25 protein-coding genes and 1 pseudogene are annotated in these 41,348 nt (G+C 46.8%); 11 read left to right on the forward strand and 15 right to left on the reverse strand.

Annotation, left to right across the window (positions count from 1 at the left end; translation table 11 throughout):
- Positions 1-149 precede the first annotated feature (149 nt).
- The 3 genes from BHV83_RS15085 to BHV83_RS15095 all read left to right on the forward strand — a co-directional run bounded on the left by BHV83_RS15085 (position 150) and on the right by BHV83_RS15095 (position 4,284).
- A complete protein-coding gene (locus BHV83_RS15085) occupies positions 150-536 on the forward strand; it encodes an HU family DNA-binding protein (protein WP_005641501.1) in 387 nt (128 codons plus the stop codon).
- 158 nt (positions 537-694) lie between these two features.
- Positions 695-2,770, forward strand: a complete 2,076-nt coding sequence (locus BHV83_RS15090) for a BT4734/BF3469 family protein (RefSeq protein WP_286757685.1) — start codon at positions 695-697, stop codon at positions 2,768-2,770.
- A gap of 218 nt (positions 2,771-2,988) precedes the next feature.
- Positions 2,989-4,284 carry an MATE family efflux transporter gene (locus BHV83_RS15095; protein WP_286757687.1) on the forward strand — a complete coding sequence of 432 codons (1,296 nt, stop codon included), beginning with the start codon at positions 2,989-2,991 and terminating at the stop codon, positions 4,282-4,284.
- Between the two features lie 527 nt (positions 4,285-4,811).
- Here the strand turns inward: BHV83_RS15095 and BHV83_RS15100 are convergent.
- The 7 genes from BHV83_RS15100 to BHV83_RS15130 form a co-directional block, all read right to left on the reverse strand.
- Positions 4,812-6,518: an acyl-CoA dehydrogenase family protein gene (locus tag BHV83_RS15100; protein ID WP_022322773.1), complete on the reverse strand. Its 1,707-nt coding sequence runs from the start codon at positions 6,516-6,518 to the stop codon at positions 4,812-4,814.
- A 4-nt stretch (positions 6,519-6,522) separates the two neighbouring features.
- Positions 6,523-7,542 carry an electron transfer flavoprotein subunit alpha/FixB family protein gene (locus tag BHV83_RS15105; protein WP_005641447.1) on the reverse strand — a complete coding sequence of 340 codons (1,020 nt, stop codon included), beginning with the start codon at positions 7,540-7,542 and terminating at the stop codon, positions 6,523-6,525.
- Between the two features lie 48 nt (positions 7,543-7,590).
- A complete protein-coding gene (locus BHV83_RS15110) occupies positions 7,591-8,496 on the reverse strand; it encodes an electron transfer flavoprotein subunit beta/FixA family protein (protein ID WP_005641445.1) in 906 nt (301 codons plus the stop codon).
- A gap of 326 nt (positions 8,497-8,822) precedes the next feature.
- Positions 8,823-11,675 carry an aminomethyl-transferring glycine dehydrogenase gene (gene gcvP, locus BHV83_RS15115; RefSeq protein ID WP_005641440.1) on the reverse strand — a complete coding sequence of 951 codons (2,853 nt, stop codon included), beginning with the start codon at positions 11,673-11,675 and terminating at the stop codon, positions 8,823-8,825.
- A gap of 43 nt (positions 11,676-11,718) precedes the next feature.
- Positions 11,719-12,357, reverse strand: a complete 639-nt coding sequence (locus tag BHV83_RS15120; RefSeq protein WP_005641438.1) for an MBL fold metallo-hydrolase — start codon at positions 12,355-12,357, stop codon at positions 11,719-11,721.
- Positions 12,354-13,025 (reverse strand): 16S rRNA (guanine(527)-N(7))-methyltransferase RsmG, encoded by a 672-nt coding sequence (rsmG, locus tag BHV83_RS15125; protein WP_005648436.1) that lies wholly within the window; start codon positions 13,023-13,025, stop codon positions 12,354-12,356. The genes BHV83_RS15120 and rsmG overlap by 4 nt, the downstream gene beginning before the upstream one ends.
- A gap of 30 nt (positions 13,026-13,055) precedes the next feature.
- Positions 13,056-13,916 carry a DUF3298 and DUF4163 domain-containing protein gene (locus BHV83_RS15130; RefSeq protein ID WP_005641434.1) on the reverse strand — a complete coding sequence of 287 codons (861 nt, stop codon included), beginning with the start codon at positions 13,914-13,916 and terminating at the stop codon, positions 13,056-13,058.
- A gap of 443 nt (positions 13,917-14,359) precedes the next feature.
- On the opposite strand from BHV83_RS15130, the gene BHV83_RS15135 reads away from it, so the two are divergent.
- The 4 genes from BHV83_RS15135 (at position 14,360) to BHV83_RS15150 (ending at position 18,900) form a co-directional block, all read left to right on the forward strand.
- Positions 14,360-15,166, forward strand: coding sequence for an FAD:protein FMN transferase (locus tag BHV83_RS15135; protein ID WP_005651120.1), 807 nt, complete (start codon positions 14,360-14,362; stop codon positions 15,164-15,166).
- Positions 15,163-16,485, forward strand: a complete 1,323-nt coding sequence (locus BHV83_RS15140; RefSeq protein ID WP_005641430.1) for a Gfo/Idh/MocA family protein — start codon at positions 15,163-15,165, stop codon at positions 16,483-16,485. The genes BHV83_RS15135 and BHV83_RS15140 overlap by 4 nt, the downstream gene beginning before the upstream one ends.
- A gap of 2 nt (positions 16,486-16,487) precedes the next feature.
- A complete protein-coding gene (locus BHV83_RS15145; RefSeq protein ID WP_005651122.1) occupies positions 16,488-16,718 on the forward strand; it encodes a hypothetical protein in 231 nt (76 codons plus the stop codon).
- A 163-nt stretch (positions 16,719-16,881) separates the two neighbouring features.
- On the forward strand, positions 16,882-18,900 hold the full coding sequence (locus BHV83_RS15150) for a beta-L-arabinofuranosidase domain-containing protein (protein ID WP_122205713.1): 2,019 nt from the start codon (positions 16,882-16,884) through the stop codon (positions 18,898-18,900).
- Between the two features lie 30 nt (positions 18,901-18,930).
- Here BHV83_RS15150 and BHV83_RS15155 read toward each other — a convergent pair whose 3' ends face one another.
- The 8 genes and pseudogenes from BHV83_RS15155 to BHV83_RS15190 form a co-directional block, all read right to left on the reverse strand.
- Positions 18,931-22,884 carry a hybrid sensor histidine kinase/response regulator transcription factor gene (locus tag BHV83_RS15155; RefSeq protein ID WP_286757693.1) on the reverse strand — a complete coding sequence of 1,318 codons (3,954 nt, stop codon included), beginning with the start codon at positions 22,882-22,884 and terminating at the stop codon, positions 18,931-18,933.
- Between the two features lie 195 nt (positions 22,885-23,079).
- A pseudogene (locus tag BHV83_RS15160) lies at positions 23,080-25,118 on the reverse strand (beta-L-arabinofuranosidase domain-containing protein).
- A gap of 20 nt (positions 25,119-25,138) precedes the next feature.
- Positions 25,139-26,992 (reverse strand): glycoside hydrolase family 127 protein, encoded by a 1,854-nt coding sequence (locus BHV83_RS15165; RefSeq protein WP_286757694.1) that lies wholly within the window; start codon positions 26,990-26,992, stop codon positions 25,139-25,141.
- A 17-nt stretch (positions 26,993-27,009) separates the two neighbouring features.
- The gene (locus BHV83_RS15170) at positions 27,010-28,566 is read right to left on the reverse strand and encodes an MGH1-like glycoside hydrolase domain-containing protein (protein WP_286757695.1); all 1,557 of its coding nucleotides are present in this window, start codon (positions 28,564-28,566) and stop codon (positions 27,010-27,012) included.
- A gap of 64 nt (positions 28,567-28,630) precedes the next feature.
- Positions 28,631-30,244, reverse strand: coding sequence for a RagB/SusD family nutrient uptake outer membrane protein (locus BHV83_RS15175; RefSeq protein ID WP_005648417.1), 1,614 nt, complete (start codon positions 30,242-30,244; stop codon positions 28,631-28,633).
- Between the two features lie 16 nt (positions 30,245-30,260).
- On the reverse strand, positions 30,261-33,488 hold the full coding sequence (locus BHV83_RS15180; protein WP_286757696.1) for a SusC/RagA family TonB-linked outer membrane protein: 3,228 nt from the start codon (positions 33,486-33,488) through the stop codon (positions 30,261-30,263).
- 141 nt (positions 33,489-33,629) lie between these two features.
- Complete coding sequence (locus tag BHV83_RS15185; RefSeq protein ID WP_286757697.1) at positions 33,630-34,400, reverse strand: FecR family protein; 771 nt, start codon at positions 34,398-34,400, stop codon at positions 33,630-33,632.
- A 332-nt stretch (positions 34,401-34,732) separates the two neighbouring features.
- Positions 34,733-35,302, reverse strand: coding sequence for an RNA polymerase sigma-70 factor (locus BHV83_RS15190; protein ID WP_005651130.1), 570 nt, complete (start codon positions 35,300-35,302; stop codon positions 34,733-34,735).
- Between the two features lie 334 nt (positions 35,303-35,636).
- On the opposite strand from BHV83_RS15190, the gene BHV83_RS15195 reads away from it, so the two are divergent.
- The 4 genes from BHV83_RS15195 to BHV83_RS15210 form a co-directional block, all read left to right on the forward strand.
- Positions 35,637-36,188 carry an RNA polymerase sigma-70 factor gene (locus BHV83_RS15195; protein ID WP_005641404.1) on the forward strand — a complete coding sequence of 184 codons (552 nt, stop codon included), beginning with the start codon at positions 35,637-35,639 and terminating at the stop codon, positions 36,186-36,188.
- An 874-nt stretch (positions 36,189-37,062) separates the two neighbouring features.
- On the forward strand, positions 37,063-38,808 hold the full coding sequence (locus BHV83_RS15200; RefSeq protein ID WP_122298259.1) for a DUF6057 family protein: 1,746 nt from the start codon (positions 37,063-37,065) through the stop codon (positions 38,806-38,808).
- Between the two features lie 9 nt (positions 38,809-38,817).
- Positions 38,818-40,272: a TolB family protein gene (locus tag BHV83_RS15205; RefSeq protein WP_005641393.1), complete on the forward strand. Its 1,455-nt coding sequence runs from the start codon at positions 38,818-38,820 to the stop codon at positions 40,270-40,272.
- 124 nt (positions 40,273-40,396) lie between these two features.
- A partial coding sequence (locus BHV83_RS15210) for a FecR family protein (RefSeq protein WP_286757699.1) occupies positions 40,397-41,348 on the forward strand: 952 nt, incomplete at its 3' end.

Genomic DNA, 41,348 nt, shown 5'->3' on the forward strand with positions numbered 1-41,348 from the left:
TTATCCTGTACACCCTGGTAAACCATCCTGTACACCTTGACCGATTATCCTGTACAGGCTGTTGTTACTGAGTGGTTACTAATAAGATAGAGGATGGTAACCTTTGAGATAAATCGTGTTAATGTTAAATCTAATAGAAAGATAATAGTATGGCGGTAAGATACAAGCTGACAAAAATCAATGACAATATTACTGATAATAAGACGGTAAAGTATTCGGTAACGACGGTAAGCTATGACAATGTGAATTTGGATGCTTTAGCCGAGCAAATAGCCGGATCCAGTACATTTTCCTACGGCGAAGTGAAAGGACTTGTGGAAAATCTGACTATTCTGATTGCGGAAGCTCTGGAAGGCGGCAATACCGTGACGATCGACGGTTTGGGAACATTTTCCGTAACTGCCCGACCCAACCGTGAAGTGGAAGATCCGTTGAAAATCCGTGCCGAGTCTATTAAGCTGAAAGGAATTGGCTTCAAACCCAGCCCGAAACTGAAGGAGAGGCTGAGAAGTATTGAGTTTACGAGGATGAAATAGGTTTTATACATAAAGTTTACGGGAAGTATTTGCCATTTGCAATCTTACCAGGTAATAATTTGTATAATAGTTTGTTATTCCATTGCAAATATCTTTTTGAGTTTGCAATGGAGTTTGTCATTAGTCATAAAACAAAAGTTGCACAAATGAGTCCGGATATGAAAATAACACAAGTGAAGAGTAATGGTAAGTCTTTGAAAAATATAGAGTTGCCAGATGTGATGACTGCGATAAGATCCGGCGAACAAGCCAGGGTGGTGAATGAACATCGGGGGATATTATCCTCTTCAATGCCTGGCGATCGGAACATTCATGCGACGGATATTCCTGTTTTGCTTTTTGCCGCCCGGTTCAGGAAAAAAGAAAGCAGGATAGAGTATCAGGCGTATAACGGGCTGGTGCTGATGGATGTCGGCAATCTGGCGGATAGGGAAGAGGCCGTGGCAGTGAAGCGACTCGCTTCCTTAGCCCCGCAGACAATGGCAGCCTTTGTCGGTTCGAGCGGGAAGAGCGTGAAAATACTGGTTCCTTTTGTGTTGCCCGACGGTTCCCTTCCGGAAAAGAGGGAGTTGGCCGAGTTGTTTCATGCGGTGGCCTACAGGCGTGCAGTGGCCTTTTATCAGGCTCATCTGCAACGTCATATAGAGATGGGGGAGGAGGCATCGTTGGAAAGAGGATGCCGCCATTCTTTTGATCCTGGTTTATATTATAATCCGTCGGCCACACCGTTGATTCAGGAGCAACCGATGCAGATGCCTGCCGAACCGACCTATCGGGAGGTGGTGGCCAAAGAGGAAGATCCGCTTTTGCGCATGATGCCCGGATATGACCGCAGTCGTATCGTTTCCCGTTTTTATAATGCCTGTATGTTGGACGCCCTCGAAAAGACGGGTGGCTTGGATGAAGGAAAAGAGGTCAGGCCTTTCCTGACAAGGTTGGCTGAAAATTGTTTTCGCTCCGGTATTCCGGAAGAGGATGTGGTTCGCTGGACAAAGATTAGCCGGAATCTCGAACTGTTTGAAGAGGAGATCCGGGAGACGATTCACATGGTGTACCAACTGTCGAAGTGTTTCGGGAAGAAGCCGGTGATGCCTGCCGAGCAACTGCTTTCGATAAAGACGGACGAGTTTATGAAACGGCGGTATGAGTTCCGGCGGAATATGCTGGCAGGCGAAGTGGAGTTCCGGGCAAGAGGTTCGTACTATATCCATTTTGCCCCGGTTACCGAAACGGTTCTAAATAGCATCGGTCTGAATGCGCAGGCCGAAGGACTGGCTCTTTGGGATCGCGATGTGAAGCGGTATGTCTATTCCGACAGGGTTCCGGTCTTTTATCCGTTGGAAGATTATCTGGAATATTTGCCGGAGTGGGACGGTAAGGATCATATACGTGCACTGGCCGACACACTGCCGACCGCTAATGCCCAGTGGCGCAATCTGTTTTATATCTGGTTCCTGAGTATGACCGCCCACTGGTACAGGCGCGAGCATTTGCATGCAAACAGTTCGTTGCCTTTGCTGGTCGGTCCGCAGGGATGTGGCAAGTCCACCTGGTGTCGGAATTTGTTGCCGCCTTCGCTTCGTATGTATTATACGGATAGCATTGATTTCAGTAACAAACGGGATGCCGAACTGATGCTGACTCGTTTTGCCTTGATCAATATCGATGAATTCGATTCGGTCAGTTCCGCTTACCAGAGCTTTTTAAAGAATGTCCTGCAAAAGCCGGTTGTCAACGCCCGCCAGCCTTATAAGCGAAGTATTCAGGCATTGCACCGGTATGCCTCTTTTATCGCGACCTGCAACAATTACGATCTGTTGACCGATCCGACCGGAAGCCGGCGTTTTATCTGTATCGAGATATCCGGTACGATAGATAATTCAACGTCGATAAACTATGAACAGTTGTATGCCCAGGCAGTGGCTGCTTTAAAGAATGGCGAACGTTATTGGTTTACTTCCGAAGAGGAGTTCTCGACAACTCGTAACAATGAAGTATTCCAGCAACTGCCTGTCGAAGAACAGTTGTTTCTTCAGTACTTTCGTGCCGCCCGGCCGGGAGAGGAGAGTCTGGAATTATCCGCCATTGAAATTCTCCAGTATCTGCAAAGTGAAAGTGGCATTAAGTTGGGCAATAAACGGCTGACTTATTTCGGCCGCCTGCTCCAGAAGAATAAGATCCCTTCACGCCGCACGATGAAAGGAACTTGCTATTCGGTGGTGAAGGTGGGATAATGTAGGGTGAATAACAAATGTTATTGCAAATGAAAAAGAGTTTGCAATGAAGTAATGGGTTATTATATAGTTACTTATAGGTCGCTATTGCAAATGGCGAATGGATAGTGGAAAATTGTTGTATGATTGAAGCATAAGCGTAATCATGTTGTTTATAAAGTAATCTGTAACTTTGTCGCCAAAGTTAGGAATAAGCTTTTTAATATAGATGATGAATAATGAATAAAAAGATACTTCAGTTAGCGCTTCCTTCTATTGTTTCCAATATAACGGTTCCTTTGTTGGGATTGGTCGATGTGGCGATTGTCGGACATTTGGGGGCCGCTTCCTATATCGGGGCGATTGCGGTAGGGGGGATGCTGTTCAATATTATTTACTGGTTGTTCGGTTTCTTGCGGATGGGAACGAGTGGGATGACTTCACAGGCTCTGGGGAGACGGGATCTCCTGGAAGTAACGAGGGTATTATTCCGGTCGGTCGGTGTCGGGATTCTGATTTCTCTGGCTCTGCTTCTGCTCCAGTATCCGATACGGGAAATAGCTTTCTTACTATTGGATACGACGGATGAGGTAGAACGGTTGTCTTCCTTATATTTCAATATTTGTATTTGGGGAGCGCCGGCTGTGTTGGGATTGTATGGTTTCTCCGGTTGGTTTATCGGAATGCAGAATTCCCGTTTCCCGATGTTTATTGCGATCACCCAGAATGTCGTGAATATCGTGGCGAGTCTGGTCTTCGTCTTTGTGTTCGGCATGAAGGTGCAAGGGGTTGCGACGGGAACGCTGATCGCTCAATATGGAGGCTTCGGGATGGCTGTATTCCTGTGGTTCGTATTCTATCGGAAGCGGTTGAATATTCGTGTTTGCTGGCATGAGGTCATGGATAAGGTCGCTATGCGTCGCTTCTTCCAGGTGAATGGCGATATTTTCTTTCGTACACTTTGTTTGGTGGCGGTTACTACATTTTTTACTTCTACAGGTGCGAGACAGGGCGATATCGTTTTGGCCGTTAATACATTGCTGATGCAGTTGTTTACGCTTTTCTCCTATATCATGGACGGTTTTGCCTATGCGGGCGAGGCTTTGGCGGGACGTTATATCGGTGCTCGGAACAAAACAGCCCTTAGTCGGATGATCCGTTTGCTGTTTGGCTGGGGAATCGGGTTGTCCCTTTCGTTTACCTTGCTTTATGGAGTAGGCGGGAAAGGTTTTCTCTCCCTCCTGACGAATGACTCTGTTGTCATACAAGAGGCCGGAACCTATTTCTATTGGGTGCTGGCTGTCCCGCTTGCCGGCTTTGCCGCCTTCTTGTGGGATGGAATCTTGATCGGTGCGACAGCTACCCGCCTGATGCTTTATTCGATGTTGGTCGCTTCCGGCACTTTTTTTTTGATCTATTACCTCTTTTTCGGAATGATGGGAAATCATGCATTGTGGATGGCATTTCTGATATATCTGTTGCTTCGTGGTAGTATGCAATGGGTATTATGGAATCGCCACAATGAATTAGCGTAATCGGTCGTATGCCCATTGTGCCGGATTGTTTAATATATAATTGGATATATTATGATACGCCTTTTCATCCTGTATGATATGTTCATAATAATTACGTTGCCATAATTTTTGACCGTGTAGATTAATCATTTTTGTCGATTGATATTTAAAATATCCCACAATATGCCCCAGTGTCACCACGTAGGGGCGGGGTTCGCCTGCCCTAAATGCATCCCGATCGATTTTTATAATCGCATGGAAATGATTTGGCATAATAACATATTCGCAACATTCGATATTGGGGTATTTGTGTTCCAAATCCCAATAACATTGTTGGATTATTTCACCATATGGGTTTAATATCATTTATAACCCTTCCTGTGAATAATCATATCCTTTCAAACGGATACTGTGACGATGGTGGATGTCTGGATTGTTCTGTTTCATAGTCGATGGTTGTCTTATTGGCTTAATACGAGCCTAAATATAAGGAAAAAGCCGGAAATCAAGAGAAGATATCCGGCTTTTATGAAATTAGATACGCTCTATTATTGTCTGTAGCTTGCTAATTCGTCGGCATTGAATTTCAAGATAAAGCTGCTGTGTTTTTCCACTTCCGCTTCGACATAATTCAAGTATACGACAGCTGATTTGGCAAACATTTCAGGAGCCTTTGTCGCGTCTTGGATCAGCAGGTGAGCCATGATGCAGTCGGCTGCCATTTCATAAAGGCGACGGGCAACAAAGTCCTGCAATTCCTGGTTCTGTGCTTCCTTCACCTTGTTCATGCAGGCTTCGAACTTATTGGCCATTTCAACCAGGCGGCCTTTCAGCGGTTCCATTTCAGGAGAACACGGGATTGTTTCGAATTCTCGGATGGTAGCCAGATAGGAACCGTTGGTCACGTAACGGATGGCTGCAACTGTCTGCAACTGCGTCGTCCCCTCGTAGATGGAGGTGATGCGGGCATCCCGGTAGATACGTTGACAAGCATATTCCAGCATGAAGCCTGAACCACCATGAATTTGGATACAGTCGTATGCGTTCTGGTTGGCATATTCGGAGTTCATACCTTTTGCCAGCGGGGTGAAAGAGTCGGCCAGTTTGGCATATTTTTTCTGTTCCTGACGTTCTTCCGGAGTCAGCTTGCGTTCACGGGCGATGTCGTCCAGTGCTTTGTAGATATCTACATAGCGGGAAGTCTGATACAGTAAGGCACGGCCGGCATCCAGCTTCGCTTTCATGATAGACAGCATGTCGTAAACAGCCGGGAATTCGATAATTGCTTTGCCGAACTGTTTGCGTTCCTTTGCGTAAGCTAACCCTTCGTTGTAGGCGGCTTGGCTCAGACCGACAGACTGTGCGGCGATACCCAGACGGGCACCGTTCATCAGCGCCATCACATATTTGATCAAACCTAATTTGCGATCTCCGCAAAGTTCGGCTTTCGCATTCTTGTAAACCAGTTCGCAGGTAGGCGAACCGTGAATACCCAACTTGTTTTCAATACGGCGGACATCTACGCCACCCTGGCGTTTGTCATAGATGAACATAGACAGGCCACGCCCGTCTTTCGTCCCTTCTTCCGAACGGGCCAAGACCAGATGAAGGTCGGCGTCTCCGTTTGTGATGAAACGTTTTACACCGTTCAGACGCCAGCAATTTTCTTTTTCGTCGAAAGTCGCTTTCAGCATCACGGACTGCAAGTCGGAACCGGCATCCGGCTCTGTCAAGTCCATAGACATCGTTTCACCGGCGCAGATACGCGGAATGAAACGGCTGTGCTGGTCTTCGTTTCCGAATTCATATAATGTCTCGATACAATCTTGCAACGACCAGATGTTTCCGAATCCAGCATCGGCAGCGGCCACGATTTCGGCGCACATGGTGTACGGCGTGATCGGGAAGTTCAAACCACCGAAACGGCGCGGCATCGTCATACCGTTCAGGCCGGCTTTCACCATTGCATCCAGATTCTGCTTGGTCCCGGAAGCGTATTCCACACGTCCGTTTGCGCAGTGGGGGCCTTCTTCGTCAACTCCTTCGGCATTGGGAGCGATGATCTCACCCGTGATTTCGCCTGTGATTTCAAGCACTTTGTCGAACGAGTCCATTGCATCGGCATAATCCTGCGGTGCATAGTCGAACTCTTCTTTATCTCTGTAATTGCGTTCTTTCAGTTCGCAAATACGTTCCATCATCGGATTGTTCAAGTGATACTTGAGTTCCGGAATGTCTGTATAATAATTTGCCATCTCTTTACTTGCTGTTCTGTTTGTAATACTTAATCATCTTCGGAATCACCTCCTCAACAGTGCCGTTGATCACGTAGTCGGCAATCGTGTTGATCGGAGCGTTCTCGTCGTTGTTGATAGAGATGATGATACCTGCATCCTGCATACCTGCGATATGCTGGATCTGTCCGGAGATACCGCAAGCGATATACAATTTCGGACGGACCGTCACACCTGTCTGGCCGATCTGGCGGTCATGGTCACAGAAACCGGCATCAACGGCTGCACGGCTGGCGCCTACTTCGGCATGAAGTTCCTTTGCCAGTTCGAACAACATATCGAAACTTTCCTTGGAACCCATTCCGTAACCGCCGGCTACTACGATCGGAGCACCTTTCAGGTTGTGTTTGGCCTTTTCTATGTGGCGGTCGATGACCTTTACGACATAATCCGTTTCCGGAACATATTTGGCGACGTCGTGTTTTACCACTTCGCCTTTATAACCGGCGTCCAGAATTTCTTTTTTCATCACACCTTCGCGAACAGTCGCCATCTGAGGACGGTGTTCCGGATTGATGATCGTCGCTACGATGTTACCGCCGAAAGCGGGACGGATCTGGTATAACAGGTTTTCGTATGTTTTACCAGCTCTTTTGTCTTCGTGCGAGCCGATTTCGAGGGATGTACAGTCTGCTGTCAGACCGCTTGTCAGTGCAGAAGAAACACGGGGGCCTAAGTCACGGCCGATAACCGTTGCTCCCATCAGGCAGATCTGCGGTTTTTCTTCTTTGAACAGATTGATCAAAACAGAAGAATGAGGAAGGGAAGTGTACGGGAACAGACCGGGAGCGTCAAAAATATGCACCTTGTCCACGCCATAAGGCATCACCTGCTTTTCAATCCCTTCCAGTCCGGAACCGGCCACAATGGCTTCGAGTTGGCAGTTCAACTGGTTGGCTAACTTGCGACCTTTGGTCAGCAGTTCGAGGCTTACATCGGCAATCGTTGTACCTTCAAGCTCACAATATACAAATACATTATTCATATTGTTCAATCTTTTTTACCGTATGAATTGTCAATTATCAATTGTCAATTATCCGATAGTGTGGTTAGCTAACAGTTCAACAATCAAATCTTCCACATCCTTGTCTGAGCCGGTCAGCGTCTTGCTTTCCTTTGCCTGGAACACGATGTTCTGAATCGCTTTGACTTTTGTCGGCGAACCGGACAAACCGCATTGTGCGAGATCTCCGTTTACATCGGCAACACTCCATTCCGGAATATTCAGGTACGGGCGCTTTTCATACAGTTCGGGGTATGGCAGTGCCGATACGCCTTCCGGATGGCAGGCGGGAGCGGGAACTTTTTCCTGCGCGCCCAATGCCCGTTTGTATTTCATCACCAACTTGGCATTACGCGGACGGCAGGGGGCAGCCGAACCGTTGACCGTAATCACGATAGGCAGCGGACCTTCCACTGTTTCGACACCACCGTCGATATGCCGTTTCACTGTGATACTGCGATTCTTTTCGTCTACGTTCAGGATTTCTTCGGCATATGTGACCTGTGTTAATCCTAACTTTTCAGCGACTTGAGGACCTACCTGTGCTGTATCGCCGTCAATAGCCTGGCGTCCTCCGATGATAATATCGTAGTCACCTATTTTCTTGATTGCTGTGGCAAGCGCATAAGACGTTGCCAAAGTGTCGGCACCGGCAAATGCACGGTCGGTTAGCAGATAACCACCGTCTGCTCCCCGGTATAAACCTTCACGAATAATTTCAGCTGCACGCCCCGGACCCATTGTCAACAAGGTTACCGTAGTTCCCGGATAGGCGTCTTTCAAGCGGAGGGCTTGTTCTAATGCGTTCAGATCTTCCGGGTTGAAGATTGCGGGAAGTGCGGCCCGGTTGATAGTTCCGTCCTCTTTCATCGCATCCTTTCCCACATTGCGTGTGTCCGGAACCTGTTTCGCCAATACAATAATTTTTAAACTCATATTATAGGAATATTAGATTTCTATATTGGATATTTGTTCGAATTAACCTTCTGAATACTGACCTGCAAAAGTAATCAAACATTCTTTATATCAAAGAACTTTCGTCTGGAATCTGCACACTTTAGGTTTTTTTGAGCATATCCTTTCTTTTTACTTACCACCTTACTAATCACCATAATTTAGGCACGGATTACACGGAAAACACGGAAAGAAAATAAATTTATCCGTGTCAATCCGTGAAATCCGTGCCTGAAAGATCGTGATAAAGGTGCTTTGGCACCGTTTTGTCAAGTCGAAATCGAGTAATAGGTTTGCGCCGGTTTATATTAAATTTCGCATGCACAAAGTGTTGGAATCAGGTTGCGGTCGCCATACGCATTGTCTACGCGGGCTACATTCACCCAGAATTTGCTGTCGTGCAACCATTCCAGCGGGAAGGCGGCCTTGCTGCGCGGATACTCGTGTTTCCATTCGTCGGCCGTTACTTCATATTCGGGATGAGGAGCGTTCTTTAATACGTTGTCTTCCTTTGAAGCCTTGCCTTCTTCCACTTCCTTGATTTCGTTCCAGATACATTCCAGCACCTCGACGAAACGATCCAGTTCGGCTTTGCTTTCGCTTTCGGTCGGTTCGACCATCAGAGTGCCGTGAACAGGGAAGGAAAGAGTTGGAGCGTGGTAGCCGAAGTCCATCAGGCGCTTGGCGATATCGCCTTCATCGATGCCCGAACGTTCTTTTACCGTGCGGCATTCCAGGATCAGTTCGTGACCGACGCGACCTGTAGCACCTGTGTAAACGATTCCGTAAGTGTCTTTGAATTTGGCTGCCAGATAATTCGCATTCAAGATCGCGGTCTTGGTGACCGTTTCCAACCCTTCTGTTCCCAACATGCGGATATAAGCATATGTGATCGGCAGAATGCCCGCGCTACCGTAAGGTGCGGCGGAGACTGTGTTCAGGTCGCTGCCCCATAATATCGGATGCTGTGGCAGGAACGGGACGAGATGTGCGGCAACGCAGATCGGACCGACACCGGGACCGCCTCCTCCGTGAGGAGAAGAAAAGGTCTTATGCAGGTTTAGGTGGCAGACGTCTGCACCGATAGTACCCGGATTGGTCAGACCGACTTGTGCATTCATGTTGGCGCCGTCCATATACAGCTGACCACCGCAAGCGTGAACAATGTCGCACATTTCCTTGATGTCCACCTCGAAGATACCGTGAGTAGACGGATAGGTGATCATGCTGGCTGCTAAGTTGTCCTTGTTGGCTTCGGCTTTAGCCCGGAAATCTTCCAAGTCGATATTTCCTTTGTCGTCACATTTCACCGTAACGGTCGTAAAACCGCATTGAACCGCACTTGCCGGGTTCGTACCGTGGGCAGAGGCAGGAAGCAGGACGATGTTGCGATGTCCCTGCCCGATGCTTTCCAGATAAGCCCGGATTACGCGCAGACCTGTATATTCGCCGGCTGCTCCGGAATTAGGTTGCAGCGTACAGCCTTTGAATCCGGTGATCTCACACAAGTAAGCCGATAAGTTTTCAATCAGTTCCGTGTAGCCTTCGACCTGGTCTTCCGGTGCATACGGATGTATATTCATGAATTCCGGACGGCTGAGTGGAAGCATGGTCGATGCCGGATTCAGTTTCATCGTACAAGAACCTAAAGAGATCATGGATTGGGCCAATGAAACATCCTTTCGTCCCAGGCGGGTGATATAACGCATCAGTTCCGTTTCGGTATGATATTTTTTGAATACGTCTTCTTGCAGGAATTCGGAAGTACGGGCGAATTTCGGATCGAAATAAGTTTTCTCAGGAACGGCTTCTTTCAGCATGTAGTCCTTTCCGGCTGCCCCTGCGAAGATATACAGCAATACGCCGATATCGGTCGGTCCGGTCGTTTCGTCCAAGCTGATGCCGATCTGTCCGGCATCGAAGTAACGCAAGTTCACCTTACATTCCAATGCGATCTCGCGGAGTGCATTGATGGATACATGTTCCGGCAACTGGATTTTCAGTGTGTCGAAATAGTTTTTGTTCAATTGTTTGTAGCCTAGTTTTTCCAACTCGCCTGTTAGGAAACCTGCAGAAGCGTGGATACGACCTGCGATGTTCTTCAAGCCTTCGGCACCGTGGTAAACGGCGTAGAAACCAGCCATCGTGGCTAGCAAGGCTTGGGCGGTACAGATATTGGAGGTCGCCTTTTCACGTTTGATATGCTGTTCGCGTGTTTGCAAAGCCAAGCGGTAAGCCGTGTGTCCATAGGCATCTTTGGAAATGCCGATGATACGTCCGGGGATGGAACGCTTGTATTCGTCTTTCGTGGCGAAGAATGCAGCGGACGGACCACCGTAGAACATCGGGATACCGAAACGTTGGCTGCTTCCGAACACGACATCTGCACCCCATTCTCCCGGAGGAGTCAGCAGGACAAGACTCATCAGGTCGGCAGCAACGGCGACACGTGCTCCACCGGCATTGGCACGTACGATGAATTCTTTATAATCTTCGATCGAACCGTCGGCATTCGGATACTGGACGATAGCCCCGAATACATCCGGTGTGAATTCAAATGTTTTGTAATCACCCACAACGACCTTGATGCCTTGCGGGATCATGCGAGTGTTGATAACGGCCAGTGTAGAGGCGAATACGTTTTCGTCGACAAACAACGTATTGGCTTCTGCTTTCACCTGTGCACGGCTACGGCTACCGTAGAACATGGTTGCCGCTTCGGCTGCTGCTGTCGCTTCGTCCAGCAGGGAACAGTTGGCTAGCGGCAGGCCGGTCAGTTCAGCGATAACAGTCTGGAAATTCAACAACGCTTCCAGACGTCCTTGTGAAACTTCTGCCTGGTACGGAGTGTAGGAAGTGTACCAAACCGGATTTTCAAATACGTTACGTTGGATAGGAGCCGGACATACTGTGTCATACCAACCCATTCCGATATAAGAAGTGAAGACTTCGTTTTTGGATGCCAACTCCGAGATGTGTTCTGCGAACTCACGTTCCGTCATGGGTTCGGGAAGGTTAAGCGGTTCTTTCAAACGGATGTCGGACGGGATGGTCTGATCGATCAGTTCGTCAACCGACTTGACGCCGATGGCTTGCAGCATGGAAGGAATGTCTTCTGCCGAGATACCAACGTGGCGGTTTACAAATTTATTTGTGTCCATAATATTGTGATTTATGATTTATGAATTAATTCTTAATTGTCAATTACAAATAGGGATTGTTGAACTTCTCATCGATGACTCTTGTTTCCGGTCCATGCCCCGGATAGATTACTGTCTCGTCGGGAAGTGAAAGGAGTTTGTCGTGGATGGCGGCAACCAATACCTCCTGGTTTCCACCCCAAAGGTCGGTACGGCCGATACTTCCGGCAAACAGTGCATCGCCGACGATCGCAAAGCCGTTCTTTTTGTTATAGAAAGCGATGCTGCCGGGTGAATGTCCGGGAACTGTCAGCACTTGAAGTTCGGATGTGCCGAACTTAATGATCTCGCCTCCTACGATATATTTTTCAACCGGGACGTTCTCAACATGCTGACGGAGTCCGAACAACTTGGCCTGTTCGTCCGGAGAGGGTAGTTTCTCGACATCCTGCTTGTTCGCTTCGGGTTTCAAACCGTATGTCTTATATATAAAACCGTTTCCAAATACGTGATCCACGTGCAGATGAGTACAGAGCAAATGCTTTAATGTCAACTTGTTTTCGAGGATAAAGTCGGTTAACTCCTTTTCTTCTTCCTTGCGACAGCAACCACAATCGATCAGTACGGCCTCGCGTGTATCATCATACAGCAGGAATGTGTTTTCCTGGAAATAATTGAACTCAAACGATTTTATTGTAATCATAACGGTACGTAAACAACTTTTTTAGTTTGGAAAAATTCTTCTTTAAAATGGTCACTCAGGTTGAGGCTGACAGCTTGCTTGTGGAATGGCAATATTTCATGCTGCAACTCTCCTCCTTTCAGACAAATCAAACCGTTAGGAAGTGCATTTTGTTGTTCCTTCTTTATATTCTTACGGGCGATTTTTACCAGATCGGCCAGTGGCATGACGGCACGACTCACGACAAAGTCGAATAATTGTTTTTCCTCTTCGGCACGACAATGGCGGAAAGTGACGTTTTTCAGACCGATCGCTTCGGCTACAGCTTGTCCGACCTTGATTTTTTTTCCGATACTGTCTACCAAATGAAACTGTACTTCAGGGAGCAGGATCGCAAGTGGTATGCCGGGAAAACCGCCTCCCGTACCGATATCCATAATTGTCGATCCTTCTCTGAATTTCAGCATTTTCAAGATACCTAACGAATGAAGTACGTGGTGCAGGTACAGGTTCTCTATATCTTTGCGTGAAATTACATTGATTTTGGAATTCCAGTCTGAATACAAATCAAACAGGGCGTCTATCTGTCGCTTTTGCGCATCGGTTAGCGTTGGAAAGTAAGACTTTAGAACCCCCAATTGACAATTGACAATTGACAATTGGGAGGATATTGTTGCATTGTTATCCATATGTATAGGATTATTGTTATATTTTATTTGTCAATTGTCAATTAGTTTCGCAATTGGACTGTCTTTTTTCAATAGATATAGGATTTCCGCATAGGGTAAGAATACGTTTGTTTCCCTTACCACGTAAGCGGCGATCTCATATTCATTAAAGGTATACGTGATGCCGTCCTCGTCGACCAGGAAATTACCGTTCGGAAAAATTTCTTCGACACTGAAAAAACCGATGTTTTCCAAATCTTTCGGATTCTCCACCTTGTTTTGTTTGGCAATATGATCGATCAATATCTGTGCGAGGCTGTCCTGGAAGTTCTCGATGAAAATATCTTCTTCTGTGATTGCATTGCCTGTTTTCAAGTTGATCACGTGATTGTTGTAGGCATGCGAACCGTGTGCACCGCCTGTATAGTTTTCGAAACTTACAGTATAGCTCAGAATGTCATTCTGGTTGTAGACGATTTCATCCGATGACATTTCGAAATAAGAGAACCAGGCTCCGACCGGCAGATCGTCCTTCTTTTCCAACTCTGCCTTGAAATCGGCTTCCAGTTCTTTATAGTTGTTCAGATAGTCTTCCGTGTACTTGGCGACCGCCTCTTCTGGAGACAGGTTCTCATAATTCTCGCCGAAGTAGGAGAGGACAAAGTCATTCTGTATCTTTTTCAGAATCTCCTTATCGGAAAATTTGGCAGGATAGGTGAAGTTCAATTGCAAGTTGCAATTGGGATTATCGGGATTATTCAGCAGATGATAGGTCCTATCCACCCGGATAGAATCGAATTTAATATCATTATCGGCCGTTTGCTTCGTGTTAGTATTGCAACCGGTTACGAACATTCCTAAAAAGAAAAGCGCTATCAGGCTTTTACTAATTTGTGTACTCATCGGAATCATAGATTTTAGATAATACTTTTAGATGCAAATGTAAGCTATTATCTTGTAATAAACGAATGGCTGGTTTCTTTTTTCAGCCTCGGAGGCATCAAAAGGGTGAGGAGATAGCAGTGCTGGTGTTGTTTCCTGCCTATGTAACGGTCGTTCCCTACCTATGAAACTACTGTTTCCTGCCCATGAAACGGGAGTACCATGCCAGTGGAACTCTTGTGCCAATAAAATGTAACAGGCTTGGCACTGCGTTCTGGCTTATCATCCGGAAAAGGAATTCTGCTTGGCGAAGGTTGAGTTGTAATAAATGTTTTAAACGAAAATAAACGCTAATTAGGCAACCTTTTGAGAAAAAGGTTGCCTAATTCTATTTGTGAAACGAACAAATCCCCTATATTTGCAGAGTGTGTACGCACACCTCTTTGAACCATGTAAAAAATAACAGGTAACAAATGGCTTATTCTAACTATTATGCGGCTTCTGGGCTTTTCCATGGATCTATGTCGTCGGTAATGGGAACGCAGTTTGACATCTTGATGGTCGGCAGTGATCCCCGCCTTCTTGGTACGGTCTGGGAAAAGGTCGAATCGGAAGTACAGCGATTAGATAAAATGCTGAACCGGTTCGATCCGGAGAGTGAGGTTTCATTTGTTAACCGGGAAGCCGGGCACTACCCGGTGACGGTGGGGGAAGAGCTTTGGAATATATTGTTGAACTGCAAGCGTTACAATGAGCTGACGGAAGGATATTTCGATATAACTTTGCAGGGATTCGACCAGGTATTGCTGACGGAAGAAGATAAAAGCATTTTTTTCTTTTCTGAATCTTTACACATTGATCTCGGCGGGTACGGGAAAGGATATGCGCTTGCTAAAATACGGGAACTGTTGGAAGAAAACGGGATTGGTAAGGCGCTTGTCAATTTCGGAAATAGTTCGGTTCTGGCGGTCGGTACGCATCCGTGCGGCGAATATTGGCCGGTGGGTCTTGACAATCCGTTTACGAAAGAGCGGATTGCCGATTTGAAGTTGAGTGATAGTTCGTTATCGATATCGGGAAATATGCCTTCCCATCCGCGCCATATCGTGAACCCGCATACGGGAACATTCGTGGAGGATAAGAAAATGGTGTCGGTGGTGGCGAAAGATCCGGTGGTGGCGGAGATTCTGACAACTGCCTTTATGATCTGCGGCGACGAGCGTGTTCCGGTAATCGCGTCTCAATTTGATATTTATGAAAAACATGTATATAAGTTATGAAAAATGATGAGAATTCAGTCAATTTAAGCCGGCGGGACTTCTTTAAGGAGTTGGGAATGATTGGTGGAGGCGGTGTGCTGCTTTCCGCGTTTCCCTGGTTGCAGTCCTGTAGTGCCGACGATAAGGTGCAGATCGCAAAGGAGAAAGTGCGGATCGGATTTATTGGTACAGGTTCGCGCGGACAGTACCACTTGAATAACCTGAAGACGATTCCGTATGCCGATGTGGTTGCCTTGTGTGATAATTATCCTCCCCACCTGAAAGAGGCTTCGGCTCTCTATCCGAAAGCCAAGACATATGACGATTACCGGAAGCTTTTGGATGATAGAGATATACAAGCTGTCATGATCGCCACTCCGCTGTACGAACATGCGCATATCACAATAGACGCCTTGCATGCCGGAAAGCATGTCTTCTGCGAGAAATCGATGGCGATGACGTGTGCTGACTGTCTGGATATGTATAATGTGTTTAAGGAATCCGGCAAGGTGATGTTTATCGGCCAGCAGCGCTTGTATGATCCGAAATATATAAAGGCGATGGAAATGATCCATGCCGGCTTGTTGGGAGAGATAAATTCGATACGGGCGTATTGGTTCCGTAATAACGACTGGCGCCGTCCGGTCCCTTCTCCCGATTTGGAACGTAAGATCAACTGGCGTTTATATAAGGAATATTCATGCGGCTTGGTAACAGAATTGGCAACTCATCAGCTGCAGGTTGGAAACTGGGCGCTCCGGATGCTTCCCGAAAAGGTGGCCGGCATGGGGGATATCGTCTATTGGAAGGATGGTCGCGAAGTGTATGACAGTATCAATTTGATTTACCATTATCCGAACGGCGTGAAGATGACCTATGAGTCAATGATTGCCAACAAGTTTTATGGCCTTGAAGAAGAGATTATGGGAAGCAAGGGCACGATGGAACCGGAAAAAGGTAAATATTATTTTGAAGATGTCGAACCTGCTCCTGGTATCATGCAGTTGATCAACCAGATTGAACATAAGATCTTCGATAATGTTTCATTTGCCGGTCCGAGCTGGGTTCCTGAAACTGCATCGGTAAACAAGGGACATCTGATCATGGACAATGTCACAACGATCAGTGGACAGTCATCGGTAGGAGCTGCTGGCGACGGTTCTATCGAGTTGGTTACTGCTTTCTGCGAAGCGGCTATTACTGGAAAACCGGCTCCTAACCTGGTGGAAGAAGCTTACTATTCCTCTGTTTTGGGTTTGTTGGGCTTGCAGGCGATTGATGAAGGACGGGTGATTACTTTCCCGGATGAATATAAAATACCGTATCTAAATTTTGCATGATTATGAAAGAGATCGTATTATCTGTAAAGAGACAAAAAACGGAAATCAAGATATTCTGTGTCTGTATCGCGCTCGCTTATCTGATGAACATTATCTCAATCATAGCATACGGTACAAGCTGGTCCGAGCTTTGGACACAATCGTTGTGGATGCTACTCATTACGTGTGGCTTTTACGGATTGTCGGTTGTACTCCGTTTGCTGTATTATGGACTGAGCCAGTTAAGAAAGTGATTGTTGCTTTTCTTTAGAAAGAGAAATAACCAAAGGATTTAATATCGTTCTATTGTTTTTTCATCAGGAGAAAGTGATAGAACGATTTTTATATGTTTTTGATTGATTTCTTATCATGTTTTTCTGTCATAATCCTTTCCTTTGCCCAATAAATCTGATAAGCATGAAAAAGACGATTTTATTTTTCTCAATTCTGTTGGCGTCGTGTGCAGGTAAGCAGACGCAAGAGATCCGGACAATGGAACGTTTGTCCACTGCATCTCATAATGATTACTATGTAAGTAACCGGGCTCCGTTGCAACCGTTGCAATTTATTAAGCTGTCCGCCGGAAGTATCGAGCCAGAAGGCTGGATCAGGCGACAGATCGAATTACAGAAGGATGGACTTTGTGGTCATTTGGGGGAGATTAGTGCCTGGCTGCAAAAGGAAAACAATGCCTGGTTGAAAAACGGAGGTGAATGGGGGTGGGAAGAAGTGCCCTACTGGTTGCGAGGGTATGGTAATATGGCGTATGCCTTGAGAGACGAAACTTTGTTGAAGGAAACGAAATTCTGGATAGAGGCCATCTTGTCAAGTCAGCGGGCGGATGGTAATTTCGGGCCGGTGCATTTGAATAACGGCAAGCAGGATTTTTGGCCGAACATGATCGTCCTTTGGATCATGCAATCTTATCATGAATATACGAACGATAACCGGGTGATTGACTTCATGACCCGCTATTGTCATTATCTGCAAACGGTTCCCGATGACGCTTTCCTGTCGAGTTATTGGGAAAATAGCCGCGGGGGGGATAATCTTTGGAGTGTGGTTTGGCTGTATAACCGCACGGGTGACGAGTCACTTCTTCGGTTGGCCGAAAAGATTCACAGGAATACGGCGGATTGGACAAAATCAACTCAGCTTCCTAACTGGCACAATGTGAATGTCGCCCAGTGTTTTCGCGAACCTGCCACTTATTTTCTGTTTACAAAAGATTCGGCGATGTTGGCTGCCAGCTATAATGTCCAGAGTTTGGTACGCCGTGCTTTCGGCCAAGTTCCTGGTGGAATGTTTGGGGCGGATGAGAATGCCCGTATCGGTTTCTTCGATCCTCGACAGGGTACGGAGACTTGTGGTTTTGTGGAGCAGATGGCTTCCGACGAGATCATGCTTTTGATCAGTGGCGATCCTTATTGGGCTGATCACCTCGAAGATGTCGCGTTCAACAGTTATCCGGCTTCTTTGATGCCTGATTACCGGGCGCTTCGTTATCTGACTTGTCCGAATATGGCGATCAGCGATTCTCGCAATCATCATCCGGGATTGGATAATTCCGGTCCGTTCTTGGCCATGAACCCGTTCAGCAGTCGTTGCTGTCAGCACAATCATGGTTTCGGCTGGCCTTATTATGTCGAACATTTGGTGTTGGCGACGCCGGATAACGGGGTAGCCGCCGTTTTATACAATTCTTGTAAGGCAAATGTAAAGGTGGGCGATGGAACGGAAATCACCTTACGTGAACAGACGAATTATCCGTTTGAGGAAATGACACGTTTTACGGTTGGAACGTCCGAAAACGTATCTTTCCCCTTCTATCTCCGCATCCCGTCCTGGTGTAAAAATGCATCTGTCTTGATCAACGGAAAAAAACAGCAAACAAAGCTTGCTCCTGGAACATACGCTTGTATCGAACGGGAATGGAAAGATGGCGATGAGGTAGTCCTGAACCTTCCGATGGAATATGCCGTTCGTCAGTGGCAGGTAAATAAGAATAGTGTCAGTGTCGATTACGGTCCGCTAACCCTGTCCTTGAAAATAGAGGAAGAATACAAGCAAATGCCCAGCACCGAGACCGCTGTTTGGGATTCCAAATGGCAGGAAGGAGCGGATGCCTCCGCATGGCCGACATTCGAGATTCTGCCTGCAAGCCCGTGGAATTATGCCTTGAGAGTCCAGTCACCTATCACGTTGCAACGCAGAAACTGGCCGTCGGACAACAATCCTTTCACTCTCTCTTCCGTCCCGATGGAATTTAAGGCTCAGGGACGTTTGGTGCCGGAGTGGAAAATTGACGAATACGGATTATGCGGAGTCCTTCCATACGAAAACGCCCGCAAGTCCGACTGCCTGGATGAAATCACCTTGGTCCCTATGGGAGCGGCAAGGTTGAGGATTTCTGCTTTCCCAGTGGCAGAGCGGTGAGAATTAAAAAATAATGATCGGTCTCTATTTTTAATTCTCAATTTTTAAGTGCTTCATATATTCTGATGGAGTCTTTCCGTACTGCTTCTGGAAGCAGGTGGAGAAGTAGGCAGGTGACGAAAAGCCGACTTGGAAAGCGATCTCGCTGATGCGGTTCTCTCCGTTCTGCATCAGCAGGATCGCCTTCTTTAAGCGGGCAATGCGGATGAAGTCGTTAGGAGAAAGACCGGACAGACCCTTAACTTTGCGGTAGAGGCTGGAAGTGCTCATTCCCATCGTATCGGCAAGCATCTCAACGGAGAGTGCTTCATTGCTGAGGTGTTCTTCCAAATAATCGTTCAGTTTGCGAAGGAAAATATCATCCACCTGCGAAACGGCGAGAGAGGCTACCGGGGCGAACGGCTTCTCCAAATAGGTTTTGTTCAGTAGCTTACGGCTTTTCAAAAGGTTGCCCACTTGGGCCGTCAGCAGTTCGATAGAGAACGGTTTCTCCATATAGGCATCGGCTCCAGAGTTCAGTCCCTTCAGGCGTGATTGCAGGTTGTGTTGTGCTGTCAGCAGGATAAACGGGATATGGCTGACATTGACATCGTTTTTCATTTCGTTGCAAAGTTCGAAGCCGTCCATGATCGGCATCATGACATCGCTGATGATTAGGTTGACCGTGTTTTTACGGACCAGATCAAGAGCTACTTTCCCGTTTTCCGCTTCTAGCACTTGATATGTTTCCGCCAGTTCGCGGGCGATGAAATGGCGCATATCATTTTGGTCTTCGACAATTAAGATAACCGATTTGCCCGTTTCGGCCAATGTGACTATTTCCGCTTTCTCTTTTCCAGCAGTGGTCTGGAAACTGTCTTCCTGCTGTTCTGGGAGCATCAGGACAAACTGGTTCAAGCCGTCCGGCGTTTGTCGATAGAACAGTCTGCCGCAGTGGAATTCGGTCAAAGAGTGGGCCAGCGACAAACCGATACCGCTTCCTTGCTGGTTTTCTGTCTCTTTGAGGCGGTAGAACGGATTGAATATATTTTCGATTTCACTGTCGGGTATCAGATGCCCGTCGTTGGTGACGAGCAGGGTGAACATGCGCTCTTCACCTGAAGGAGGGAGTAATTCGAGCGATATCCGGCTGTCCGAGTACTTCAGTGCATTGCTGACCAGGTTGCTGACGATCTTCGAGAATGCTTCTCGGTCCAGACAGGCCTCGAAAGGTAGATCCGGCAGCTTGACTGTGAAATTCTTGTTTCCCTGTTCGAAAGCCGGACGGAACGGATGCAGGATCGTTTCCAGCCAGAGGACGACATCGGTTTTGACATAGTTCAGTTTGAACCCGCGGCTTTCCGTCTTGCGGAAGTCCAATAGTTGGTTACTGAGGTCTAACAGTCGCCCAGTGTTTTTCTCGATGATCCGTAGATTCTCCTGTGTGGCGGGCGTTCCATCCCCTGAACGAAGGATTTTTTCCAGCGGGGCTTTTATCAGGGTAAGAGGTGTCCGTATTTCATGCGTGATAAAGGTAAAGAACTGTATTTTTGCATTATAAAGTTCTTTTTCCTTCTTACTTTCGAATATTTCACGGTTGATGCGGTGTTTTTCTTCCAGTTTGGCTTTTTTATAGTTATACCAGAGTACGATCAGCAGGCATAAGATCGTGAAATAAATGAGTAATGCCCATCCGGTAGCCCAGAATGGCGGTGTCACCGTGATCCGAAGAGTTGTCTCGTTATCTTGCCAAACCCCACTGCTATTGGTCGATTTTACCCGGAAAACATAGTCGCCGGGTGACAGGTTGGCAAAGGTCACGTCTTTATTCTGCTTCATATAGATCCAGTCTTTGTCACTTCCTTCCAAACGGTAGGCATACTGGATTGCGTCTGGAGATGTATAGCTCAATGCCACATACGAAAGGGTAAAAGTGGAGCGGTTATGCGGAAGTTTCAATTCTCCGTTTTTCATAATCTGGTTGACATTATATTTAGGAGCACCGATGCGGTCGTCCTGCACATCTATGCGAGTGATACATACCGACGGTGAATAAACATCCTCTTTGAAATCGCGCGGATTAAAGGCGATCATTCCGTTTATCGTTCCCATATACATGGTCCCATCCGGCATCTTGTAGGCAGAACAATAGTTGAATTGCGTTTCGGGCAGGCCATCCGTGTACGAGAAAGTCTTCATCACATATGTTTCCGGGTTAAAACGAACCAGCCCGTTGGCCGTTGCAATCCAGAAAAGATGTTCGTCGTCTTCTAAAATACGGTGTACGATATTGCTGGGCAGTCCGTTTTCAACCGTGATGCGGTTGAATGAATCCGATATCTCGTTGTAGAGGGAGAAACCATAGGTCGTTGCCACCCAAATCCGTTTTTTCGAATCTTCGAATATGGATGTCACGTTGTTGTCGCCGATGGTCTGTGACCGCTCGCGGTTGGATGTATAGTGCGCTAACTTCTTGTCGGTTTTAGAATAGCGATAAGCGCCGGAGGTGGTCGCAACCCAGATATCCCCTTTGCTGTCTTTGTAGATTTGACGTACCATCGACTTAATCTCTGTTTTCCAAGGGGTGAAACATTCTTCTTTTTTGTGGAAGAGGACAAGCCCTTCGGAGGTCCCGATCAGGATTTCGTCTTCGGAGAGTTTGCAAAAGCAGAGTATGAAGTCTGCCGGAAGCAGGTTGCCGGTATTGTTCCGGGTATATCGTTTGATGATTTTCCCGGAAGGGATGTCCAGAAGGTCGATTCCGGTGTTGAATGTCCCTACCCACAACCGGCTGCCGTCGGCAAGCAGGCCGTGGATATTGGTTGCCGAAAGCGGGTGGACTGGGTTGGTACGGGAGAAGTTCGTGATCTTGCCGGTAGTCGGGTTATAGCGGTTGATCCCGTTATCTTCCGTTCCTAACCAGAGGTTGCCGTATCGGTCCGGACAGATTTCACGTACGGCATTTCCCGGCATTCCCGGATGGGTTTTCCCTCCGATAAAATATTTAAACGGGACATATTCTTTGGGCAGGTAGTTGATTCCTCCGAAAAAGGTGGTAACCCATATCCCTCCTTCACGGTCTTTTGTGATCGAATAGGCTGCATTGTCGGAGATCGTATATTCGTTTGTCAACGATTTTTGCAGGTGCGTGATGCTCCGGTCTGCCATATTCAGGATGTAGACACCGGACTCGGATGCGATCCAGTACGTATTCTCACTACACTGCTTGATGTCGCGAACCTGTATATCTGGGATGACTGTTTCCGTTTTCCGGTTGTGCCGGTCGTAAAACTTGAGTCCTGCCCGGTCTGTCCCGACCAGTATTCCCCAATCCGGCACGAGGCAAAGCTTGGTGAGGTTGATCGGATTTTCTTTTTCCTTTTCAGTCAGTATCGGGATACGGGCGAATTTGTCTGCCTCCGGTTTGTAGAAAAACAGGTCGCTGCGTCCGGCGAGGATCGGCTCGCTCTCTTCGTTCATCGTGATGTCTATCATGCTTATCTGCTCCCCTTCGGGGTAGAAATGCGGACTGCTTTCGCCTGAAAGGGCATAGCGGGCGATCCGGTTGTAGCTCATCAGCCATAAATTCCCTTTTTTATCTTCTCTGATTTGTTGGAAATATTCTGGGGCGTTGTTGCTGTCGGAAAAGGTCAGGGGATGGAAAGCATCTGTTTGATAGTCGTAATAGCAGGTGTGGGAATAGGTGCAGACCCATATCCTACCGGTCGAATCTTCGAAAAGGCTGATGATCCTGTCGTTCGGCAGACTTTCCGGCTCGTACGAGTTGTAGCGGTATATCCGGAACTGATGTCCGTCGAAACGGTTCAATCCGTCGTCCGTCCCGAACCACATGAATCCTTTTTTATCCTGTAGGGCACAATAAACCGTGTTGTGCGACAATCCCTGTTTGTTGGTATAGTGGCGGAAATAAAGGTCGTGCGACCAGCCGGACCGGGGGAGGAGGAGCGAAAGCGTGCCCAGTAGAATGATAAGGAATGTTCTCATGCCCTGCGAGTGTTTTTTTTGTAAAGTACAAATGTAAAGGAATTTTGCAAAACACTCAATATCGAGGTACAAATTCGGTTTATGGGTGGTAGTAACTTGGCGTCGTAAATAGTTCAATGCGGCAAACGTAGGGGACTTTCGGTACGATCCGTCCCGCCCTGTCCGGACGGACGTGGGGCGGGATGGAGAGCCGGATCATCTTACCGGAAATTCCGTAATCCGGAGGGTCGTGCATCCGTAAGGGATCAGTTCGATCGTCTCCTCGTCGCCGAAGTCTTTGCCTTGCTGCGTGTAGTAGGGTACCGGACCTGCCGAGCCTCTGACTTGCGTCCAGCCGTTCAGTCGCATTGCCTTCGTTTTGATGCGTATGGGGGCGTTCTCGACATTCCATGGATAGGGGGGGTAATGTCTGATTTTTCTACCGTGAAAGCATCCTTGATCCGGTCGGGCGAGAAGGAACGGGCCGGCAGGGCGTAGTTCCAGGGACTGTCAGACGTCACCTCGTAATACCATTTGCCGTACACGTCGGACTTATCGCTTTCAAACGCTTTCTTTTCCCATATCTCGTTCATCTTCAGGGCATAGACCAGCGGTCCCCGTTCGACAACAGCGCTGTTTTCATACCAGCGGCTGACGGTCACCTTCATCGGCAGTTCGAGGGATAGGATATCGCCCTCTTTCCATTCCCGGTTGATACGTGTGACGGTTCCGGGATAGGCATCGACCGTCAGCGGTTTGCCGTTGAGCTTGACCACCGGTTGCTTGCACCAGCCCGGTATGCGCAGGTGGAAGGGGAAGAAGACCTTTTTCACTTTCTTGTCCGTAAACGAAACATGGTAGCGTACTGTCTCCTCGAAAGGATAGGCCGTTTCCTCTTTCAGATTCACCTCGATTCCTCCTGCCACTCGTGCCGTTACTTGCGAGGGGGCGAAGAGCAGGGAGGCGAGTCCGTTGTCGGCAGTCGCGTACCAGAGGTTCTGAACGAATTTGGGCCAGCCTTGGTGAAGATTGGACGTGCAACAGGGATAGCCGGTCAGCTCGCCGAAAAGCAGGTCGGTGTCGTCGTGCGGGGTGGAGAACTCCCTCCACTCGCGGGTGACGGCGATCTGGTTGGTCTGCTGGTAATACTGGCGGGCGGAGTAGTCGTCGGTCACTTGAGTGGGCAAGGCGTTGTATGCCACGCGCTCCAGGTAGTCGGCCCATTGCATGTCCCCTGTGACCTCCAGTATCGTTTCCAGTGAGTACATCATCTCTACGGCGGTACAGAGCTCTGAGCCTGTCGTCGGTTTGCCGAAGCGCAGCAGTTCGTCTCCTCCCCAAAGGCCGGTAGGCAATCCGATGGTGTGACGGATGTCTTTGACCGCTTGGCGGGTGGCTTGGATTTGCTTGGAGTCTTTGCCTTGCTGGTAATAAACGATCGGTTCCTTGAAACCTTGTGCGAGGTTCACACAGTGCAGGCTGTGTTGGCGTCTGAGATGATTTTGATTTAAAAAGATATCTGTCCAGTTGAACGTCTGTTTATGGATTAACTCGCCTAAATCCAACAGGAATTTGTCGCCGGTGATGTTGTACAGCCAATAGACGACCATCAGGTTATCCCCTCCGCGCTGTTCGCCCCAGAAGGTCCATTTGCCTAACGGGTTTTTGGGCAGTTCGTCCAGTTGGTATCGGAAATATCGGGTCATGAAGTCGATCACGCGCCGGTCCTGCGTAGCCGTGTAGTATTGTTGCATGACTTTCAGCATGACCATTTTGGGCCACCAGTCTTGCGCGTTGTTGCGTTGCAGACCGGGTTCGTAGTCGCGGTCGGTATCGGGGCCGAAGTAGCCGTTGGGCTTTTGTGATGCCAAGGTCCATTCGATCCAAGGTTGTACCTTTTCGATCAGGGCTTGGTCGTTCAGGAGATAAGCCAACGGCAGAAGTCCGTCGATCCAGTACGGACCCCGTTCCCACACGTCACCGTCACCGCCGAGCCATCCGTTTCGGGGACCCATTACTTTCGTGTAGACCTTATCCAAGTGGCCGGTCATTCCGTCGCGCATACGGGTCAGTTGGTCGTGCATCCACCCTTCGGCGCGGATGGTTCCGAGAGGCAGTTGGATGTAGTCTTTTTGCAAGAGCGGGTGTCGGTTGTTCCGGTAACTTTCGGCTGCGGGTTCTTCGCCGGCGGCCGAGACAGTCACTACCGTGAGGGTGGCGACTGCTGTCAGGAAAATTTTTTTCAATTTGTTCATGGTGATAGGATGATGTTATGTTATTCTTGATAATCGATCCATACTTTCATCTTGCCTGCTTCGCGGTTGTCCCAGGCATAGTAAGGAATGAAATGTAGTGTTTGTCCATTCGATATGGCTTTGATTGAGCGGATGCCACCCAGGTTGTCCGGTTCGTCTTTGACCTCGAATGAGGAGGTGGGCGTCAGTGCGAGGTCGGCAAAGTCTTTCGCGTTGTCCGTCTCTTCGAGGCAGTAGACCAGCGGTCCGCGTTGCAGGGCGCGCTTGCCCGTGTTTTGCCGCACGCGCGGGTCGGCTGATACTTTTTCGACCGGCATGTCCATGTTGAGCACGATCAAGTCGCCGGTTTTCCATTCCTTGATGACGGTATATCCCTTGTCGGTCGTACTGTCGACTTTGTTCCCGTTGACCGACAGGGTGTATGACTTGCACCATCCGGGGATACGGATGCGCAACTCCTTGCCGAGCGGTTGTTCGGAGGTGACGGTCAGCTTGACCAGCCCGTCCCAAGGGTAGTCCGTTTCTTGTTTCATGACGACCTTTTTCCCGTCGATCGTGACTTCGGTGGTGTTTCCGATGAAGAGGTTTACCCACAAGGCCTTGTCCGATGTCCCATAGATATAGTTCCCGATGGAAGGTAGGAAGCGCGAGATCTGGCTCGGACAGCAGGCGCACCCGTACCAGGCCTGGCGGTGATGGTCTCCGTTCGATTCCAGCGGATTGACGTAGAAGAAGCGGTCTCCAGCCAGTGAGACGCCAGCCAGCGCACCGTTGTACATGGAACGTTCCAGTACGTCTATGTATTTCGAATCGCCTGTGAACTGGTTCATGCGTTGGTTCCAGTAGACCATCCCGACGGAAGCGCATGTCTCGCAGTAGGCATCGAGGTTCGGCAGGTCATAGTCTTCGGTAAAGCCTTCGTTGTGCCGTGAAGAGCCGATCCCGCCGGTCACGTACATGTTACGTAGTACTACGTCGTCCCAGAGGCGGTTCAAAGCCTCGACATAAGCGGTGTCTTTTTTCAAGGCTGCCACATCGGCCATCCCGCAGTACAGGTACATGCAACGGACGGCATGCCCCGAAATGTCGGTCAGTTCTCTTACCGGGATAACATCCTGGTAGTAGGCTGGGTCCCATTTCCCTTCGCCACCCATGCTCCCGTGTCCGTGTCCGCGTTCTTCGAGCAGCCAGTTGGCGAAGTCGAGATATTTTTCCTGACCGGTTGTCCGGTATATTTTCACCAAAGCCAATTCGATCTCCTCATGTCCCGGCACCCAATGGCGCTTGCCGGGACCGAACAGTTCCATCATGTGGTCTGCCATACGGATGCTCACATCGAGCAGTTTCCGTTTTCCGGTTGCCTGGTAATAGGCGACGGCGGCTTCCATCATGTGGCCGGCACAATACATCTCGTGCTTGTCCATGTTGTTCCAACGTTTGTCTTGTCCGGTCAGTGTGTAGAATGTATTGATATATCCGTCCGGTTGTTGGGCTGCCGCGATCTTGTCGATCCATTCGTCCGCTTTCTTTTCCAGTTCGGGGTCCGGGTTGTTGATCAGGCTGTAGGCGATACCTTCCAACGCTTTATATACGTCCGAATCGTCGAAGAAGATACCGGAATGCTTCCCTGTCCCTCTGGCTGCATTTTCAAAATTTTGCATTCTTCCGGTTTGGTTCTCTATTTGGTCGATACAGACAGGGAGTGTAGCCGATGTGTGCTTGGCGAGACGTGGCGACCAGAAGTTGTCCCGGATGTGCACGTGCGAGAAGTCTATCTGGTCGATTATTTTCAGAGGCGGGGTTTCTATTTGGTCTTGTCCGCCGCATCCCCATAGTGCCATACAGGCAAAGGGTAGTACAAAATACTGTTTCATGGTTTTAAAATTTAATGTTATAATTTGCAACTTATTTTTGTCAAAGTAGGAGAGGTGGCTGTCTTTGTCCCGTTGATGAAAATCGACAGTCCGGCTCCTCGTTTATATTTATCACCTGTCTTATCATAAAGCACGCATATTGTTTTGCCACGATAAGTCAGATTGTCCAGGCAAAAGTAATCCCAATATCCTTCCGGTATCAACGGGTTGACATCGAGTTCCTCTTCTTCACTTGGCCGGATTCCGATTAACCCGTTGATGACGAGGTCGCAGAATAAAGAATGATTATAATCTTTTCCGCGTTCTTCGGGTTTTTGGTGACGTGTTGACAACATTGCCCTGGATATCCAATCGCCAGTAAAAGGATTCAGGTTTTCGTCAATCCATGGTGTTAGTATGCCATTCGCGTCTTTCTTATACAGGCTTCGTGCATAAATCGAGAATAAAGTTATGAAATCTCGTGAATCTACAAAAGATTGCGTTTGATTATTTAATAAATTAGCCAATCCGACCAATGTCATCGAGGTCGCGTATGGCCAAGAAGGACCGTTCCACTGGCATTCATGTCCTTCGTAAGCAACTTTGAATTGAGGATGGCATTGTTCGGCAGTTGTTGGCCCGTAAGGAGCGAGAAAATGTCGTGTGTTCATCAGGAATTTCCAGGCGACGGCATAGTCCGCGGAAGCCAGGTCGAATGCCCAAGGCGTATATCCGTGTAGTTCGCGTACGTCTTTTAAAGAAGCGTTTTTTTCAACAGACAGTACTTTTAGAAATTCCGCTTTGGAGTCCCATAAATATTTGAACATGTTTTCTTTGATCCGGCAGGCTTCGGTTTCGAGTGCTTGTGCTTGGTTGTCGTTTTTCCAATGTGCGATTTTGGATAAGGTGGCGGCTTCGGCTGCCATATATGAGTTGATGGTTACCCGAAAACCGTGTCCGCCGATCGAAACTTCCATGCCGTCTTCTCCGTCTTTTTGCCAGAACAATCCTTTTTCAGCTATGAATTTTTTTTTCTTCCACTCTGAATAGTTTTGTAAAAGTTCCGGATATAACTCTTTCAGCAATTGATAATTCCCCGTGATCTGACAATATTGGTAGATTGCATGGGCAACGGGAAAACTGTAGGAATGCGTGTCACCTCCTCCCTTCAGCCAATAGTACGCATAGTCTTTGAGGAAACCGGAATACTTCAGCCACCTGCCTTCCCGAAAGTGGAACCAGGCAGGGCAACAGATGCCGTTGTGCTTTCCGGCCCACGGGACATCCGGAAGGAATTCGGTTACGATGAACCCGTCCGGTGTCTTTTTCAAATGTTTCCGGAAAGTCCACCAGCGGAAATAATAGATTTCCTCTATGTTTTTGTCCGGACATTCGAATAGCGGTATATTGCCGGATAAGAATTCTTTTGCCTGTCCGTTTGAAATATGTTGCACATACAATTCCTTGTCTTGCATGTTGAACCGGTCGATATACGAGCCTATCATGGCGGGATCAAGGACCTGCCCTGTGGTTGTATATGGAAAAGCCGTGACTGTGAGAAGAAAGTATAGGAGAAGGATTACAAGTTTGTTCATAAGGACATTTTTTATTTGCAGGGAAGCTTGCTTCCCTGCGAGGTTTGTAAGTTGATTACGTTTGTTATTTATAATGGGGGTTTTGTTCCAAGTTGGGATTGGAGGTCAAAACTTTTTCGGGTATCGGGAAGACGGATCGGTAATCACCTTGTGGTTTATGCGAGAGCCAGCTTTTTTTCGTGTAAACACCGAATCGGATGGCGTCTCGTCTGCGGTGCATTTCCCATGCGAATTCCCAACCCAGTTCGTCATACATTCTGCCGAATCGGATGAGGTCCGTGTTCCCTTTGTCTGTAACGGTGTAGTGTTCCACATAGCCATATTGATATGAACTGTTTTCTTGTAACTGTGCATCGGTTACTATCGCTAATTCGGGATTGTCTTTGAATGCCCGTTTGCGGACTTCCGTGACCAAGAGGCCGGCTCCTGGTTTTCCCGAACGCAATAAGCATTCCGCTTTCATCAGGAGTACTTCTGCGTATCGGAACAGAGGCACATCCGTTTCGGATGAGGATTGCTCGCCTTTTACGATTTCGAATTTGTTCATGCGAAAACCTTCCATCTCACTGGTGTAATTCCCGTCCGGAAGATCTTTCGTATAGACAAGCGGTTCTCCCATTTTGTCGTATGTCCCGTATAGAGGACTTCCGTCTGCAGCTCGTTGTTCGCCCATCAGCCAGCTATCGGCCAGACGGGAATCTTCGGGATCATACGTGTCGATGAATTGAGTGACCCCCATAGCTGAACCGCATCCCCAAGGAGTCGCTTCGGTTTCGTATTTCTTTTTCAGTTCCCCGTGCCAGGAAAACATGTGGATCGAATTACCCCCGGCGATATTTGCATCGAACGGGATGGTGAAAATGACCTCTTTGGATGTTTCCACGCCTGTAGAACGGAAGGGGTCTTTGTAGTTGTCGGACAATGCGAACCTGTTGCTGTTTATGATGTCGTCACACTGTTGGATACAGTCGTCCCAGTGTTCTTCGCCTGTATATACCTTGGCATTCAGGTATATGTTTGCCAACAGCGTCTTTGCCGCCCATTTGTTCATCCGTCCGTAAAAATTTCCGCCTTGTTCTTCACTTAAAGAAGGGATGATTTCTTTCAGTTCTTTTACTATGAAGTCGAAGATCTCTTTACGGTTACTTTTGGAGGGTAGTTCCATCGTGGTTGTCGTGACTAACGGAGCGTCTCCGAAATTGTCGCAGATTTGCCAATAATAATAGGCTCTCATGGCCCGTAATTCCGCTAATCCCATTGTTTTGTCCGCTTCGGAAGATGCCGGTAAAATACCGTTTTCTATTTGTTCTATCACTTTGTTGCATAATAAGGCGCCTTGATAGAAGTTGGACCATATTTCTGAGACGTGTCCTTGTTCGGAGTTCCATGTTTGGTAGTGCATACGTCGATAGACTCCGCCATCATCCCAGCCGGAAGCGTTAGGGGGCATGACGATGGCGTCGGCACTGACCTCTTGTGTCGTGAAATATCCTCCATGACTGGGGAAACTTCTGAGTTGGCTATATACGCTGGCAATAGATGGTGAGAAATCGTCGACTGTGTAATTGTAGGTTTGTTCGGTTATTTTGGAATATACTTTTTCATCCAAGTCATTGCTACAGGAAACGATTGTTCCGGAACAACATAACGCTAAAAAAAATTTTGTATAAGTATTCATGATAATTACGTTACGATTAAAATTTGACAGATATTCCTAATGTGTAAGTCCGTGTAGAAGGATAACGGTTCTTATTGTCGACTCCTGGTGCCAAGCCGCTTATGCTTACTTCCGGATCAATGCCGGAGTAGCCTGTGATAGTGGCGAGGTTGGAAATCGTGCCATAGATTCTCAAGCGTTTTATCCAAGAATTGAATTTGAATGTATATCCTAAGGTCACGTTGTCGATTTTCCAATAATTGCCTTTTTCGATATAATAGCTGACATATTGTAATTCTTGGTCGGCCGCTAAAGGAACTTTCCCGTATTTCGTATCGAATGCCGCATTCAGCACGTTCCCTCTTGACAACATGACCGGCGATTCATATTGCAGGCGTGGCATGTTCAGGATGTCGAAACCGAAAGCACCGCGCATGGTCATGTTGAAATCGAAGTTTTTCCAATTTAGGGTGTTGTTCCAGTTCAAGTAATGTTTAGGCAGGCCGTTCCCGATGATCTGTTTGTCTGTCGGTTGTAGTTGGGATATCGGTTTCGGACTGCCGTCGGCTCCTTCTATGATCCAGTGTCCGTTCTCATCGATATCGATACTTTTGTATCCCCAGAAATTACCAATCGGTTGTCCTTCCTGAATGCGGTGGGTTGTCGTTTGTAAGGGTTCTCCCGTAGAACCTTGATCCGAGTAACCGCTGGAGACAAACTGATCGTTGGAAAGTGACAAAAGTTCGTTTTTGTTTGTCGAGTAATTCATGGATGTCGTCCATTGGAAATCTTTTGTTTGGACAGGGATGACCGTGATACCGGCTTCTATTCCTTGGTTGCGCATCGATCCGGCGTTTGCTACCATACGGGAGAACAGGTAAGGAGGAGATGGCACGTCATAGTCCCATAACAAATCTTCTGTTTTGCGATTGTAGTAATCGATATTACCTGTGATGCGATCTTCCCAAAAACCGAAGTCGACACCGATGTTGATCTCTTTTTTCTTTTCCCATCTCAATTCGGGGTTCGCATTTGAATCCGGTCTGATGGTTTTGATCCATTGATTGTTATAATAAACATAAGTTCCGAAGTTCAGCGTGTTCAGTGACATATACGGATCACTTGGAACCGTTCCCGTGACACCATATCCGGCACGTAGTTTCAAGATGGACAAGACATCGGTGTCTTCCAGGAACTGTTCTCCTTTGATGTTCCATGCAGCAGAAACAGATGGGAAGTTGCCCCATTTGTGATCGGCTCCGAATTTGGTGGAACCTTCGTGACGGAGACTGGCTGCAAACATATATTTCCCTTTATAGCTGTAGTTCAGACGGCCGAAGTAACCGATCAGTTTGCTTTCATTGGCCGTCGAGTATTCCGTTCCGCGTCCGTCTTTCAGTGCCTGCCCTGTGCCCATATTATTATAGGTATAGTCATTGGAGGGAAAATTGAAATTCTGCATGTAAAAATTCTGGTAATGCGTCTTTTGCCAACTATATCCTCCTAAGAGTGTAAACGAATGGTCTTCAAAAATGGTTTTCCTCCATTGTACGGTCAGTTCCGACAAATCTTCATTTGAGCGCGTGGAACCACGGGAAGCATATCCGTTTTTGCCGTCTTTCCAAGTGGATTTGTGTTGCTGGGTCTCGTAATATCCTCTGACTTGGTTATAGGTATTGGAAGAAAACAGATATTTGATATCTAATCCTTCGATTGGTGTATAAGTGATATTGGCGAACATGCGCAGGTTGGTTGCTTGGTTTTCTCCTTCCACTTCGTTCAGGAGGGATACAGGGTTGAAGTATTCGTTTTTAGTGCTTTCCGAATAATTGCCGTTTTTGTCGTACACAGGAGTGGTCGGATTGTATATCAAAGCGTTTCTATATACTTCGCTGTTGTAGCCCCCACCATCGGAACCGGAAAAATAGGTTTGTTTGTAACCGCTCAGGCTTGCGTTCAGTTTCAATTTGTTATTGAACATGCGATGAGTGATTTCTACACGCGGGTAGAACATCTGGTTGTTTGTACGTTTGATCAGGCCGTTCAGACCACGGTATTCGAAGCTGGCCACATAATTGGTCGTACGGCTGCCACCGCGCAGGCTGATGTTGTAAATCTGTGTGAACGGTGTACGGGTCACTTCGTCCAGCCAGTCGGTTGATGCACCGTCGTCTTGGGCTCCCGGCCATCCTTCCTGTACGCGTCGGCGATATTCGTCTGCTTTCATGAACGGCAAGGTCTTTGTGATTTGCTGGGTGGAAAGATAAGCATTGACATCTACTTCCGTAGGCATTTCTCCATTGGCATTCTTGGTGGTAATCAATATGACGCCGTTTGTTCCTCTGGTTCCGTAGATCGCGGCGGCGGAACCGTCTTTCAGGACGTCGATCTGTTCGATGTCATCGGGTGAGACGGAGTTCAGGTCGCCGGGTATCCCGTCGATGAGCACCAAAGGGCTGGAGCTGGCTTTCAAGGTGGTGATTCCACGTAAGGCGATCTGCGAGGTGGAAGTCGGGTTGGCATCCGGCGTAATGATACTTAGGCCAGGAACTTTCCCTTTGATCAGTTGTGCGGCATCCGTAGTCGGTGTTTTTACGAAATTATCGGATTTGATTGTGGAAATGGAACTGGCCACTTCCCCTTTCTTTTGCGTACCGTATCCGACAACTACCACTTCATCGATCTTTTGGGTGTCTTCGATCAGTATGACGTCGGCCGTTTTGTTGTTATCGATAACGATTTCTTTTGTCAGGTAGCCGATGTAAGAAATTTGCAAGATGGCTTTTGGTGGAACTTCCAAGGTGTATTTCCCATTGATATCCGTGACTGTTCCGATAGAAGTCCCTTTTATGATCACGTTCGCACCAATGACGGGTTCTCCGTTGTTGTCGGTTACTGTACCTGTGATGGTCCGGCTTTGTTGGCCGATAAGAGATGTCCTGCCCTTATCGTTCTTTTTCAACAGGAGGATGTACCGGTTGTCGAATTCGTAGGTGATATCAGTATCTTTGAAAGCTTCTTCAAGATAGGATATCATTTTCCCGGATGTGTTTTGGACAGTAATGTAACGTTCTATGTCTACTTCACGACTTTTGAAAACGACCAGATAATCGGTTTGATTTTCAATTTGAGTGATCAACTGGCCGACTGATATCACGCTCTGTTCCAGTTTTATGATTGTGTTTTGTGTTTCCGAATTAAGCGCTATCGTCTGAAAAGTACAGGCGAAAAGCATGAAGGACGGTAACAAAGTGTTCATTTTCATTTCTTTTCTAAGTAATAAAGTGAATACTAAATGAATTTTGTAGATAAAGGCTTGTCTGTTGATAACGGATGTTTCCGATATCAATCATTGTTTTTACAGATGTGTTTCCATAGGCATTTTTTTTAGATATTAAACATTCGATTAACTAAGTGTAATGATATTGTTTTCTTCATCCTTTTGTATCTTGAATTTGTGTATTTTTTGTAACATTCTGAGAATATCGTCGATGCTGTCTCGTTGTCGGAATTTTCCAGTATATTTCTCTTGATTGATGGACGGGTTTCTTATGATTATCCGGACATCATAATAGAGTTGCAATTTGTTCAGTATATCAACAAGCAACTCGTCTTTAAAACTGTAAATTCCTTCTTTCCATAAAAAATAGTCATGATGAGAAATCGTGTCCACCTTTATGGTTCCGTTTTTTATGCTTATTTGCTCGTTGGGGCTCAATATGATACTTTCATTTTCTTTCCCTGTAAAATAGATTTGGAGCGAACCTTCTATCAGGCTGGTTCTCACATCGTTGTTTTTTCGGTAGCTGCAAATGTTGAATTGTGTGCCCAATACTTTCGTTTCTATGCCTTGCGATGAGACGATGAACGGTTTGTGTTTGTCTTGAGCTACAATAAAGAATGCTTCTCCGTCTATGGCGACTCTTCGTTCTTTTTTGTCAAAAATGGCAGGATAGGTGAGAGTTGTGTGGGAGTTCAGCCATACAGTAGTTCCATCCTGAAGTGTCAGTTTGATGCGCTGTCCGGCAGGTACGTGCAGTTTGTTTTCGATATTCTCCTGTAAAATTTCGGAATGCTGGTTCACGCCGGCCTGATAAGCGAATATAATGAGTAAAGTGATGATAGCTGCATATTTGAATAGGTAGAATGAAATCTGTCGTATGTGTTTCGCTCTCATTTTACACAAGAACTGGGTGTAGCTGTCTCGAGTAGTCTTTTTCCCGCAGGCGGCATCGGAAAATGATAATAGTGCGTATGTATTTTTGAATTTGATGAATTATTTTTTCAATTCGTTATCAGATTCAACCTGTTTTAAGAAATCCAGTCTTTCGTCTGCATTCAGTTCTTCTTGAAAATATTTTTCGATTTGTCTTTCCATGCGAATGAAATGTTACATGCTGTAAACACTTACTCCGGAAAAATGTACCAAAAGAAAATCATTTTTTTTACGTTGGATTTCGGATTCATCGTCTCGTCCCCAGACTGTCACTCGTAAACATCTCCGCGATTCTATGTGCAATGAAAAAGGAAAAGCCATAAAGGAAGATAGTCCTTTAGTTCGTTCCTAAGCTTTTTATAGGCGATGCTGATTTGATTTCTGACCGTGTTGGTTGAGAGGTTTAGTTCGGTGGCGATCTGTTCTTGCTTTTTCCCTTCCAGTTTGTTCATGATAAAGATTTCCTTGCATTTGGTCGGCAGGCTGTCTAAGGCCCGGTTAATTAAATCTTCAATATCTTGGTCGGAGAAAATATGTTGCTCGAAGGCTTCTAAAGAATCTAAATTCATACGAAGGGTCATGTTATATTCTTCTTGCATATTGTTGATGGTTTCCAGGGCAATCGTTTTATGTCGCAGGTGGTTGAGGCATTTGTTCTTGATGATGGTGAACAGATAAGCGATCCGGATTGTTTGACAAGTAAACATTTCTCGTTTTTCCCAAAGTTCCGCGAACATGTCTTGCACGATATTTTCCGCATCTTGTTCCGATATCACATATTCTTGTGCAAAGCGTTTCATTTTTGGAAAGTAGGAAAGGTAGATGTTTTCGAATAAACGATCTTCTTTTTGTTGGGCGGACATTATTGTCATATATTTATTGTGGCCTTTCAAACAGCCGGAAAAGGCATAATTGTTAAAAAAGAAGTGGGCTGCTGTTCTTTTTCCTGTTAGGTGTCGCCAAACCCCTGTACACGCACGAACAAGCAACCCACTTGATATAGCAGGTCACCTGTGCCTTGCGTGTTGTTAAAAAATTGGCGACTTTAACAGAAAAAAGGCACTTCTGAAATATTCCTTATACAGTCTCTCCAGACATTGCAAATGTAGGTAAATTTTTTGTTTTCCGTGAAAAAGATTAAATAAGCTTCGTATATTTGTACCCGAATTGAAAATAAAAAAGAACGTCGGAATCCGGATGAATACGAATAGTGATGACATATTATTGCTGAAATTGATTAAACAAGGAGATCAGATCGCTTTTCGGCATTTGTTTTATCAGTATGCGGATTCTTTGGAACGTTTTATTACTTATTACATCCATGACCGGGAAAAATCGCAAGACTTGGTTCTGGATATTTTTACCTATATATGGGAAAACCGGCAGAACTTTGAGATAAAACTGACCTTGAAAGCCTATTTGTTCCAGGCGGCACGCAATAAGTCTTTTACCTATATCCGGGACAAGAAGATTCCGGTTTATCTGGAAGAAATGGAGGGTATGGAGATTGTGCAAAACTATGATTCGGAATTGGAGTTGCAGGAACTTCATCATCTGATAGAAGAAGCGGTGTCGCTTTTGCCGGATAAATGCCGCGAAATATTCCGGAAAAGCCGGGAGGAAAATTTGACCAATAAGGAAATAGCCGGACAGCTCCATATCTCGGAGAAGACGGTGGAGGGGCAAATCACGATTGCTTTAAAGAAAATCAGAATTCATTTGGGCGATTCTTATTCTTATTTGTGGTAAAAACGGGCTGGGCAACCGTACCAGAATCATAAAGCGTCCATCCGTTTTCGCCACCGACCCATACAGACTAATTACATACATGTTTTTGCAAAAACAACTATCATACTATCATATCCGCCTGTATATCGGTTTAAACCAATATGTTATGGTATGATAGTTGCCGTTTTGTACTATCTTCATCTATCATAACTATCATGGTGTAAAACGATAATGTCTTGTGTATCAATCATACGATAAAAACAGTGACCGTCCGGAAACAGGTGCAAAACATGTTAAAACGGCTTCTTTTTTCATCAAGACAGGCTTTTCTTTTGTCAAAAACCGTTTGCAAAACCGCTTGAGACCCGGGTGTACCCGCCACGGAGACCCGGGTGCGGGAGAGGTGCAGACCCGGGTCTGCACGAAGCCCAGACGGGTCTGCAGAGAAGTTTATCAGCCATGTTGGAGGTACTTTTATGCCTTGTTTTTGCATCTTATTCGGCGAAAAAGGTCGTTTTATATTTAAATGACCCCGTTTTGTCGATGGTTATTTTTGCATATATAAACATAAATATCATATTATCAGCTATATAAATGAATAGTCATGTAAAAAGTGTGATAGATGTATGATAGTAGAATGATAGTAAAAAACAGCAACTGTCATTTTTTAACGTATTGTGAAACAGTAGTTAACAACCGGATATGATAGTATGATAGTTGGTTTGCGAAATTTTCATAAAAGAAAAGATGTGGTTCCGGATAGCAACTTTTGGTGCGGTTGCCCTGTAAAAACGGGGATTCTTTTAGGGGAGAAAGTGCTTTTTGGAGTCTATATATCCAAGAGGGTGGTACAGAAGATGGGTTCTTGGCTACCGCATGATATATAATAGATAAGATGATGAAGACTAAATCATTCTTTTTTTGGGGAACTGTTTGCTGCTGTCTGTTCTGCTTTTTGCAGATATGGTATCCGTTTTATTTTTATTATGTCGAACAATTGCAGGTTTTTCCTCTCACTTGGGCTTGTTTTGAGGAAACATGCCGACAACCTGGCGGGTTGGCTTGCTGGTTGGGTGGTTTCCTTTTGCAATTCTATCATCTTCCTTTGGGTGGTGCGTTGGTTTCGACCGGTTTGTTTTTGGGGATCGGTGTGCTGATGCAACGGATCTGCCGGCAAACGACATCGCCTGTCTTTTGTTATTTACCGGCTCTTTGCCCGATTCTGGCTTTGCTCCCTTTGCATGTCGATGTGAATTACCGGTTGCAGGGGACGGTTGCTTATTGTTGCATGCTTGGGGCTTTTGTACTCTATGTGCGTATTGTCGTACCGTGGAAACGGGTATTGGCGGGTTGGCTGTTGATGGCTGTTTTGTTTGTATTGGCAGGGCCGGTGGCAACCTTGTTCGTTGCCGGAGTCGTGGTCCGGGAGATGTTGTTGCGGGAGAAGGGATGGCAAGGATGTCTGGCACTTCCGTTCGGGATTGTCCTGATGCTTTGGTGGTCTTATCATTTCTTTTGGCAGCCGGAATACCGAATGATCGTTTTGCCGGATTTTTATTATGAGCCTTTGTTGAAGGCGAATAAGCTCTATTGGGCTTGGTTGGCTTTTCTTTCGGGGCTTTTAATGGCTTGCTTCCCGATCGGAAAAGGCAGAGGCGTGTTGGATCGGACTGCTTGGTGGTGGACCACAGTCCAGCTGTTGCCTTTGGTTGCCTTTTTGGGGTGGATGAAAAAAAAAGAGAATTGTATTTGGTTGAAAAACATGGAGTTGTATTATTATGTGCGGGGAGAACAATGGGATAAGGTCGTTGCCGGATATAAGGCGGCAGTATCGGACATGCGGACTTTGAGCTTGCTGAACTTGGCTTTGGCGTGCCAGGGCGAATTGGGAGATAAACTGTTCCATTATCCGCAGCAAGGCAAAGGCGGATTATTGCCAGAATGGAACAGTACGGTTCCGGGGGCAATCGTGTTGTCGGATATTTGCTACCAGATGGGGGATCTCTCTTCCGCTCAAAAGTTTGCATTTGAAGGATATGTCTCCTCTGTAGATGGAAACCCGCGTCTTTTGCAACGTTTGGTACAGACGAATATCCTGACCGGAGCTTATGCGGTAGCGGAAAAATACATCCGGATATTAGAGCAGACTTTGTTTTACAAAGAATGGGCTGCTGAATGGCGGAAGTATCTGTATCGGGATGATCTTGTGGAAGAAGAACCGTCGTTGGGCGGGAAAAGGCGGGCGTGGGGAAAAGGCGGACAGTATGCCGTGTCTGCAGATTTGTTGGAAGTGTGGGAACGGTTGGCAGTGAACAATCCGGACCGGTCGGTCGCTTTCCAATACTTGTTGAGTTTTCATTTGTTGGGCAAGACTTTGAATCGTTTTGACGAGTTGCATCGGAAGTATTACCGGACGAAGGTGTGGCCTTCCCTTTCCATCCACCAACAGGAAGCCGTGATAGCGCTTTATCAAAAGACTCCCCGATTGTGGCCCGAAAAAGGGGTCGGAATGAAAGTCGAGTTGCGCTACGGTGCGTTCGATCAGGATATGAACACGAAGCATGGCTATGTCAATTTTCGGGATGTCATGGCCGGTTCGTATGGAGATACCTATTGGTTTTATTTGATGTTTAAGAAATAAAGGTACGCGATGAAACGATTTTATTGCTTTTTGGTGGCGGCAATTTTGTTTTGTGCTTGTTCGGAGGATTGGAAAAATGGGAAACGGTTAGGTGAGAAGCCTGTTCTATTTCCTGATTATGCGCAAACCACTATCCCGTACAATATAGCTCCGTTGAACTTCACGGTCCGCGCGGACGGATGTCGTGTGTCGGTCTTGTTGGAAGCAGGAGTGGTAAAATTCAAGGTGGAGGCCCCCGACGGGAAAGTCAGGATTCCGGAAAAGAAATGGAAGAGGCTTTTGCAGGAGGCAAAAGATGATTCCGTTCGGGTTACGGTGGCGCGTAAGAAGGGCGATCGGTGGGAGATTTGGCAACCCGTATCGTTGAATGTGGCGGCAGATCCGGTTGATCCTTATTTGGTATATCGCTTGATAGAACCTGGCTATGCATTATGGAACAAAATGGGAATTTACCAACGTGGAATGGAGTCTTTTGATGAAACGACTGTTTATGAGAACAAGATGACGGACTATAATTGCGTGAATTGCCATTCTTTCTGCGGCCATGATCCGGACAAGATGCTGTTCCACTTGCGTGCCAAGTTGGCCGGGACTGTATTGGTTGATGGAGACGAGGTCGAGTTATTGGATACGAAAACAGATAAGACGATATCAGCTTTTACCTATCCTTATTGGCATCCTTCGGGTCGTTACATCGCTTTTTCCATCAATAGGACGACCCAGCAGTTGCATTCCACTCAGCGGACGGAGGTTTATGACACGGCATCGGATGTGATCGTTTACGATGTGGAGCGCCATACGTTTTTGTCTGTGCCCGGACTCGCTTCGCAGTCAAGTTTTGATACGTTTCCCTCTTTTTCTCCGGATGGTAAGAGTTTGTTTTATTGCACTGCTCCGGCTTGCTTGATGCCTGATTCCATTGGAAAATTGGCTTATAGCTTGTGCTGCATCTCGTTCGACCCTGAATCCGGAACGTTCGGTTCGCAGGTGGATACGCTGTTTGATGCTCGTGCGAATGGAAAAAGCGTTTCTTTTCCAAGAGTTTCTCCGGATGGTCGGTTCATGCTTTGTACTTTGTCTGGTTATGGCACTTTCCCGATCTGGCATAAGGATGCCGACCTGTATATGATCGACTTGAAGTCCGGAGTCGGTTCCTATCCGGAAACGCTCAACAGCAATGATACGGAAAGTTACCATTCGTGGTCGTCCAACGGAAGATGGGTTGTGTTCAGCAGCAGGCGTTTGGATGGATTGTACACGCGTCCTTTCATTGCGTATGTCGGGAAGGATGGCAAAACCGGTAAACCGTTTTTGCTCCCTCAAAAGGAGGCGGACTACTATGCCGGCTTGATGAAATCGTATAATATTCCCGAGTTTGTCACCGGTAAAGTGACTAATCGTTCTTATCAGATTCGCCGTTTGGCAGAACAGGGCGGAATATCCGTTTCTTGTTCAACTTTTTGATTTTTTTACAATAAGTCATTCTTCCTGTTTGCAGGATATTGTCATGGCTTGGAATCGGGGAATTGGAAAAAAATCGATTTGTTTTTAGGGGATGCCTTCATTTTTCGAGTCTCACGTTTCATAAATGGTACGAAGAGACAAAAATATACCGTGGGAAGTGATTATCCGGAAATTCAAGTGTGAGATTTCGGAGAAGGAACAGGCAGAATTGGATGTATGGCTTGCCGATGTGGAAAACCATGCCCGATTCCAAAGTTGGCAATCCCTTTGGTTGTCCATCATGGAAGAAAACATGCGGTATGTTTCCAATGTCGATGCCTTATGGAAAAGGATGGAGGAGCGTATGAGAAAGGCAGAGCCGCGAATGTTCAAGTTGTCTTTGCGTTCTTTTCGTTTGTATATTGCTGCGGTTGCGGTTTTATTTTTCCTGTTGTTCTCTTTTGCCGGTTATATGACGGCCGAATGGTACAAGGCAAGCGATGCCGTATTGGCTTATTCTTCCTTGAATGGAAAATCCCGGATATGTTTGCCGGACAGTACTTTCGTTTGGCTGAATGCCGGATCGACGTTAGAATATTTTGTTTCCCGTTGGACTAAAGAGCGTAACGTCCGTTTGGATGGAGAGGCTTATTTCGAGGTGGCGGCAGATCCGGACCGTCTTTTTGTAGTGGAAGGCGGCGGTGTGGTCGTAAAGGTGCACGGGACGGTTTTTAACATGAAGGCGCGGGAAAAGCAGGACCATGTGGATGTCAGCCTATTGTCAGGGTTGGTCGTTGTTGAAAATCACGGTGTGTCGAGAAGCCTGAATCCGGGCGAAACAGCCGTGTGTAAAAAAAGTGTTCCCAGCATAGAAAAGAAAACCACGGATGTTTCTACTTGCCTTTGGGCAAAAGAATCCTTGCGTTTCGAGAAAAAGACGATTTATGAACTGACCGGATATCTGTCGGAATGGTATGGCATGGATATCCGTTTGGACCCGTCGTTGCCGACCGATCAAGCCTATACCTTTACGATCACACATGAATCGTTGGAGGAGGTGCTTTGCCTGATTGCGAAGATAACCCCGATAGAATATG

Source organism: Parabacteroides sp. merdae-related_45_40, assembly GCF_001915675.1.

Coding starts and splice junctions, on each gene's coding strand:
- BHV83_RS15135 (WP_005651120.1), top strand. CDS start 14,360: ATGGCTTATTCTAACTATTATGCGGCTTCTGGGCTTTTCCATGGATCT.
- BHV83_RS15100 (WP_022322773.1), bottom strand. CDS start 6,518: ATGGCAAATTATTATACAGACATTCCGGAACTCAAGTATCACTTGAAC.
- BHV83_RS15180 (WP_286757696.1), bottom strand. CDS start 33,488: ATGAAAATGAACACTTTGTTACCGTCCTTCATGCTTTTCGCCTGTACT.
- BHV83_RS15140 (WP_005641430.1), top strand. CDS start 15,163: ATGAAAAATGATGAGAATTCAGTCAATTTAAGCCGGCGGGACTTCTTT.
- BHV83_RS15105 (WP_005641447.1), bottom strand. CDS start 7,542: ATGAATAATGTATTTGTATATTGTGAGCTTGAAGGTACAACGATTGCC.
- BHV83_RS15110 (WP_005641445.1), bottom strand. CDS start 8,496: ATGAGTTTAAAAATTATTGTATTGGCGAAACAGGTTCCGGACACACGC.
- BHV83_RS15085 (WP_005641501.1), top strand. CDS start 150: ATGGCGGTAAGATACAAGCTGACAAAAATCAATGACAATATTACTGAT.
- BHV83_RS15170 (WP_286757695.1), bottom strand. CDS start 28,566: ATGAACAAACTTGTAATCCTTCTCCTATACTTTCTTCTCACAGTCACG.
- BHV83_RS15155 (WP_286757693.1), bottom strand. CDS start 22,884: ATGAGAACATTCCTTATCATTCTACTGGGCACGCTTTCGCTCCTCCTC.
- BHV83_RS15150 (WP_122205713.1), top strand. CDS start 16,882: ATGAAAAAGACGATTTTATTTTTCTCAATTCTGTTGGCGTCGTGTGCA.
- BHV83_RS15205 (WP_005641393.1), top strand. CDS start 38,818: ATGAAACGATTTTATTGCTTTTTGGTGGCGGCAATTTTGTTTTGTGCT.
- BHV83_RS15095 (WP_286757687.1), top strand. CDS start 2,989: ATGAATAAAAAGATACTTCAGTTAGCGCTTCCTTCTATTGTTTCCAAT.
- BHV83_RS15200 (WP_122298259.1), top strand. CDS start 37,063: ATGATGAAGACTAAATCATTCTTTTTTTGGGGAACTGTTTGCTGCTGT.
- BHV83_RS15185 (WP_286757697.1), bottom strand. CDS start 34,400: ATGAGAGCGAAACACATACGACAGATTTCATTCTACCTATTCAAATAT.
- BHV83_RS15190 (WP_005651130.1), bottom strand. CDS start 35,302: ATGTCCGCCCAACAAAAAGAAGATCGTTTATTCGAAAACATCTACCTT.
- BHV83_RS15120 (WP_005641438.1), bottom strand. CDS start 12,357: ATGATTACAATAAAATCGTTTGAGTTCAATTATTTCCAGGAAAACACA.
- BHV83_RS15130 (WP_005641434.1), bottom strand. CDS start 13,916: ATGATTCCGATGAGTACACAAATTAGTAAAAGCCTGATAGCGCTTTTC.
- gcvP (WP_005641440.1), bottom strand. CDS start 11,675: ATGGACACAAATAAATTTGTAAACCGCCACGTTGGTATCTCGGCAGAA.
- rsmG (WP_005648436.1), bottom strand. CDS start 13,025: ATGGATAACAATGCAACAATATCCTCCCAATTGTCAATTGTCAATTGT.
- BHV83_RS15165 (WP_286757694.1), bottom strand. CDS start 26,992: ATGAAACAGTATTTTGTACTACCCTTTGCCTGTATGGCACTATGGGGA.
- BHV83_RS15195 (WP_005641404.1), top strand. CDS start 35,637: ATGAATACGAATAGTGATGACATATTATTGCTGAAATTGATTAAACAA.
- BHV83_RS15175 (WP_005648417.1), bottom strand. CDS start 30,244: ATGAATACTTATACAAAATTTTTTTTAGCGTTATGTTGTTCCGGAACA.
- BHV83_RS15145 (WP_005651122.1), top strand. CDS start 16,488: ATGAAAGAGATCGTATTATCTGTAAAGAGACAAAAAACGGAAATCAAG.
- BHV83_RS15090 (WP_286757685.1), top strand. CDS start 695: ATGAAAATAACACAAGTGAAGAGTAATGGTAAGTCTTTGAAAAATATA.